This is a genomic window from Streptosporangium sp. NPDC002524 (assembly GCF_040295985.1).
In the GTDB taxonomy this organism is placed as follows: Bacteria; Actinomycetota; Actinomycetes; order Streptosporangiales; family Streptosporangiaceae; genus Streptosporangium.
Window position 1 is genome coordinate 459,336 of the sequence record NZ_JBEOWK010000001.1, and the last position, 57,671, is coordinate 517,006.

At 71.0% G+C, this 57,671-nt stretch carries 49 protein-coding genes (1 of these 49 only partly in view); 22 read left to right on the plus strand and 27 right to left on the minus strand.

The window, feature by feature from the left end; genetic code table 11:
• Positions 1-209: 209 nt before the first annotated feature.
• A complete protein-coding gene (locus ABT053_RS01920; RefSeq protein ID WP_350966915.1) occupies positions 210-1,412 on the plus strand; it encodes an alcohol dehydrogenase catalytic domain-containing protein in 1,203 nt (400 codons plus the stop codon).
• A gap of 69 nt (positions 1,413-1,481) precedes the next feature.
• Here the strand turns inward: ABT053_RS01920 and ABT053_RS01925 are convergent, their stop codons facing one another.
• Positions 1,482-2,555, minus strand: a complete 1,074-nt coding sequence (locus ABT053_RS01925) for a class I SAM-dependent methyltransferase (protein WP_350966916.1) — start codon at positions 2,553-2,555, stop codon at positions 1,482-1,484.
• 239 nt (positions 2,556-2,794) lie between these two features.
• Between ABT053_RS01925 and ABT053_RS01930 the strand changes: the two genes are divergently transcribed.
• Entirely contained in the window at positions 2,795-4,705 is a 1,911-nt protein-coding gene (locus tag ABT053_RS01930) for a S9 family peptidase (protein WP_350966917.1), read from the plus strand.
• Positions 4,706-4,842: 137 nt separating this feature from the next.
• Here ABT053_RS01930 and ABT053_RS01935 read toward each other — a convergent pair whose 3' ends face one another.
• Complete coding sequence (locus tag ABT053_RS01935) at positions 4,843-5,781, minus strand: MBL fold metallo-hydrolase (protein WP_350966918.1); 939 nt, start codon at positions 5,779-5,781, stop codon at positions 4,843-4,845.
• A 236-nt stretch (positions 5,782-6,017) separates the two neighbouring features.
• On the opposite strand from ABT053_RS01935, the gene ABT053_RS01940 reads away from it, so the two are divergent.
• Positions 6,018-6,731 (plus strand): DUF4232 domain-containing protein, encoded by a 714-nt coding sequence (locus ABT053_RS01940; protein WP_350966919.1) that lies wholly within the window; start codon positions 6,018-6,020, stop codon positions 6,729-6,731.
• On the opposite strand, the gene ABT053_RS01945 is transcribed toward ABT053_RS01940, so the two are convergent.
• Both ABT053_RS01945 and ABT053_RS01950 read right to left on the minus strand, forming a co-directional pair.
• On the minus strand, positions 6,700-7,218 hold the full coding sequence (locus tag ABT053_RS01945) for a MerR family transcriptional regulator (RefSeq protein WP_350966920.1): 519 nt from the start codon (positions 7,216-7,218) through the stop codon (positions 6,700-6,702). The genes ABT053_RS01940 and ABT053_RS01945 overlap by 32 nt on opposite strands.
• Complete coding sequence (locus ABT053_RS01950) at positions 7,215-7,562, minus strand: hypothetical protein (protein WP_350966921.1); 348 nt, start codon at positions 7,560-7,562, stop codon at positions 7,215-7,217. The genes ABT053_RS01945 and ABT053_RS01950 overlap by 4 nt, the downstream gene beginning before the upstream one ends.
• Positions 7,563-7,903: 341 nt before the next feature.
• Here ABT053_RS01950 and ABT053_RS01955 point away from each other — a divergent pair, with 341 nt between their 5' ends.
• Complete coding sequence (locus ABT053_RS01955) at positions 7,904-8,428, plus strand: NUDIX domain-containing protein (protein WP_350966922.1); 525 nt, start codon at positions 7,904-7,906, stop codon at positions 8,426-8,428.
• Positions 8,429-8,611: 183 nt separating this feature from the next.
• On the opposite strand, the gene ABT053_RS01960 is transcribed toward ABT053_RS01955, so the two are convergent.
• The 3 genes from ABT053_RS01960 to ABT053_RS01970 are packed head-to-tail and all read right to left on the minus strand — an operon-like array spanning position 8,612 to position 10,566.
• Complete coding sequence (locus ABT053_RS01960; protein ID WP_350966923.1) at positions 8,612-8,821, minus strand: hypothetical protein; 210 nt, start codon at positions 8,819-8,821, stop codon at positions 8,612-8,614.
• A gap of 2 nt (positions 8,822-8,823) precedes the next feature.
• Positions 8,824-9,279: a hypothetical protein gene (locus tag ABT053_RS01965; protein ID WP_350966924.1), complete on the minus strand. Its 456-nt coding sequence runs from the start codon at positions 9,277-9,279 to the stop codon at positions 8,824-8,826.
• 54 nt (positions 9,280-9,333) lie between these two features.
• Entirely contained in the window at positions 9,334-10,566 is a 1,233-nt protein-coding gene (locus ABT053_RS01970; protein ID WP_350966925.1) for a helix-turn-helix domain-containing protein, read from the minus strand.
• Between the two features lie 1,891 nt (positions 10,567-12,457).
• Here ABT053_RS01970 and ABT053_RS01975 point away from each other — a divergent pair.
• From ABT053_RS01975 to ABT053_RS01985, 3 genes are all read left to right on the plus strand, one after another.
• Positions 12,458-13,237 carry an aminotransferase class IV family protein gene (locus ABT053_RS01975; RefSeq protein WP_350966926.1) on the plus strand — a complete coding sequence of 260 codons (780 nt, stop codon included), beginning with the start codon at positions 12,458-12,460 and terminating at the stop codon, positions 13,235-13,237.
• Between the two features lie 74 nt (positions 13,238-13,311).
• Positions 13,312-14,220 (plus strand): SUMF1/EgtB/PvdO family nonheme iron enzyme, encoded by a 909-nt coding sequence (locus ABT053_RS01980; RefSeq protein WP_502991696.1) that lies wholly within the window; start codon positions 13,312-13,314, stop codon positions 14,218-14,220.
• 315 nt (positions 14,221-14,535) lie between these two features.
• Positions 14,536-15,510 (plus strand): aldo/keto reductase, encoded by a 975-nt coding sequence (locus ABT053_RS01985; RefSeq protein ID WP_350966928.1) that lies wholly within the window; start codon positions 14,536-14,538, stop codon positions 15,508-15,510.
• Between the two features lie 207 nt (positions 15,511-15,717).
• Here the strand turns inward: ABT053_RS01985 and ABT053_RS01990 are convergent, their stop codons facing one another.
• The 9 genes from ABT053_RS01990 to ABT053_RS02030 form a co-directional block, all read right to left on the minus strand.
• Entirely contained in the window at positions 15,718-15,990 is a 273-nt protein-coding gene (locus ABT053_RS01990) for a DUF6510 family protein (RefSeq protein WP_350966929.1), read from the minus strand.
• Positions 15,991-16,045: 55 nt separating this feature from the next.
• Positions 16,046-16,804 (minus strand): ferredoxin reductase, encoded by a 759-nt coding sequence (locus ABT053_RS01995; protein WP_350966930.1) that lies wholly within the window; start codon positions 16,802-16,804, stop codon positions 16,046-16,048.
• Positions 16,774-17,373: a sulfite oxidase-like oxidoreductase gene (locus ABT053_RS02000; protein WP_350967104.1), complete on the minus strand. Its 600-nt coding sequence runs from the start codon at positions 17,371-17,373 to the stop codon at positions 16,774-16,776. The genes ABT053_RS01995 and ABT053_RS02000 overlap by 31 nt, the downstream gene beginning before the upstream one ends.
• Positions 17,374-17,602: 229 nt before the next feature.
• A complete protein-coding gene (locus ABT053_RS02005) occupies positions 17,603-18,349 on the minus strand; it encodes a copper homeostasis protein CutC (protein WP_350966931.1) in 747 nt (248 codons plus the stop codon).
• Positions 18,346-19,296 carry an asparaginase gene (locus tag ABT053_RS02010; RefSeq protein WP_350966932.1) on the minus strand — a complete coding sequence of 317 codons (951 nt, stop codon included), beginning with the start codon at positions 19,294-19,296 and terminating at the stop codon, positions 18,346-18,348. The genes ABT053_RS02005 and ABT053_RS02010 overlap by 4 nt, the downstream gene beginning before the upstream one ends.
• The gene (locus ABT053_RS02015) at positions 19,289-20,116 is read right to left on the minus strand and encodes an amino acid ABC transporter permease (RefSeq protein WP_350966933.1); all 828 of its coding nucleotides are present in this window, start codon (positions 20,114-20,116) and stop codon (positions 19,289-19,291) included. Before ABT053_RS02015 ends, ABT053_RS02010 begins: the two co-directional genes overlap by 8 nt.
• A 151-nt stretch (positions 20,117-20,267) precedes the next feature.
• Positions 20,268-20,912: an amino acid ABC transporter permease gene (locus ABT053_RS02020; protein ID WP_350966934.1), complete on the minus strand. Its 645-nt coding sequence runs from the start codon at positions 20,910-20,912 to the stop codon at positions 20,268-20,270.
• On the minus strand, positions 20,912-21,832 hold the full coding sequence (locus tag ABT053_RS02025) for a glutamate ABC transporter substrate-binding protein (RefSeq protein ID WP_350966935.1): 921 nt from the start codon (positions 21,830-21,832) through the stop codon (positions 20,912-20,914). Before ABT053_RS02025 ends, ABT053_RS02020 begins: the two co-directional genes overlap by 1 nt.
• Before the next feature lie 107 nt (positions 21,833-21,939).
• A complete protein-coding gene (locus tag ABT053_RS02030) occupies positions 21,940-22,668 on the minus strand; it encodes an amino acid ABC transporter ATP-binding protein (RefSeq protein WP_350966936.1) in 729 nt (242 codons plus the stop codon).
• Between the two features lie 105 nt (positions 22,669-22,773).
• Between ABT053_RS02030 and ABT053_RS02035 the strand changes: the two genes are divergently transcribed.
• From ABT053_RS02035 to ABT053_RS02045, 3 genes are all read left to right on the plus strand, one after another.
• Complete coding sequence (locus ABT053_RS02035; protein WP_350966937.1) at positions 22,774-23,916, plus strand: ROK family protein; 1,143 nt, start codon at positions 22,774-22,776, stop codon at positions 23,914-23,916.
• A 146-nt stretch (positions 23,917-24,062) separates the two neighbouring features.
• Positions 24,063-24,626, plus strand: coding sequence for a DUF4142 domain-containing protein (locus ABT053_RS02040; protein ID WP_350966938.1), 564 nt, complete (start codon positions 24,063-24,065; stop codon positions 24,624-24,626).
• A 135-nt stretch (positions 24,627-24,761) separates the two neighbouring features.
• A complete protein-coding gene (locus tag ABT053_RS02045) occupies positions 24,762-25,943 on the plus strand; it encodes a N(5)-(carboxyethyl)ornithine synthase (RefSeq protein ID WP_350966939.1) in 1,182 nt (393 codons plus the stop codon).
• Positions 25,944-26,113: 170 nt separating this feature from the next.
• Here ABT053_RS02045 and ABT053_RS02050 read toward each other — a convergent pair whose 3' ends face one another.
• Positions 26,114-27,169 carry a LacI family DNA-binding transcriptional regulator gene (locus ABT053_RS02050; protein WP_350966940.1) on the minus strand — a complete coding sequence of 352 codons (1,056 nt, stop codon included), beginning with the start codon at positions 27,167-27,169 and terminating at the stop codon, positions 26,114-26,116.
• Positions 27,153-29,609: a beta-xylosidase/alpha-l-arabinosidase gene (locus ABT053_RS02055; RefSeq protein WP_350966941.1), complete on the minus strand. Its 2,457-nt coding sequence runs from the start codon at positions 29,607-29,609 to the stop codon at positions 27,153-27,155. The genes ABT053_RS02050 and ABT053_RS02055 overlap by 17 nt, the downstream gene beginning before the upstream one ends.
• 359 nt (positions 29,610-29,968) lie before the next feature.
• On the opposite strand from ABT053_RS02055, the gene ABT053_RS02060 reads away from it, so the two are divergent.
• The 3 genes from ABT053_RS02060 to ABT053_RS02070 are packed head-to-tail and all read left to right on the plus strand — an operon-like array spanning position 29,969 to position 33,182.
• The gene (locus ABT053_RS02060) at positions 29,969-31,324 is read left to right on the plus strand and encodes an extracellular solute-binding protein (protein WP_350966942.1); all 1,356 of its coding nucleotides are present in this window, start codon (positions 29,969-29,971) and stop codon (positions 31,322-31,324) included.
• Positions 31,321-32,247 (plus strand): carbohydrate ABC transporter permease, encoded by a 927-nt coding sequence (locus ABT053_RS02065; protein WP_350966943.1) that lies wholly within the window; start codon positions 31,321-31,323, stop codon positions 32,245-32,247. The genes ABT053_RS02060 and ABT053_RS02065 overlap by 4 nt, the downstream gene beginning before the upstream one ends.
• A 2-nt stretch (positions 32,248-32,249) precedes the next feature.
• Positions 32,250-33,182: a carbohydrate ABC transporter permease gene (locus ABT053_RS02070; protein WP_350966944.1), complete on the plus strand. Its 933-nt coding sequence runs from the start codon at positions 32,250-32,252 to the stop codon at positions 33,180-33,182.
• 211 nt (positions 33,183-33,393) lie between these two features.
• On the opposite strand, the gene ABT053_RS02075 is transcribed toward ABT053_RS02070, so the two are convergent.
• Together ABT053_RS02075 and ABT053_RS02080 are read right to left on the minus strand one after the other, a co-directional pair.
• Positions 33,394-33,915, minus strand: a complete 522-nt coding sequence (locus ABT053_RS02075) for a hypothetical protein (RefSeq protein ID WP_350966945.1) — start codon at positions 33,913-33,915, stop codon at positions 33,394-33,396.
• A gap of 288 nt (positions 33,916-34,203) precedes the next feature.
• Positions 34,204-35,175 (minus strand): AraC-like ligand-binding domain-containing protein, encoded by a 972-nt coding sequence (locus ABT053_RS02080; RefSeq protein ID WP_350966946.1) that lies wholly within the window; start codon positions 35,173-35,175, stop codon positions 34,204-34,206.
• Positions 35,176-35,562: 387 nt separating this feature from the next.
• On the opposite strand from ABT053_RS02080, the gene ABT053_RS02085 reads away from it, so the two are divergent.
• Entirely contained in the window at positions 35,563-36,144 is a 582-nt protein-coding gene (locus ABT053_RS02085; RefSeq protein WP_350966947.1) for an HD domain-containing protein, read from the plus strand.
• A gap of 108 nt (positions 36,145-36,252) precedes the next feature.
• Here the strand turns inward: ABT053_RS02085 and ABT053_RS02090 are convergent, their stop codons facing one another.
• The 6 genes from ABT053_RS02090 to ABT053_RS02115 all read right to left on the minus strand — a co-directional run bounded on the left by ABT053_RS02090 (position 36,253) and on the right by ABT053_RS02115 (position 45,925).
• Positions 36,253-37,995 (minus strand): glycoside hydrolase family 43 protein, encoded by a 1,743-nt coding sequence (locus ABT053_RS02090; RefSeq protein ID WP_350966948.1) that lies wholly within the window; start codon positions 37,993-37,995, stop codon positions 36,253-36,255.
• A gap of 397 nt (positions 37,996-38,392) precedes the next feature.
• Positions 38,393-41,368, minus strand: coding sequence for an endo-1,4-beta-xylanase (locus ABT053_RS02095; protein WP_350966949.1), 2,976 nt, complete (start codon positions 41,366-41,368; stop codon positions 38,393-38,395).
• Entirely contained in the window at positions 41,365-42,744 is a 1,380-nt protein-coding gene (locus ABT053_RS02100) for a glycoside hydrolase family 5 protein (RefSeq protein ID WP_350966950.1), read from the minus strand. The genes ABT053_RS02095 and ABT053_RS02100 overlap by 4 nt, the downstream gene beginning before the upstream one ends.
• 51 nt (positions 42,745-42,795) lie before the next feature.
• Positions 42,796-43,608, minus strand: a complete 813-nt coding sequence (locus ABT053_RS02105) for a carbohydrate ABC transporter permease (RefSeq protein ID WP_350966951.1) — start codon at positions 43,606-43,608, stop codon at positions 42,796-42,798.
• An 8-nt stretch (positions 43,609-43,616) separates the two neighbouring features.
• On the minus strand, positions 43,617-44,618 hold the full coding sequence (locus ABT053_RS02110) for a carbohydrate ABC transporter permease (RefSeq protein ID WP_350966952.1): 1,002 nt from the start codon (positions 44,616-44,618) through the stop codon (positions 43,617-43,619).
• Positions 44,619-44,626: 8 nt separating this feature from the next.
• The gene (locus ABT053_RS02115) at positions 44,627-45,925 is read right to left on the minus strand and encodes an extracellular solute-binding protein (RefSeq protein ID WP_350966953.1); all 1,299 of its coding nucleotides are present in this window, start codon (positions 45,923-45,925) and stop codon (positions 44,627-44,629) included.
• Between the two features lie 174 nt (positions 45,926-46,099).
• On the opposite strand from ABT053_RS02115, the gene ABT053_RS02120 reads away from it, so the two are divergent.
• From ABT053_RS02120 to ABT053_RS02155, 8 genes are all read left to right on the plus strand, one after another.
• Positions 46,100-47,110 carry a LacI family DNA-binding transcriptional regulator gene (locus tag ABT053_RS02120; protein ID WP_350966954.1) on the plus strand — a complete coding sequence of 337 codons (1,011 nt, stop codon included), beginning with the start codon at positions 46,100-46,102 and terminating at the stop codon, positions 47,108-47,110.
• Positions 47,111-47,452: 342 nt separating this feature from the next.
• On the plus strand, positions 47,453-48,748 hold the full coding sequence (locus ABT053_RS02125) for a glycoside hydrolase family 30 protein (RefSeq protein ID WP_350966955.1): 1,296 nt from the start codon (positions 47,453-47,455) through the stop codon (positions 48,746-48,748).
• 181 nt (positions 48,749-48,929) lie between these two features.
• On the plus strand, positions 48,930-49,961 hold the full coding sequence (locus ABT053_RS02130; RefSeq protein ID WP_350966956.1) for a Gfo/Idh/MocA family protein: 1,032 nt from the start codon (positions 48,930-48,932) through the stop codon (positions 49,959-49,961).
• Positions 49,952-50,827, plus strand: coding sequence for a DUF6807 domain-containing protein (locus ABT053_RS02135; RefSeq protein WP_350966957.1), 876 nt, complete (start codon positions 49,952-49,954; stop codon positions 50,825-50,827). The genes ABT053_RS02130 and ABT053_RS02135 overlap by 10 nt, the downstream gene beginning before the upstream one ends.
• A 150-nt stretch (positions 50,828-50,977) precedes the next feature.
• Entirely contained in the window at positions 50,978-51,655 is a 678-nt protein-coding gene (locus ABT053_RS02140; RefSeq protein ID WP_350966958.1) for a cupin domain-containing protein, read from the plus strand.
• Positions 51,656-51,817: 162 nt separating this feature from the next.
• Positions 51,818-53,503, plus strand: coding sequence for a DNA polymerase/3'-5' exonuclease PolX (gene polX, locus ABT053_RS02145; protein ID WP_350966959.1), 1,686 nt, complete (start codon positions 51,818-51,820; stop codon positions 53,501-53,503).
• A gap of 568 nt (positions 53,504-54,071) precedes the next feature.
• On the plus strand, positions 54,072-55,586 hold the full coding sequence (locus ABT053_RS02150; RefSeq protein WP_350966960.1) for a WS/DGAT/MGAT family O-acyltransferase: 1,515 nt from the start codon (positions 54,072-54,074) through the stop codon (positions 55,584-55,586).
• An 89-nt stretch (positions 55,587-55,675) separates the two neighbouring features.
• A complete protein-coding gene (locus ABT053_RS02155; protein WP_350966961.1) occupies positions 55,676-56,599 on the plus strand; it encodes an aldo/keto reductase in 924 nt (307 codons plus the stop codon).
• A gap of 203 nt (positions 56,600-56,802) precedes the next feature.
• On the opposite strand, the gene ABT053_RS02160 is transcribed toward ABT053_RS02155, so the two are convergent.
• Positions 56,803-57,671 carry the 3' portion of a monocarboxylic acid transporter gene (locus ABT053_RS02160; RefSeq protein WP_350966962.1) on the minus strand. It continues 742 nt past the right edge of the window, so 869 of the gene's 1,611 nt are visible here — the last part of the coding sequence; its start codon lies beyond the right edge, outside the window; the stop codon is at positions 56,803-56,805.

The window sequence follows — 57,671 nt, forward strand, 5'->3', positions numbered from 1 at the left end:
GTTGACCCTTGTGCCCTCCCTCTCTCCCAGAGTGCCCGTTCTAATCAGAACGCCTCGACACCGGGGGCGCGCACGGCGATGTGGGCTCACCGGCCCGAGGCGTGGGCTCACCGACCTAATAGGCTCACCATAGGCTCACCGGCCAGACGGGCTTGCCGGCGGAAAGGGCCGGAGGCCGGGGCAGAGCCGGGTAAGAGGAGTGTGCGCGGATGCGAGCGGTGGTCTTCGACGCCTTCGGGGCCGATCCGGAGGTCCGGGAGGTGCCCGCCCCCGAGCCTCCGCCGGGGGGAGCGGTGATCCGCGTGGAGGCCACCGGGCTGTGCCGGAGCGACTGGCACGGCTGGCAGGGCCACGACCCCGACATCCGGGTGTTCCCCCACGTACCGGGGCACGAGCTCGCCGGGGTCGTCGAGGCGGTGGGCTCCGGTGTCGCCTCGTGGCGGCCCGGCGACCGCGTCACCGTCCCGTTCGTCTGCGCCTGCGGCTCCTGCGCGGCCTGCCTGGCCGGTGATCACCAGGTCTGCGAGCACCAGACCCAGCCGGGGTTCACCCGCTGGGGCTCCTTCGCCGAGTACGTGGCCGTGGACCACGCGGACGTGAACCTGGTACGGCTCCCCGAGGAGATGGCCTTCACCACCGCCGCGAGCCTGGGCTGCCGCTTCGCCACCTCGTACCGGGCCGTGACCGCCGTGGGCCGGGTGCGGCCGGACGAGTGGGTGGTCGTGCACGGCTGCGGCGGCGTGGGGCTGTCCGCTGTCATGATCGCCGCCGCGGCCGGGGCCCGGGTGATCGCCGTGGACGTCTCTGCGGGCGCCCTGGAGCTGGCCCGGCGGTTCGGCGCCGTCGCCTGCGTCGGTGCCGAGCCGTCCGGGACCGAGCCGTCCGGGGCCGAGCCGTCCGGGGCCGGATCGTTCAGGGCCGAACCGTCCGGGACCGAGCCACTCGGTGCCGAGCCGTCTGGAACCGAGTCATCCAGGACCGAGCCGCTCGGGGCCGAGCCGTCCGGGGCTGGATCGTTCAGGGCCGAATCGTCCGGGGCCGATGTCGCCGCGCGTGTCAGGGAGCTGACCTCGGGAGGCGCCCACGTCTCGATCGACGCGCTCGGCAGCCCCGGGACGTGCCTGGCGTCGATCGAGAGCCTGCGCCGCCGGGGACGCCACGTCCAGATCGGCCTGCTGCCCGGACTCACCCCGGTCCCGATGGGCCGGGTGATCGGGTACGAGCTCGAACTCCTCGGCAGCCACGGCATGGCCGCCCACGCCTACCCGGCGATGCTGGAGGCCGTCGCCGGAGGCGCTCTGAGGCCGGACGCCCTGGTCACCCGTTCCATCGGCCTGGACGAGGCGGGGGCCGCGCTCGCTTCGATCGGTTCCGTCCCCGGGGTCACGATGATCCTGCCGTCCCTGCGCTGACGGGTCCACCGGGGCCCACCGGGCGCGGGCTCCTCGTTCTCCGGTGGGGCGTGGACAGGTCACGGTGGGTCAGGGCAGGCGGCGGACCTGGAGGTTCGTGCCCCATCTCCCGACGGCCTCGTCGTCGGCGAAGGCCAGGGCCCTGAGCATGTTCCCGCCGTCGCTGATCTCGATGTTGCGGCGCAGGCGCCGGGTCAGTTGCTCCGGCAGCCTGGTGGTGCTCGCCTCGACGGTGTCGCCGTAGAACGGGGCGAAGGCCACCCCGGCGAACCCGGTGCGGCGCAGCAGGGCGGGTACGGTCTCGGCCGAGTAGAACATCAGGTGGTTCCTGGTGAAGCCGTTCCAGCCGCTGCCGTACGCCTTGAGCTGCAGGGAGGCGGCGTTCACGGTGAGGACGAGCAGCACCCCGCCGGGGGCGAGCAGGGAGCGCAGGCGCCTGAAGTCGTCGATCGGGCGGGGCAGGTGGGCGAGGACCGACCAGAGGGTGATGACGTCGAAGCCCCCTGCGGCGACCTCCGGGACGTCCTCGGGGGCCCCGACGTGGGCCTTCGCGGAGGTGAGGCGCTCGTTGGCGGCGGCCACGGAGTCGGGTGAGAGGTCGATCCCGACCGCGTCGAAGCCGCGCAGCTCGGCGAGCCGCAGGAAGAGGCCGGTGCCGCAGCCGAAGTCGAGCAGCCTGCGTCCCTGTCCCGAGGAGAAGACGGGACCGAAGGCGTCCATGGTCAGCCGGTAGCGCCGCTGCCGGTTGGCGGCGTACTTCCCGGTCAGGAAGCCGCTGTAGCCGGTGGCGTACAGGTCGCCCAGGCGGTCGGGCCGGATGTTGGGGTTGCGGTAGAGGAAGCCGCACGCCGGGCAGCGCACCACCCGGTAACTCCATCCCCGTTTGTCGCCGGTCGGCTGGAACATCGGCTGCTGCCGCGTTTCCCCGCACAGGTGACAGGTGACGAATTCCTCGATCTCCCCCAGAAGTGTTCGTTCCCGATAGTCCTGGAATCTCAGCACGGGGGCCCGGCGAATTCTCAGGCGCCACTGGATCTCGCGGGCGATCCTTTCCCCGGGACGGACGTAAACCCGCTGCCCCCACGGGACGCGGTCGTAGCGGGAGCCGTACACGACTCGCGAGAGCGTTCGTTTGGCGGACACCGCGGCCATCCCTTCACCAGGACCTTCCCAAAAGGAGGGTTCCTATCAAAAGTGGCACGCGACCATCAATGGCTCAACCGTTCTTTCGTATCAGCGCCTTCAGGTATTCGAAGAGACCGGACAAACAATCCTCTTTCCCGAAAAGGGCAGAACACAACACGAGCACCATCACCACCAGAACCGACATATCACTTTAAATGATCTTATTGATTACTAAAGGGGTGATAGCGTTGTTGACCATGCGCCCAGAAGACCTCGCCCTGCTCAACGTCCCCGGAAGTGTCACGCTGCACGACGATCTTCTCCTCGTCGATGTGGCCCGGCCCGACCCGGAGGCCGACGCCTACCGGGGAGGCCTGTGGCGGGTGCCGGAGGACGGCCCGCCCGTCCGGTTCACCTTCGGCGAGCGCGACAGCGCGCCGCGCATCTCCCCCGACGGCACCTGGGTCGCCTTCCTGCGCGCCGCCGGCGACGGCGCCCCGCAGCTGTACGTGATGCCCACCGGCGGCGGCGAGGCCCGGCCGGTCACCGATCTGCCGCTGGGCGCGGGCGTCCCCGTCTGGGCGCCGGACTCCCGCCGGATCGCGTTCGTCGCCCGGGTCGCCGAGCACGGCCGGTACGGCACCGAGGAGGGGGTGAGCGCCGCCGCCGAGGCGCCCCGCCGGATCACCGGGCTGCGCTACCGGACCGAGGGGGTCGGCTTCGTCGTCGACCGGCGGCAGAGCCTGTTCGTGGTCAACGCCCTCGCCGACGTCCCGCAGCCGGTGCGGCTGACCGAGGGGCCCTGCGACGTGGACTCCCCCGGCTGGACGCCGGACGGGGAGCACGTACTGGTCTCGGCCCCCCGCGACCTCGACGGCGAGAGCCTGCACACGGACGTGTACGCGGTCCCGTCCGGCGGGGGCGCCCCGATCCTCGCGGTGCGCAGCGACGGCTCCGCCGACCATCCCGTCGCCCTGCCGGACGGGGACGTGCTCTACCTCGGCACGGAGTTCTCCGGCATCGACGCGATCGCCCGCAACCTGGGCCTCTACCGCGCGCCACTGCGCCTCGGCGGCGACGGCGGCGACGGGGCGGGAGCGGCCGGGACCCGGCTGACCGAGGAGGAGTCGGTGGACTGCGAGGCGCTGCCTCCCGTACCCCGGGAGGACGGCGTCCTGGTCGCGGTGCGGACGCGCGGCGCGATCGAGCTGCGCCTGGTCCCCTCCGGCGCCGCCGGCACGCCGCTGGAGAAGCTCGTCCCGGTCCTGGGCGAGCGGGCGCGCGTCAAGGCGTTCACCACCTTCGGGGAGCGGATCGTCGCGGTGCTGTCCACCCCCTCGACCCCTGGCGAGGTGGTCACCCCTGACGGGCCGCTGACCGACTTCTCCGGTTCCCTTCCCGGGATCAGGCCGCTGCGCGAGATCACCGCCGTCTCCGCCGACGGCTACCCGGTCCACGGCTGGCTCGCCCTGCCCGAGGGCGACGGGCCGCACCCGGTCCTGCTGAACGTGCACGGCGGCCCGTTCCACCAGCACGGGTGGTCGTTCCTGGACGAGACCCAGGTCTACGCGGGCGCCGGGTACGCGGTGGTCCTGCCCAACCCGCGCGGCTCCTGCGGGTACGGCCAGGCGCACGGCCGGTCGGTGGTCGGCGCGCTGGGCACCGTGGACGCCGACGACGTGCTCGCCCTGCTGGACGCGGCGCTGGCCGACCCCGCGTGCGACGCCGAACGGGTGGGCGTGATGGGCGGCTCCTACGGCGGCTTCATGACCAGCTGGCTGTCCGCCCGGCACGGGGACCGGTTCAGGGCCGCCTGGAGCGAGCGCGCGGTCAACGCCTGGGACTCCTTCACCGGCTCCTCCGACATCGGCTGGTTCTTCGCCGAGGCCTACTGCGGCCCCGACCCGGAGGCCCAGCGCGCGATGAGCCCGCTCTACCAGGCCGACCGGATCACCCTGCCGTTCGCGGTGGTCCACTCCGAGGACGACATCCGCTGCCCGGTCGAGCAGGCGCAGCGGATGTTCGTCGCGCTGCGCCGCAACGGCACCCCCGCCGAGCTGCTGCTCTTCCCCGCCGGGGGGCACGAGCTCACGCGCGGGGGCCGTCCGAGGCATCGCGTGCAGCGCTTCGAGGCCGTCCTGGAGTGGTGGTCCCGCCACCTGTCCTGACCTTCCCGCGACGTACGAGACCCGGTGAGACCGGGGGGCGGTCTCCCGGACCTCGTACCCCGGCGGCCTCGGACCTCGTACCCCGGCGGCTCCGGGCTTCGAACCCCGGCGGCCCCGGGCTTCGAACCCCGACGGTCTCAGGCCAGGCAGGTGAGGGGCTTGCCCCCGTTGTAGTCGATCATCTCCAGCATCGCGGTGACCAGGTCGATCGGCCCGCCCGGGGGCAGCCCGTCCAGCTCGGCGTAGGCCCGGTGCAGGTTGCCGACGATGCGCTCGGGGTCGAGCAGCCCGGCGTACTCCCCGAGGTCGGTCTCGCGCGCGGTCTCCAGCGGGGACAGCCCGGCCTGCCTGCCGCGTTCGGCGGTGGCGAGCACGAACCGCAGGTAATCCTGTACGTGGTCGATGGCCTCCGGCCCGCACACCCCGCCGTGTCCCGGGACGATCGTCTCCGCGCCCAGCGCCCTGAGCTCGTCGAGCGCCGCGACGGCCCCGGTCACCGACCCCATCATCACGAACGGCGTGCCGCCGTTGAACACCAGGTCACCGGAGAACAGCAGTGACCGTTCGGGGATCCACACGATCGAGTCGTTGGTCGTGTGGGCCGGTACGCCGATGTGCCGTACCTCGCAGCGCAGCTCGTCGGAGTGGACGGTCACCCCGTCGGTGTAGGTGAGGAACGGCGGGTGGATCTTCAGGTCGCCCCAGTCGACCTCGGTCCAGGCCAGCTTCAGGTAGTCGGGGATCCCGTCGGCGAGGATCATCTCCCTGGTCCGCTCGTGCCCGACGATCGTCGCCTCGGGGAAGGCGGAGTTGCCGAAGGTGTGGTCACCGTGGTGGTGGGTGTTGACCAGCGTCGTGACCGGCCGGTCGGTGACCGACCTGATTGCCTCGCGATAGGCGAGCGTACGGCGCTCGGTGGAGCAGGAGTCCACACTGATCACTCCACGGCGGCCGACGAGGAAGCCCGTGTTGTTGATCCACCAGCTCCCGTCGGGCTGCAGGTAGGCGTAGATCCCCTCGGAGACCTCCTCGACGCGCGCCGGAGGCAGGGGATGGTCGTGTCGCGATGAACTCATGCTGGGATTGTCGTGCCTGCGCCCGTCACCGGTCATACCGGATGATGTCTTTTGAGTGCTATAGACGTATTTCACAGGTAAAAATGCACACCCACCCCTGCCCCGGCCGCCACCGGGATCTCCCGATCGCGCGGGCATCGCCGGTGCTCCCGCCCGGCCCGCCCCTGACGGACACCGCGGGCAACCCGCTCCACCCGTCCGGCAACAAAACCGGCACCGCTCGCATCCAACAGGGCATGAAACGATCCATCGGCGCCGAGCGGCTCACCGCCGCCTCCGCGGTGGCGGCGGCCGTGCTGGCCGTGGCCGCGTGCGCCCCGCCCGTCTCCCCCGTCCGGAGCGCCGCCCCCACCCGGAACGCGTCCTTCACCGGGAACGCCGCCCCCTCCTCGGTTCCGGCTTCCGCCCTTACCGGGAATGTCGCTCCCTCCTCGGCTCCGGGTTCCGCCCCCGCGCGGGCCGCCACACCCGCGCGCCCCGTCACCGTCCAGACCGCGGGCCTGAAAGGCGCAGGCCTGAAAGGCGCGGGCGTCGGCGGCGCCGCCGGGCGCTGCCGCACCGAGGCGCTCGCGGCGCGCGTCGGCAGGGTGGACGCCGGAGCGGGACAGCGGTACGCACCGCTGGTCTTCACTAACACCTCCGGCAAAACCTGCTGGGTGTACGGCTTCGTCGGCCTGATCATGATCGACGGGAGTGGCGACGCGCTGCGTACCAGGACGCGCAGGGAGAGCGTCAAGCCCCGCCGGATCACCCTGCGGCCGGGAGCGAGCGCGCACGCCAGGCTCCATTGGAACCAGGTGCCCGGTGGGAACCACCCCTGCGTCACGTCCGCCCGGCTGATGATCATCCCACCGGACGAGGTGGCGCACCTGGAGATCCCTTTCAGGGCGACGGTCTGCGGCGACGGCCGCCTGGACGTCACCCCGATGGCTCCCGGGACACGCCTGTGAGGCCCTGACCGGCCACGACCCCGGGCGCACCCGGCATCCGGCCCCCTGCCTCCGGATCGGAGAACGGCAGGGGGCAGCGCGGGACGGCCGCGCAGGCCGCCAGGTCGTCACACCCGGCGTCCACCGCCTGGACCAGTGACTCGCGGATCAGCTGGAGATCGGCGATCCTCCGTTCCACCTCGGCCAGTTTCGCCCCCGCCCGCTTCCGCAGCCCGCCGCTCCCCGCGCCGCGACGGCGCCCGACCGCCACTACCAGCTCCGTCACCTCCCCCAGCGTGAAGCCGAGCCGCTGCGCCATCTTGATCGCCCGCAGGAGGGTGACCGTCTCCGGTGGATAGAGCCGGTGCCCGCCGTTGCTGCGCGGCGGCTCCTCCAGCAGCCCGCGCCGGTGGTAGTAGCGCAGCGTCTGCGCGTTGACCCCCGCCGCCTCCGCCACCTCCCCGGTACGGAGCCACTCCCCGCTCACCGGGACGCCTCGGGGGCTCACCGGGACACCCCGGGTGCCGCCGCGAGCGCCTGCACCACCAAGCCGTCGAGCACCCCGCTGTGGGTCACGGGCACCTCGACGTCCAGAACCAGGGCGTCCCGCTCCCGGGTGAACGTGAAGGTGAAGAAGGAACAGCACGCCGTCTCCCGCGCCGCCAGCTCCCGGGCGGCCTCCTCCACCCGGCCCGCCCCGCCCTCCCGGGCACCGCGCAGGGTGAGCCGCAGGTGAGTCGGGCTCATCCGCTCCAGCCCGTCCAGTGCCGAGGCGAACAACGCGTCGAACTCCGCCACCCGCAGGGGCCGCTCCCCGCTGGGAAGCACGCATTCGGCCGGTGCCCACTCCATGAAACCCTCCAAGACCTCTCCAAGGCCGGGCCACCCGTCTCCGACGCGAGCGCCCCGCACCCCGACGGTAAGCCTGTACCTGGGTACCGGATACAACCTCGAATCGCCGACCTCCCACCGGGGAAAACACGGGCGCTTCCCCCCGGTCATACGGCGGGACACCCCGCCCCCACCGGATGGACATCGAGACCGGGCACACGACGTGGGCCCCGCTTCCGGCCCGCGTTCCGGCCCACGCCCGCCCGAGTCGCCGAAGAGTTCCCGATCCGTGCACACCGGCAGGCACGTGTGCCCTTGTAACGTGGTGCCGAGATCAGGCAACCACGCTGGGAGTACGCCGCATGCGCTGGCAGGTCCACTCCGAAAAGCCTCTCTACACCGACCCCTGGCTCGACGTCCGGGTGGCGGATGTGGAGCTTCCCGACGGCAGGCACCTGGACCACCGGCTGATCCGTACCGCGCCAGGGGCCGGTGCCGTCGTCACCGACGCTCGGCACCGAGTGCTGCTGATCTGGCGGCATCGCTTCATCACCGACTCCTGGGGCTGGGAGATCCCCATCGGCGGGATCGAGGACGGTGAGGAGCCGATCGCCGCCGCCGCGCGGGAGGCCGAGGAGGAGACCGGATGGCGGCCCGGACCGCTGCGCCCTCTGCTGCGCGTCCAGCCGACCAACGGCATCTCCGACTCGGTCCACCACATCTTCCGCGCCCACAGCGCCACCCACATCGGCCCGCCGACCGAGACCTGGGAGGCCGAGCGCGTCGAATGGGTACCCCTCACCGACATCCGCGGTCTGGTCGGCAAGGGCGACATCGTGTGCGGCACCAGCATGGCCGCGCTGCTCTACGCCCTCACCGAATCGTAAGAACAAAGCGTTCCCCACAGCGGTGGCGGCCGCTCCGCTCGTGTTCGTCAGGAACGCTCGAATGGTAGGAGCAACGCCTCTGCTGCCTCGCTTCCGATGCTCGGGCCTGGTGGCTCTGTGCCTCGGGTCGGGTTCCGGATGAACATGGTTACCAACAGCGAGAGTGACCTGCCCTCGCCGCCATCAGGTGGCTCCAGCTTGCCGTAACCGGTCCAACGCGTCGTTGACCAGGCGGCCGAGGTTTCCCAGTTCGTACGCCATCCGGCGACGTTCGTCGTCTTCCCAAGCCCTGATGGCCGCCCCGAGGTCACCCGACCTATCGGCAATAACAACGACCTCTTGGCCGTTGACCCGCTTCGTGGCCGCATCGCCCAGGATGACCCAGCCGTGCACGGTCACGACCTCCGAGCGGCCAGGATCAGGTCAACGACCTTTTCCGGGTGTTCCCGCCCGACGGTTTGGAGGTCAGGGCCGTTGCGGATGGACACCAGGTAGCAGCCCGAGCGCGATCCCACGGTCACCGTGACGTCGCGCCCGCCCTGGGGACCGGTTACCGCAAGCTCTGGTGGGTGCAGGTTCATCCACGACCGGGAGTCAGGCCGGTTGGGCCGGCTCGGGGGGTACAGGTGATCACCGTAGAGCCCGAGACTGATCGTGGTGTGGCGGTGGGCACGGATGCCCCGCTCCGCGAGAAGCCGTTGCACAGCGCATAGTGCCTGGTCATGGCTTGCCGCTGTGCTCTCGTCGATTGTCTCTTCGAGCGCGCTGTGAAAATGGGCACGCAGACGACGCGCGGTTTCCTCGTCGCCTGCGTCCCGGTGTTGCGGATCGCTCTCGTCCCCGACTGCCATGCAGAGGACCGTAAGCGCAGCTCACAGGGGCAAGGGGCCCAGAATGGGCCCCTCCTACACGGGTACCCCTACGGACTCGGCGAGCGCCATCGCGTCAGTCTTGAGAGGGCCGCGCGTACTGGTGGCCAACTCGGCGACCAGCGACCGCGCCGAGGGGGTGAAGCGAACCGTCTCGGGAGAGGAGTCGCGCGCCCGGTTCATGAAGTGCAGCGCACCCGCTTTGTCGTCACGCTGGTCGTACGCACGGGCGAACTCCACGAGCACCCGCGCGCGGCGCTCGACCGAGGGCACCTGATTGAGGTCGATGGACTCGGCACGCTGGAGGGCGACGCCGGGTGTGCGGAGATCGACCCCGACAGAGACAGCATGGATGTCGGTATTGCCCTGACTGAAGACCGTCCACGCGTGGGTGTAGCCCCTGGGGAGTTGCCCGGCTACCGCGTTGGCCTCGTCCCAGTGACGCCAGGCATCCCCGTCCCTGCCCTCTCTGGCGTGCGTGATCGCGGCGTGCAGGTTGAGCGCTCCGTACATGCCCCGCATGTCGTTGGAACCGTCTTCCAGGCGAGGCCGCAGCACGTCAACCGCTTCGTTCACCGCCCTGAGCGCTTCGTCGGCGTAACCGGTCTCCCGCAGGCCGTTGGCGTAGGACCAGGCCGCACCGGCGAGCGACAGCGGGTCGTCGGCGTCTTGGGATGCCTGCCGAGCCCGGTCGGCAATGGTCCAATACAGTTCCGGCTCGCACCCGTAGGCCATCGCCTGTTGGGTCAGCCGGTAGATGTCGGCCAGCACCGCAGAGGCCTGACGACGCTCCGGACCGTCCAGAGACCGAGTGAGCCGATGCCCATCGGTGAGCAGGTCGGGAAGCAGCGCGCCGACCTCCGTACGCTGGAAGCGCGAGGCGTGCCACAGCCGCCAGGCTTCGGCGACACGTCCTCTGAGTACATCGACGGACGGAAGGTCCTCGTCGGTTTCGGAGGCCCACAGTCGCCCACGAACAGCGTCGCGAACCTCGGTAACGAAGGGAACCGTCATCCGGCCGACGTTGTTGATTGGCACGGGCGAACCACCACCGGTCAGCAAGGAAAGATCATTGATACCGAGCGCAGCCGCCACGCGGGAGAGCAGTTCGTAGCTTCTCAGCTCCCGCTCGCCATGCTCGATCTTCTTCAACCAGGACGGCCCGCGTCCCACGAGCCCGGCGAGAACCGGCCGGGACATGCCCCGCCGTTCGCGAAGAAGTTGGATGCGCTCGCCAGCGGTCAGGTCAGAGGGAATGTTCTCGGACACAGCCACCACCAGACGTAGAAGGCCAGCTCTCCTCTCAAGGTACGCCTCTCGCCTGAAGCGACGACAGGTCAAGCGGATTGCCCGTCTCTTCGTTCACGCGCGACCGTGCGAGCACTGGCGATGGGTTGCCGAGCCACCTCGGCTCAGAAGGTTCACCGTTGCGTAGGCCGCTTCCGGCATAGCACCATTCGGCCGGGGTGATGGTGATCTCTTTTGGTGGAGAAGTGATCCCGGCAGCCCGATGTGTGAGCGCGGGCGCCATGGATCGCACCGATCCCTGGAACCCGCAAATTGTCCCGGCTCATCGAGAACGCAGGCGCAACCGAGGTCAGGCTGTCCTCCGATGAACGAGCCGACCTCGACGCATTGGCCGCCCGAGTTGGTGTGGCCGGTGAACGTTACTCCGAGGCACACATGAAGCTCATCGGGCACTGACCATCACCTGCGCGGCGGGATGGTCGGCGGCAGCACTCCGCGCCGCTGTACGGCGCGGCACGCCCGTCCGCGCCGGGCGGACATCGGGACCGGGCATGCGGCCTGGAGGCTGGTCCCGTCCCGCGCCCGCCCGGCGCGGACGGCCGGACCCCGCCGCCCGCCGCACCGCCCAGCCTCCGCACCGAACGCACCCGCCGACCACCCCCGCGCAGCCGCCCGGATCGCCCCACGGCCTCCTTCGCGCTTTCCCCCGCAAAGACGTGGGTCATACCAGTCAGCTCGAATACTCGCCGCGGAGCACCCCGCCCAAGGCCACTCCGACCACCGGCCCCAACCGCTACGCGGACCCTACGGGTTCCTTCGGATTGGCGCCGGCCGCTCCGCTCCGTAGTGACTTTGGAAGGCCCTGCAGACTCGTGGAAATGACCTTGTTCTCTGTTGCCACTCTGAAAGCTGAAAGGGGCGATCCGCCCATACGGATCGCCCCATGGTGATCTAGCGCTCTTCTGAGGATCAGTCAGCGGTTAGGAGACCACTCGCAACGGCACACGACGCCAAGCCTGGTTCTCCAGCCGCATCTCAGCTTCTAGATTGCGGGCCAGTTCCGCCAAGGAGTCTCCACACCTCACGTTGGACAGGCCGTGTTCGAGCCCGTAGGACGAGAGGTCAGCACGCCGTACGGCATACCAGCCTCCTCCCACCGCCTCCGAGAACTTCCAGGTCCGCCCGTGGAGCTTCACCAGCTCCCCCAGGGTCATGACTGCTCATCCGACCGGGCGGCGATGATCAGATCAACGACTTGCTCCGGATGCTCGCTTCTCACCGTCTGAAGAGCGGGACCGCCACGGACGCTGACCATGTAAGAGCCCGAGCGCTGCCCTATCGTCACCGTGGCATCGCGCCACCCTTGCGGGCCGATCACTGCCAGTTCGGGTGGGTGTCGCTCCACCGACGATTGCACCGGAGGGTCGGGCCACTGTCTCCCGGTGACGGACAGTTCCAGGACGATCGTGCTGTGCCGGTGGGCGCGAACTCCCCGCTCTTGCAGGAGTCGCTGCACGACAGCGAGAGCCCTCTCCTGATTCTCGGCACGCTCTTCTGTGACGTGAGGCGGATCGCCCCTAGAGTGATCCATAGATCGCACCTCCAGTGTGCGGTCAAGGACCCGCCGCAGTGTTCGACCACTTCGGCGGGTCCGCTAAGTACGCACATAGCGCGATCTCTCCCTCTACCAGCGGGAATGTGCGCTCAAGCCGTGCGGCTGTTGTGCGCTATCTACGGGACTGACCGGTTGCGCCCCGTGCCTTTTTCCTTACTGAGCGAGCACAACTATTTAGGCGCCTACTCAGGCTTGCCGAACGGCGCGGACCTTCCCATGTCCTCGTACGGCCTCAGCGCTGAACTCCCACTGAACTTCAGGCTGTCCCGCGATCGCCCCTGGTGTAAGAATCGAGACATGGCGGAACTCAACGGGGCACCAGTGACCTCGGAAGCTTTGCAAGCGCTGGCCCTCATCAACTACGGCCACTTCACGTCTATGCGTGTTCAGGATCAGCAGGTAAGGGGCTTTTCTCACCATATAGACCGTCTCGCGAACGACTGTCAACTCTTGTTCAACACGAGCTTGGACAGGGAGCGAGTACGCGAATTCGTTCGACATGCTGTCAAGGGAGAGCGCGGGGCATCCGTGGTTCGAGTGACCATTTTTGATCCCGCTCTTGAGCTTGGCCACCCCACGTCTTCGGCAGAGCCGAGCGTACTCATCACCACACGACCGGCTATGCCATTGCCCCCTTCCCCGATTCGCGTGCAAACGGTCAGCTATCGACGTGACCTGCCAGAGGTGAAGCACGTTGGGTTGCTGGGATCGATATGGCATCGACGGCAAGTTCAGATGCATGAATACGACGACGCACTTTTTATCGACAATGCCTCTTTCGTCTCCGAGGGGGCGACATGGAACATCGGTTTCTTCGACGGGGAGCGAGTCATCTGGCCAAACGCCGAAGTGCTCCCAGGGGTAACGATGAGGCTACTGAACCAGGTTCACGACAATACGATAACCGCACCAGTGAATATCCGTGACGTCCCCGTCATGCAGGCTGCGTTCGCCACAAACACAACAATAGGCGTACGAGCAATCAGCGCCATCGACAGAATAACGCTGGCCGACGACCACCCCATTTTCGAGACACTCCGAAAAGAGTACGAGGAAATCCCGCCGGAACAACTGTAAGGGAGGCAAGAGTGATTCCGATAGTTCAAATATGGTCCGGCATAGAGATACGAGCCCTCCGAGAGGCGAAGCGGATGAGCATCCGCGCGTTCGCCGCACACCTCGGAGTGAGTGAGCGCATGGTGTCGAAGTGGGAGGCAGGGGGCGAGGGCATCCACCCCCGCCCGGTCAACCAAGCCGCTCTCGATTCATCGCTGTCCGCTTCGAGCTCCGACGTCCAGGCAAGGTTTTCCAGCCTCATCACTACCCCCGGCATGCAAACATCCGGCGAGGCTACAGACGTGATGTCTCCCGGCTCAGAGACTCCTCTGCCTATCGGTCAGCACCAGGTGCGTCACCCCATTGACGGCAAGCTGATGACACTTATCGACGCCGGAGTCCATCTCCATGGTCCCACCGATGAACCGGTCTATCTGCCGGCGTTTTACAGCGACGTGTTTCCCACGACCAACGCTGATTATGCGCGCTTCGTAGCCGCTACCGAGCACAGAAGACCCCAGCATTGGGGAGGCGCTGGTGGGCCGTCCGACGAGATCTTTGACCATCCGGTCGTGTTCGTCACATGGAGTGACGCATCCGCCTATGCTGAGTGGACGGCCAAAGCACTGCCGACTGGTGAGCAGTGGGAAAAAGTCGCGCGAGGCGTCCGGGGGGATGTCTACCCATGGGGGAACCAGCTCACCCCCGCGAAATGCAACGTCCGCGAAGCGGGGATCAACAAGACCACACCGGTGAGCCGTTATCACAGCGGCGCCAGCCCGTACGGCGTTTATGACATGTGCGGCAATGTCTGGGAATGGCTGTCCACCGGTTCCGGCCAGGACCGGTACGAGCTCAAGGGCAGCGCCTTCACAAGCCCGTTCGTCAGAGCCACCCCGTCAACATTCAATGATGCGTCGATCGACATGATGGATGATGACACCGGTTTCCGGTGTGTCACACCCGCCGAAACAATGCGCGCTCTCCTTAAGATGGCCACATAATCTCCGCCCTCAGTGCCCAGAACCTCCGGTGGGGTCTCCGCTCCGGGATGATCGACAGCGCGCGAGGGCAGGCGGTGGAGTGGTTGAGGCCCGCTTGATCATCCCGCCTGCGTCGTCCCAGGCAGAGCTCAGCAGTCCGGTACCTCCGGCTCAAACCCGTCCGTAACCGGTTGGCATCCGGTTGCCGGAGGAACGCCTATGAGTTGACGTACGGCCGTGCCGGTCTCCACCGGAACCGGCGGCGGGCGGGACGAACCGGGTGGGGGTCGCGGTCGTAGGGTGGAGTCCAAGGGCTTGAAGATCCGGAGGTTTGACATGGAGTACGTGCGCCTGGGGTCCACCGGGATGAAGGTTTCGAGGGTCTGCCTTGGCATGATGAGTTACGGCGATCCCGCCAAGTGGGGCGAGTGGGTGCTGGACGAGGCCGCCTCCGAGCCGATCGTGCGACGGGCCGCCGACGCGGGGGTGACGTTCTTCGACACCGCCGACGTCTACTCCTTCGGCACCAGCGAAGAGGTCACCGGCCGCCTGCTCGCCAAGATCTTCCCCAGCAGGGACGACTACGTGCTGGCCACCAAGGTGTTCATGCCGATGGGCAAGGGCGTCAACTCCGGCGGCCTGTCGCGCAAGCACATCCACTCGGCGATCGACGCCTCGCTGCGCCGCCTGGGCACCGACTACGTGGATCTCTACCAGATCCACCGCTGGGACCCCGACACGCCGATCGAGGAGACCATGGAGGCCCTGCACGACGTCGTACGCTCCGGCAAGGCCCGCTACATCGGCGCCTCCAGCATGTACGCCTGGCAGTTCGCCAAGGCCCAGCACACCGCCGAAGCCCACGGCTGGACCAGGTTCGTGTCGATGCAGAACCACTACAACCTGCTCTACCGGGAGGAGGAGCGGGAGATGAACCCGCTCTGCCTCGACCAGGGCGTCGGCCTGATCCCGTGGAGCCCGCTGGCCCGGGGCCTGCTGGCCCGCGCCGGATCCGAGGAGAAGACCGTCCGGGCGGGCAGCGACTCCCGCATCGACTCCCTCTACGACGACGCCGACAACGACCGCCTGATCCTCGACCGGGTCGCCCAGGTGGCCAGGGAACGCGAGGTCGCCCCCGCGCGGGTGGCGCTGTCGTGGCTGCTCCACCAGCCCGGCCTGTCGGCCCCGATCGTGGGCGCGACCAAGGATCGGCACGTGGACGACGCGGTCGCCGCGGTGGAGTTGTCCCTCACCGAGAAGGAGCTCGCCTTCCTCGCCGAGCCGTACCGCCCCAGGGTCGTCAAGCACTGAGCCTTACGGTCCCGGCTCGTCGAACACCGAGGCTTACCGGTCTCGGCTCGTCGAACACCGAGCCCTACCGGTCCCGGGGCGTCGAGCACCGAGCCTTACCGCCCTCAAGCGCTGAGTCCTGGCGCTTCCGGGCGTCAGGCACCGGCGTCCCCGGGCCGGTGAGTCTTCCGGCACGGCACCGCCGCCATCGGGCCGGGCCCCGGGTGATCAGGAGCCGGCGGGCAGCTCGAACTGGACGCAGGTCATGCCGCGCATGTCCAGCCACGCCCGTCCCGGCGCCCGTACGAGCCGGAAGACGACCTCCTCGCACCCGGGGCAGCGGGCCACCAGGCCCGGGGCGTGGGTGTAGAGGAGCACCTCGGCCAGCACGAGGGTCCGCTCGCAAGCGGTGCACTGGCCGGTGGCGGCGGTCAGGTCGACGGCGAACACGTCGCGCAGGGCTCCGCCCGCCGCGTTCCCGTCGAGGTGGTCCTGGCTCATCGAATACCTCCAGCGTGCGACCGGCGGTGCGGGAGACCCCGCCCGCCGGAGGAGTTCACGGTCGTCCTCCGCTGGGGCCGAAGCGTTCCGTGCGGATCAGGCGGGGGTCGTGGCCGGCGGAGACGAGCAGGCCCGCGACGGTCTCGACGAAGCCGGTGGGCCCGCACACGAAGACGGCGGGTTCCCGTTCGGGGGGCCAGACGGCCTCGGCGAGCAGGGGGGCGCCGACCCGCGCGGGCGGGCGCTCCCAGCCGTCGGGCACCTCGCGCGTGTAGGCGTAGGTGACGTCCAGGCCGGAGCCGTCGGCGCTCCGGCGGTCCAGCTCGGCGCGGTAGAGGGCCGAGCGCGGCCCGCGCGTGGAGTACAGGAGCCGGAACGGCGTGCCGGTCCCGGCCGAGGCGCGGGCGCGGACCATCGCCATGAGCGGGACGACCCCCGAGCCGCCCGCGACCAGCTGCACCGGCTCGGGCGTCTCGGGCCGCCAGACGAACCAGCCGCCGATCGGGCCGCGTACCTCCAGCGGGTCTCCCGGTGAGAGGACCCGCGCGAGGTAGGGGGAGACCTCGCCGTCGGGCAGCAGCTCGACGGTGAGCTCCACGCGGTCCCCGTCGGCGGCCGAGGCGATGGAGTACGAGCGCTGGGTGGAGTAGCCGTCGGGGGCGGTGAGCCGTACGTCGACGTGCTGGCCGGCCAGGTGGCCCGGCCAGCCGGGGACGTCCAGGGTGATCGTGCGTGCTCCGGGGGTCTCGTCGCGCACGGCGGTGACCGTGGCGACCCTCCAGGTCAGTCGCCCCAGTACCGTTGCTCGCGCCATGGGTCCCCGTAGTTGTGGTAGCCGACGCCCTCCCAGAAGCCCGGCCGGTCCTCGTCGAGGAGCCGGAGGCCGCGCACCCACTTGGCGCTCTTCCAGAGGTAGAGGTGGGGCACGAGCAGCCGGGCTGGCCCGCCGTGCTCGGGGGTGATGGGCTCGCCCTCGTAGCGGACGGCGATCCAGGCCCGGCCGTCGAGGAGGTCCTCCAGCGGGAGGTTGGTGGTGTAGCCGCCGTAGGAGGCCGCCAGCGCGTACTCGGCGGACGTCTCCACGCCGTCGAGGAGGGTGTCCAGCGACACGCCTTCCCAGGTGGTGCCGAGCTTGGACCACTTGGTGACGCAGTGCAGGTCGACCGTGAACCGCTCCACGGGCAGGGCGTTGAGCTCCGCCCAGCTCCAGCGGACGGTCTCGCCGGTCTCGGTGGTGACGCCGAGGCTCCAGTCGTCGGTGGAGACCAGGGGCGTGGGCCCGGCCGACAGGACGGGGAAGTCCTCCGTGAGGTACTGCCCCGGCGGCAGATCCGGGTTGCCGGCGCGGCGGCGGCCGAAGAACCCGGGCGAGACGATACCGATGACGCCCACCTCCCACTGTCCGGCAGGTCATGACAGCCGCGACACGTCCCTCGAACCGATCACGAGCCGACGAGTCGACAAAGCCGACGAGCCGACGAGTCACGACAACTAGGTAAATCTCACCACACCCGGCCGCGCCACACGTCACCGGGCGGGCCTCGGTGAGTCGCGCCGGGGGCCGCGGACGTGGCCCCTGCGCACGTACGCGGCGGAAACGACTCCCGTGGGCTCAGGTGCCCGAGGCGGCGATCACCTCGGAGACCAGGCGCGGGGAGGTGACCAGGCGGCTGTACTCGGGCTGGCGCAGCTCGCCGCCCATGAAGGGGTGAGGGTTGCGGTGCACGGCGGGGCTGGGCTCGTCGACCAGGGCGGCGAAGTGGATCTCGGAGGCGCCGGTCGCCTCGACCACGCGGTGCACGTTGCGGGGCGTGATGCCGCCGCCGGGCATGACGATCAGGTCGTCGCCCGCCCGTTCGACCAGGGAGGCGATCAGCGGCGCGCCCTCCAGGGCGGTGACGTCCTGGCCGGAGGTGAGGACCCGGTCGACGCCCAGGGAGGCGAGGGTGTCCAGGGCGGCGAACGGGTCGGCGGTCATGTCGAAGGCCCGGTGGAAGGTGACCGAGAGGTTCCCGGCCGCGCCGATGAGGCGCTTGGCCACCTCGACGTCCACCTCGCCCGACGGCGTCAGCACCCCGATCACCACGCCCTGCGCGCCCGCGTCCCTGATCGTGGCCACGTCGAGCTCCATGGCCGCGATCTCGTACTCGTCGTAGATGAAGTCGCCGCCCCGGGGGCGGATGATCGCGTGGACCCGGATCGCCGAGACCGCCGCGAGGGTCGCCTCGACGGTGCCGAGGGTCGGGGTGAGGCCCCCCTCGAAGAGCGCCGAGCACAGCTCGACGCGGTGCGCCCCGGCCCGCTCGGCCGCGAGCGCGCCCGCGGTGCTGTCAATGCAGATCTCATATCTAAGACTCATTTTTCCTCCAAAGCATGAATTTCACCGACTGGTCGGCCCCCGCCCAGGACCGGAACGGTCGCGAAGCCCGCCGCGCCCGAGACGTCCCCGCCGGCCGCCCTGAGCGCGGCGAGCGCGATCGCGCTCGTGGCCCGCGGGCTCCCGTCGACGACCTTGACGGCCGCCGCGTGCCCGGTGGCGAGCGCGACGACGAGGACCCCCTCGGCCCCGCCCTTGGCCACCGCCCCGGGCAGCGCCCGCATCAGCGAGGTGTTCACGTGCCCGGTCCCGCCGACGTACTCGGGGTACTCGCGCATCGCGTCGGCGACCATGCGCGGCGGGGTTCCCGGCTCGGCGACGACCAGGGCCCGTACGGCCCGCGCCAGCCCGGTCAGCGAGAGCCCGAACAGCGGGGCGCCGCACCCGTCGACGGCGACGTGGGCCGCCCTCTCCCCCGACAGCTCCTCGGTCACGGCGCGCACCCGCCGCTGCAGGGGGTGCTCGGCGTCCAGGTAGGAGGCGGTCTCCCAGCCGGAGGCGACGGACCCGGCGAGCATCGCGGCGTGCTTGCCCGAGCAGTTCATCCGCTCGCGCGAGGCCGTCAGGCCCGCCCGGATCAGCATGTGCCGGGTGGCCTCGTCCTCGGGCCAGTCCGCGGGGCAGCCGAGGGCCTCGAAGCCGAGCCCGGCCCCGGCGAGGATGTCGGCGACGAGCCGTACGTGGAAGTCCTGGCCGGTGTGGCTGCCCGCGGCGATGGCCAGGCCGGGGCCGCTCAGGCCCGCCCCGGACAGCAGGCAGGCCAGCGCCTGGAACGGCTTGGCCGAGGAGCGCGGCAGCACCGGCGCGCCGACCGCTCCCCTGGCGACGGCGACGGTGCCGTCGGGCGCCAGGGCGACGGCGCTGCCGAAGTGCACGCTCTCCACGAATCCGGAGCGCACCACCTCGGCGAGCGGGACGAGTTCAGGCACGGGCGGGTCTCCTTCTGATCCGGCGGGCCCCGGGGGTGTCGCGGGCGTCGAGGGTACGGGCGAGCTTGGACAGCGACGCGTTGACCACCAGGTAGATCAGCGCGACGATGATGTAGGTCTGGATGAGCAGGCCGTTGAAGGTCGCCAGGACCTTGCCGCTGTAGAGCAGCTCGGCGTAGCTGACCACGAAGCCCAGCGAGGTGTCCTTCAGCAGGCCCACCGACTGGCTCACGATCGAGGGCAGCACCCGCCTGGCCGCCTGCGGCAGCACGATCAGGCGCATGGTCTGGCCCCGGGTGAGCCCGACCGCGAGACCGGCCTCGCCCTGGCCGCGTTCCACGGACAGGACCCCGGCACGGAAGATCTCCGCGAACGCCGCGGCGTTCGAGATCGCGAGCGGCACCACGAGTTTCCAGAACAGCGGCAGGTCGAGCCCGTAGCGGGGCAGCGCGAACAGCACGACGTAGACCAGCAGCAGCGCCGGGACGGTCCGCACGACCTCCACGTACGTGGCGGCGGGCACGCGTACCCACCTGTGCCGCGAGAGCCGGCCGAGGGCGAGGGCGAGCCCGGCCGCCATCGCGAGCGCGGCCGAGACGACGGCGGCGAGCGCGGTGGCCCACAGGCCGTTCAGCAGGTAGCGCCACATCGGCCAGGTGGCGTACGGCGACCAGCGGTCGGCGTCGAGCTGGCCGTTGGCGGCGAACTGGCGGACCGCGAGCGCCAGCAGGAGCAGGACCGCGACCGCCCCCACCGCGGTCGCGATCCTTATCCTGCGCCGGGCACGCGGGCCCGGCTGGTCGAAGAGGAGATTGCTCACCGGAGCACCGCCGTTCCGCCCGAGGCCGGGACACCGGCCGTTCCACCCGCGACCGGGCCCGCGACCGCGACCGGGACCGGGACCGCGCCCGAGGCCGGGACCGGAACCGGGACCGGGAAGGGCGGGGCGCCTCCGTCGAAGGGCGGGACGTTCACCGGACCACCACCAGCCGTCGTTCGAGCCGCCCGGTGACGAACCCGGCGCAGGCGGCGATCAGCGCGTAGGCCAGGCCCGCCCCGACGAAGATCGGGATGGGCTGCGCCTCCGCGAGGTTCACCCGGTTGGCCGCGGCGGTGAGGTCGACCACGCCGACCGCGGCGGCGAGCGAGGTGTTCATCGTCAGCGCGATGAAGATGTTGCCGACCGGCTGGATCACCGTGCGCAGCGCCTGCGGCAGGACCACGTGGCGCAACGACTGGCCGAAGGTGAGCCCGAGCGCGCGGGCCGCCTCGCCCTGCCCGGCGGAGACCGCGTTGACGCCGGAGCGCAGGGCCTCGGCGATGTACGCGGCCTCGTAGAGCGCGATGACGATCATGGCCGTCACCAGCAGGTCGGCCTTGAGCCCGATCTCGGGCAGGCCGAAGACGGCGAGCACCAGCAGCACCAGCAGCGGCAGGTTCTGGAAGGTCTCCACGTAGGCCGTGCCGATCCCGCGCAGGACGCCGACCGGGCTGACCCGCATCGCGGTGATCGCGAGCCCCGCGACCGCGGCGCCGGCGAAGGACGCCGCGGTCAGCTGGAGGGTGACGACCAGTCCCTGCCACAACTCGGGCAGGTGGTCCAGGAGGGCGGACATCAGGACCCCGGCACCGATCCGATCTGCGGCGGGGTGGGAGCCTCACCCTGTACGACCGTGCCGAGGGAGTTCTTCCAGGTCTTCTGCCAGAGGCCGTCGGCCTGGATCTTCTTCAGCCAGTCGTTGACGAACTTCTTGAACTGGTCGTCGCCGTGCTTGAGGCCGATGCCGTACGGGTCCTCGGTGAACGGGCTGCCGACGACCTCGACCGACGGGTCCTTCTGCGCGTTGGCGACCAGGAGCGTCTCGTCCTGGACGTAGGCGTCGCCGCGTTCCTGCTTGAGGGCCTGCATGCACTCGGGGTCGCTGCCGAACGTCACGATCTTGGCCTGCGGGGCGAGCTTCTTGATCGCCGGGATGGCCGGGGTGTTGGCTCCGGCGATCACGGTCTTGCCGTTCAGGTCCTCGGGCCTGGCGATGCCCGTGGTGCCCTTCCTGACCGCGAGGCTCAGCCCCGAGGAGTAGTACGGCCCGGCGAAGGCGACCTGCTCGGCCCGCTCCGGGGTGATCGTGTAGGTCTGGAAGACGACGTCCACGGTGCCGTTGGAGAGCAGCGCCTCGCGGGTCTCCGAGGCCGAGTTGACGATCTTCACCTTGGGCTCGCCGATGATGAACTTGGCGAGCGCCTTGCCCATGTCCGCGTCGAACCCCTCGACCTCGCCGGTCGTCGGGTTCTGCTGCGACAGCAGCGGCGCGTCGAGCGACCCGCCGACGATCAGCTCGCCGCGCTGCTTGATCTTCTCCATCGTGGAGCCGGGCAGGATGTCCGCGGCCGCCGCGACCGGCGCCGAGGCGATCAGGTCGGTCCCCTTGTTCGCCTCGCCCGGTACGGCCGGGCTCGCCGGATCCGTACCGGCACAGGCCGAGAGGCCGAGCATGGACACAGCGGCGACAGCGGCCAGCCGCTTCATGGACACCATCGGGCCCACCATCCTTCTGGAACTTCTGGATCGTTTTCGATCGGTGAGTGAGATCAGTGATCTCAGTGAGATCAGTGATCTCAGTGAGATCAGTGAGATCAGTGAGATCAGTGAGTGAGAACCTTGGCCAGGAAGTCCCTGGCCCTGTCCGTCGCGGGAGCCTCGAAGAAGGCGCCGGGCTCGCCCGTCTCGACGATCCGGCCCTCGTCCATGAAGACCACGCGGTCGGCGGCCCTGCGGGCGAAGCCCATCTCGTGGGTGACGACGACCATGGTCATGCCGTCGGCGGCGAGCCGGACCATTACGTCCAGCACCTCGCCGACCATCTCCGGGTCGAGCGCCGAGGTGGGCTCGTCGAAGAGCATCACCTTGGGCCGCATGGCGAGCGCGCGGGCGATGGCGGCCCGCTGCTGCTGCCCGCCGGACAGCTGGGCGGGCAGCTTCCCCGCCTGCTCGGCGATGCCGACGCGCTCCAGCAGTCTCCGCGCCGACGCCTCGGCCTCGGCGCGGCCGTCGCCGCGGACCTTCATCGGCGCGAGCACGATGTTCTCCAGCACGGTCTTGTGCTGGAACAGGTTGAACGACTGGAACACCATGCCGACGTCGGCCCGGAGCCGGGCGAGCTCGCGGCCCTCCACCGGGGCGGGGACGCCGTCGACGAGGATGTCGCCGGAACCGGCCGTCTCCAGCCGGTTGAGGCAGCGGCACAGCGTGGATTTGCCGGACCCCGAGGGGCCGACCACCACGACGACCTCGCCCCGCGCCACATCAAGGTCGATGTCGCGCAACACGTGGTGGTCGCCGAACCACTTGTTCAACCCTTTGACCTGAATCATTGCCATCTTCCTTCGAAATCGAAGATAAAGCGGAAGGTAACGGATGATTCTCACGCAAGTCAACACGTTGCCGTAGTAAGTACAGACGTGGTATTCCTCTAGTTCATGTCAGGCAAAGAGCGGCTGCCGGTGCGCGGCGCACAGGGCGACCTTCTGCGTCTCGTCGCCACCGGTCACGCCGAGTCGCGCGCCCAGCTGGCCCGCGTCTCCGGCCTGGCGGCGTCGAGCGTCTCCCTGCGCGTCGAGGAGCTGATCGACACCGGGCTCCTCGTCGAGGAGGGCCCGGGGACCTCCAGCGGCGGGCGCCGGCCCCGGAAGCTGCGGGTGAGCCCGGCCGCGGGCCTGCTCGCGGTGGCCGACCTGGGGGCCCACCACGCCCGCCTCGGCCTGCTCGACCTCAGCGGCGTCCCCCTCGTCGTCGAGGAGCGCGCCTGCGACATAGCGCTCGGCCCCGAGGCGACCCTCGACTGGATGGCCTCCGCGTTCGACGACCTGCTGCTCGCCCACGGCCCGGCCGGCGTCCCGCTGCGCGGCGTGGGCACCGGCATCCCCGGCCCCGTCGACCCGGGCAGCGGCCGGGTGGTGTCCCCCTCGCGCATGCCCGGCTGGAACAACTTCCCCGTCGCCGAGTATCTCGGCGCCCACTACGACCTGCCGGTGCTCGTCGAGAACGACGCCAACCTCCTCGCCGTCGGCGAGGCCCGCTCGTGGCCGGGGTTCGACAACCTCATGGTGCTCAAGGCCGGCAGCGGCATAGGGTGCGGCGTGATCGTCGACGGCCGCCTGCACCGGGGCAGGGGCGCGGCCGGCGACATCAGCCACGTCCGGGTCAGGACCGACTCCTCCACCATGTGCTCGTGCGGCCACCCCGACTGCCTGGAGGCCTACGCGAGCGGCGCCGCGCTCATGGACGCCCTGTCCGGGCTCGGCATCGCGACGCGGCGCCCCGCCGACGTCGTCGCGCTGGTCGAGGACGGCGTGCCCGAGGCCACCGCCCTGGTCAGAAACGCGGGCCGCCTCATCGGCGAGGTGCTCACCGTCCTGGTCAACTTCCTCAACCCCGACGCCATCGTCGTCGGCGGCAGCCTCTCCACCGCCGAGCCGCTGATCTCCGCCATCCGCGCCGCCGTTTACGAGCGCTGCCTGCCCCTGGCCACCCGCGACCTGGAGATCGCCGTCACCCGGGGCGGCCCCGACGCCGCCCTCCTCGGCGCGGGCTCCCTCCTGCTGGACGCCGTCCTCAGCTGAGGGACGGGGGGTACGGCCCCTCGCCCAGCCACATCGCACGCGTTCTTTTAGCACTATCTACCGCTTATGGCGCTATATCTCCCTAGATAGGCACATATGAGGAATAGGTGCTTATTCCGACCGTGGACCGACCGACGGAGGATCCGATGGTTCGAAAGATGATCATCTCGCTGGCCGTCGCCGTGGCCGTGACGGGCGGCACGGCCGGCGCCGCCCTGTCGCCCACCCCGCAGACCGTGAGCCGGCAGGACAGGGACTTCCTCGTCCAGGCGCACCAGGCCAACCTGGCCGAGATCGCGGGGGGCAGGGCCGCCGAGGCGAAGACCGCCGACACGACGGGGCGGGAGAGCGCCGAGACCGTCCGCGACCTGGGAGAACGGTTCGTCGCCGATCACACGAAACTGGACGAGGCCGTACGGGACGTGGCCGGCCGGCTCGGCGTCAAGCTCCCCGACCGGCCCACCGCCGCGCAGCGCGAGCAGCTCGGCAAGCTGGAGACGCTGAGCGGCGCGGAGTTCGACAAGGCCTGGATCAGCGAGGAGGTCGAGGGCCACCGCGAGACTCTCGACGCCATCGAGAAGGAGATCGAGAGCGGCTCCTCCCCCGAGGTCAAGAAGCTCGCCACCGACGCCAGGCCCGTCGTACGGGAGCACATAGACCTGCTCCTGCACGCCGAGGAGACCCCCACGCCCGCCCCCTCGGAGAGCTGAGGAGACCCCGAGCGGGGGTTCCGAGAAGAGGCGACGGGGAGTCGCGAACCCCCCGGCGGCGTGGGGCCCGGATGCCTGAAATGCCTGACCAGGACGCGGCCTGTGCTAGACAGGGAGCCAATCATAGGAGCCCCCATGGATCAGCTCAGCCTCGGCGTCGTGTCACGATCACGCAAGGAGAACGAGCACCGGCTGGCGATCCACCCGCTGCACCTGGAGCGGATCGACCCCGACCTCCGGGGGCGCGTCCACCTCGAACGCGGCTACGGCGAGCACTTCGGCGTCTCCGACGAGCAGCTGGCACCGTACGTCGCCGGGCTGCTCCCCCGGGAGCGGCTCCTCGCGGAGTGCGACGTCATCCTGCTCCCCAAGCCGCTGGCCGAGGATCTTGAGGAGATGCGTGAGGGGCAGATCGTCTGGGGCTGGCCGCACTGCGTCCAGGACGAGAGGGTGACGCAGCTCGCGATCGACCGGCGGCTCACGCTGATCGCCTTCGAGGCGATGAACCACTGGACCCGCGAGGGCGCGTTCAACCTGCACGTCTTCCACAAGAACAACGAGCTGGCGGGCTACTCCTCGGTCCTGCACGCCCTGGGGCTCATCGGGACGACGGGCGTCTACGGCCGGAGGCTGCGGGCGGTCGTCATCGGCTTCGGGGCGACGGGGCGCGGCGCGGTGACGGCGCTCAACGCGCACGGCGTGAACGACATCGACCTCCTCACCTTCCGTGACGTCACCGCGGTCGCCTCACCGATCCACTCGGCGCGCATCGTGCGTTTCGAGCACGAGGCGGACGACCCCAACCGCAGCTACGCGCTCACCGAGAGCGGGCGGACGCCGCTGGCGGCCTTCATCGCCGACCACGACATCGTCGTCAACTGCGTGCTGCAGGACACCGACGCCCCGCTGATGTTCGCCGACGAGGAGGACCTGGCCGCCTTCGCGCCCGGCACCCTCGTCGTCGACGTGTCCTGCGACGAGGGGATGGGCTTCAGCTGGGCGCGGCCCACGACGTTCGCCGACCCGATGTTCGAGGTGGGCGACAACGTCCGCTACTACGGCGTCGACCACAGCCCGTCGTACCTGTGGGACTCGGCCACCTGGGAGATCAGCGAGGCCCTGCTGCCCCACCTGCGGACGGTGCTCGACGGCCCGGCGGCCTGGGACGCGGACGACACCATCCGGCGGGCCGTCGAGATCCGCGACGGCGTCGTCCAGAACCCCGCCGTCCTGTCCTTCCAGCACCGCTCACCGGACTACCCGTACCCGCGCGAGCGGAGCGCCTCCCCGGCCCTCGCGGCCGGCGGTCGGCAGTAGCCCTTCCCGCCGGTCGAGAAGCCCCCGGACGATGTCCACGTGACCGGCGGAGCCCTCCACGCTCCCCGCCGCGAGCGGGTCAGGCTCCCGCCGTAAGCGGGTCAAGCTCTCCGCTGTGAGCGGATCAGGCTCCCCGCCATGAGCAGGTCGGGTTTCCCGCCGCGAGGGGGTCAGCCCTGACCGGTGGAGCCCTGACCGGTGGAGCCCTCGGGCGGGGCGGTGGAGCCGCGTACGACCAGCTCGGTGGCGAGTTCCACGTGGTGGGAGTCGACGCGCTCGCCCGCCGCCAGGCGCAGGGCCGTGCGCACCGCGACGCCGCCCATCTCCCGCAGCGGCTGGCGCACGGTCGTCAGCGGGGGCGAGGCCATCCGGGCGACCTGGGTGTCGTCGAAGCCGACGATGCTGAGGTCCTCGGGCACGCGCAGCCCCCGCGCCCTGGCCGCCTCCAGCACGCCGAGCGCGATGTCGTCGCAGCCGGTGAAGACGGCCGTGGGCGGCTCGGGCAGGCCGAACAGGGCCGCGCCGCCCGTCACCCCCTCCTGGTACTGGAAGTGCCCCTCCCGCACGTGGCCCGGGGGGACCGGGGCGCCCGCGGCCTCCATGGCGGCGCGGTAGCCGTGCAGCCGGGCCTGGTTGCAGGCGGCGGTGGCCGGTCCGCCGAGATAGGCGATCCGGCGGTGGCCGAGCGCGAGCAGGTGCTGCGTCGCGGCCAGGCCCCCGGCGAAGTTCGTCGAGCCGACGCTGGTGACCCCCCTGGTCTGCGGCAGGTTCAGCGGGTCGATCACGACCAGGGGCAGGCGCGCCCGGGACAGGGCCGCGAGCTGCCCGGCCGTCAGGTCGCTGGTGATCGCGATCACGGCCCGCCGCCCGGCCGTGGCCAGGCCGCGGGCCCAGGCCGCGCCGCGGTCGTCGCTCGTCCGGATGCTCACCACGATCGCCGCGTCGACCTCGGCCCCGGCCCGCACCGCGCCCTGGACGATCTCGGTCGAGTACGGGTTGAGGTCGGCGTCGAGCTCCACCTCGATCGTGGCCGGCACCACGGCGTCGTCCCTGCGGCGCTGCGGCGGCGCGACGTAGTCGTGCTGCTCCAGCAGCGACTCCACGAGGGAGCGGGTCACCGGGGAGACGTCGCCCCGGCCGTTGAGCACCTTCGACACGGTCGCGATCGACACGCCCGCCGAGGCCGCGACCGTGGCCAGCGTGGCCCGTCTAGGACTGGCCGGCATCTGTTCCTCCCTGCTGTGTGGCGGACGAGCCCGGTGCCGGTTCCACGTTCACGCGGGTGACCAGTCGCCGGCCCACGCCGACGTGACGCAGCGGGCCGGTCAATCGTATGCGGCCCCGGCAGGGCAGGTCGGACGCCGACGCGCCCACGAACACCTCGATGTCCCCGGGTTCGACGACGCGCCGCAGGTCGCGCCCGGTGAACGCGGTCCGGTCGGCGGGCACGACGAAGGTCACCACTGCGCTCGCGCCGGGTTCCAGCCGGACCCGGGCGAACCCGGTGAGCTGCCGCACCGGCCGGGTCACCTGGGCGACCACGTCGTGCAGGTAGAGCTGGACGACCTCCTCCCCCGCCCGCTCCCCGGTGTTGCGCACGCGCACCGACACGGTGAACTCGCCGTCGGTGGGCACCTCGGCGTCATCGATCCTCAGGGTGTCGATCGCGAAGGTGGTGTACGAGGCGCCGTGCCCGAACGGGAACAGCGGGGTCGGGTCGAGGTTGCTGATGCCGTGGCTGTTGGAACCCAGCGGCGGCTGCAGGTAGGTGCCCGGCTGCCCGCCGGGGCCGCGCGGGATCTGCACCGGCAGCCTCCCGCCGGGCTGCACCCGCCCCGACAGGACCCCGGCGACGGCCGCCCCGCCCTCCTCGCCCGGCATGAACGACTGGACGAGCGCGGCGGCCGTCCCGGCCACCCGGCCCAGCGCGTACGGGCGGCCGGAGACGACGACCACCACGACCGGCGTGCCGGTGGCGGCGAGCTCGGCCAGCAGGTCCTCCTGCGCGCCGGGCAGCCGCAGGTCCTCGGCGTCGCAGCCCTCGCCCGAGGTGCCCAGCCCGAACATGCCCGCCAGGTCGCCGACGACGGCCACGCACACGTCGGCCTCGCGGGCCGCCCGCAGCGCGGCGGCGAAGCCGGAGCGGTCGTCGCCCCGCACCTCGCAGCCCGGCTCGTGGACCAGCTCGGCCCCGGGCAGCTCGGCCCGCAGCGCGTCGAGCAGGCTGGGCGCGGCCACGCCGAGCCCGAGCCCCGGGTGGCGGGGCAGCACGTGGTTGGGGAAGGCGTAGCAGCCCATGAACGTGCGCGGGTCGTCGGCGCAGGGGCCGACCACGGCCACCCTGCGCGGCTCGGGCCGCCCTTCACCCAGCAACGGCAGCGCGGTGCCCGCGTCGAGCAGCACGATCGACCGCTCGGCGAGCTCCCTGGCCAGCGCCCGGTTGGCCGGTGAGTCCAGGTCCACGGACCCCGCCCCGGCCACCGACCCCTCCGGCGTCCAGTCGGGGTCCAGCAGCCCGAGCTCCACCTTCTGCGTGAGCAGGCGCCGGGCGGCCCGGTCGACCAGGGCCTCCGGCAGCTCGCCCCGGCGTACCCGCCCGGCGAGGTGCTGGCCGAAGCCGAGCGTGTCGGGCAGCTCGACGTCGACGCCCGCGGCCAGCGCCCGCGCCCCGGCCTCGGCGGGGTCCGCGGCGACCTGGTGCGTCGTGGCGAGGAACGGGATCGCCCAGTAGTCGGAGACCACCGTCCCGGTGAACCCCCACTCGTCGCGCAGCAGGTCGGTGAGCAGCCACGAGTCGGCCGCGGCGGGCACGCCGTCCACGTCGGAGTAGGAGTTCATCACCGAGCGCGCGCCGCCCTCGACGATGGCGGTCTCGAACGTCGGCAGGATCATGTCCATCAGCTCGCGCCGCCCCATCGGCACCGGGCCGTGGTTGCGGGCCGCCCGGGAGGCGGAGTATCCGGCGAAGTGCTTGAGCGTGGCGATGACCCCGGCGCCCTCCAGGCCGCGCACGTAGGCGGCGCCGAGCATCGAGACGAGGTACGGGTCCTCGCCCATGGTCTCCTCGACCCGGCCCCAGCGGTAGTCGCGCACCACGTCCAGCACCGGCGACAGGCCCTGGTGGACGCCCACCGCGCGCATGTCCCGCCCGATGGCGGCGGCCATCCGCTCCACCAGGTCCGGGTCGAACGTCGCGCCCCAGGCGATGGCCGCCGGGTAGACGGTCGCGCCGTAGGTGGTGAAACCGGTGAGGCACTCCTCGTGGACCAGCGCCGGGATGCCGAGCCGGGAGTGGCGCACCACCTCGGACTGCAGCCGCACCACCTCGGCGGCGCCCTCCGCCGCGGTCACCGGGGCACTGCCGAACACCCGCGTCAGATGGCCGAGCCCGTGGCGGATCGACTCCTCGAAGGGCACCGTCCCCGAGGCCGCGAAGACGTCCTGCATCGGGGCGACGTTCGCCGTGCCCTCGGAACCCTCCTTCGGCTCTTCGTCCTGGCCGGCCTGCATGGCGTTGCCGGGCCACCGGCTGCCGAGCTGGCCGATCTTCTCCTCCAGGGTCATCTCCGCGAGGAGGGCGTCGACCCGCTCGGCCACCGGGAGTGCCGGGTCCTGCCACGACCGGAGGGTCCGGCCCGCCGCGGAGGTCCCATCTAGCGCCGTCATGTGCTCTCCTCAAGAAAAACCCGCTCCCGCTCTCTTTCGAAATATTTCGACGAGTTGCGGGAGCTCTGCTCACATCCTGGCGCACCCAAGGTGACCAGGAAAGTCCCTGATGAGAGTACCCCAAGTCCCTCGTATACCAAGCTCGTGCCGACATGTGGCCACCCCCTTGACAGGCGGTTGGTAGAAATCTAAATTGACGTGCCACGCGGCCTGTTTCGGAAATGTTTCGACATGCTGGGCTCGGGGGGACGGACGCCTGGCAGCAGAGGTGCCGATCCACGACCGACGGCCACCGCCACCGATGTTTCACCTGAAGTCCCGCCCAGCCCCGCCCCGGCATTCGACATACGGAGATCAGCGTGGAGTCAACGACACCATCCCGCCGCACCTTCCTCGCCCTCTCGATGGGCATCCCCCTCGGGGCCGCGCTGGCGGCCTGCGGCACGTCCGGCCCCGCCCCGGCGGGCGGTGGCGCGACCGGCGGGAGCGGCGCGGCCGCCGCGGGCAAGGCCAGCTACTGGTTCCTGTCGGTCCAGCCGCAGGAGGGCGTGCGCACCAGGGCCGTGGAGCGCTTCAACAAGGCCAACCCCAACGGGCAGATCGAGTTCACGGCCCTGCAGAACGACGCGTACAAGACGAAGATCAAGACGGCGATCGGGGCGGGCCAGGCGCCCACCATCATCTGGGGCTGGGGCGGCGGGACCCTGCGCACGTACGTGCAGGCCGGCCAGGTGGAGGACCTCACCCCGTGGTTCGAGCAGAACCCGGCGGTGAAGGACCGGCTGTTCGCCTCCTCGTTCGGGGCGGCCACGATCGACGGCAAGATCTACGCGATGCCGGCCGAGACCATGCAGCCCATCGTCCTGTACTACAACAAGAAGATCTTCGACCAGGTCGGCGTGAAGCCCCCGGAGTCGTGGGGCGACATCATGGCCCTGGTCCCCAAGTTCAACGCCGCCGGCATCGCCCCGTTCGCCCTCGGCGGCCAGTCCCGCTGGACGAACATGATGTGGCTGGAGTTCCTCTTCGACCGCATCGGCGGCCCCGAGGTGTTCCAGGCCGTGTTCGACGCCAAGAAGGACGCCTGGTCCCACCCCGCCGCCCTCGACGCCCTGACCAAGCTGCAGGACCTCGTCAAGGCCGACGGGTTCATCAAGGGCTTCTCCTCGATCACCGCCGACTCCAACGCCGACCAGGCCCTGCTGTACACCGGCAAGGCCGCGATGATGCTGCACGGCGGCTGGACGTACGGCAGCATGTCGACCGACGGCGGCGACTTCGTCTCCGGCGGCCACCTCGGCTACATGAACTTCCCGCCGGTCGAGGGCGGCAAGGGCGACCCCAGTAACACCGTCGGCAACCCCGGCCAGTACCTGTCGATCTCCTCCAAGGCGACCCCCGAGCAGAAGGAGATCGCGAAGAAGTTCTTCGCGACCGCCGTGCTCAACGACGAGGACGTCAAGGAGTGGGCCGGCACCGGCGCGGTGCCGATCGTCAACGGCGCCGACAGCGCGTTCGCCAGCGCCAAGGACGCGGACTTCCTGAACTTCGTCTACGGCATCGCCAGCAACGCCAAGTCGTTCGCCCAGTCCTGGGACCAGGCGCTCAGCCCCACCGCGGCCGAGGTGCTGCTGGACAACATCGCCAAGCTGTTCCAGCTGTCGATCACGCCGCAGCAGTTCGTGTCCAACATGAACGCGGTCATCGGCAGTTGAGCGCGTTCGCCACCCCCGCCCGGAGAGGGACGCCGCCGGCCGCCACGCGAGGGGGCCGTGGCGGCGTCCTGCCGTGGCTGGCCGTGCCGGCCCTGGTGATCTTCGTCGCCTTCGGGGTGATCCCGCTGGTCGGGGTCCTCTTCCTCAGCTTCACGACCTGGGACCAGCTCGGCGACATCCAGATGTCCGGGCTCACCAGCTGGCGGGCCGTGCTGAGCGACCCCGGCCTCGTGCACGCCATCTGGGTGACGCTGCTGGTGATGGCCGTCTCCTGGGCGGTCCAGACGCCGATCAGCATCCTGATCGGGGTGTTCCTGGCCGGGCGGCAGCGCTACCGCTCGCTGCTCGCGGTGCTGTACTTCATCCCGCTGCTGCTCAGCTCGGCCGCCATCGCGATCGCCTACAAGGCATTGCTCGACCCCAACTTCGGGCTCGGCGCCGGGCTCGGCCTCGACCTGCTCGTCCAGGACTGGCTCGGCGAGCCCGTCCTCGCCTTCAGTGTCGTGATCTTCGTGGTGTCGTGGCAGTTCATCCCCTTCCACTCGCTGATCTACCAGGGCGGCGTGCGGCAGATCCCGCGCTCCATGTACGAGGCCGCCGAGATAGACGGCGCGGGCCGCGTCCGCAGGTTCTTCAGCATCACGCTGCCGCAGCTGAAGTACACGATCATCACGTCCTCCACCCTGATGGTCGTCGGGTCGCTGACCTTCTTCGACCTGATCTTCGTGCTCACCGCGGGCGGTCCCGGCGACGCCACCCGGGTGCTCGCCCTGGACATGTACAAGCGCGGGTTCCAGGCCAACCTCATGGGACCGGCCAGCGCCATCGCCGTCATCCTCGTCCTCGTGGGCCTCGCCCTGGCGTTGCTCCTGCGCCGGCTCGGCGGACGCGACGCCAACGCCAGCCAGATGGAAGGGGCCTGACCATGGGCATGACCCGGACGACGGAACCCCGGCGGACCGAGACGCTCCAGTCGGGACCGCGCGGGCACCGGCGCCGGTCACCGGCGGGCGGCGGGCAGCGCACCCGGGCGCTCGGCGAGCGCCGCAACTGGCTGGGCGGGGCCGCGGGCTGGCTGTGGCTGGCGATCGTGATCGTGCCGATCTACTGGATCTTCATCACCAGCTTCAAGGCGCAGAGCAGCTACTACGCCACCAACCCGCTCGCGCCGCCCACCGAGCCGACCCTCGACAACTACCGGCTGGTCGTCGAGTCCGACTTCCCGCTGTACTTCCTCAACAGCCTCATCGTCACCGTCGGCGCGGTCGTCCCGTCGGTCGCGGTCGCGTTCATGGCGGCGTACGCGATCGTCCGGGGCGGCAACGCCTTCCGCTTCCTGCGCGGGGTGAACGCGCTCTTCCTCATGGGCCTGGCCATCCCGCTGCAGGCGACCATCATCCCCATCTACCTGATCATCATCCGGCTGCACCTGTACGACTCGCTGACGGGGCTCATCCTCCCGTCGATCGCCTTCGCGATCCCGCTGTCGGTGCTGGTCCTGACCAACTTCATCCGCGACGTGCCCAAGGAGCTGTTCGAGTCGATGCGGCTGGACGGCGCGGGCGAGCTGGCGACGCTCTGGCGTCTCGCCCTGCCGCTCACCATGCCGGCCGTGGTGACGGTGACGATCTACAACGCGCTGACGATCTGGAACGGGTTCCTGCTGCCGCTCATCCTCACCCAGAGCCCCGACAAGCGCACGCTGCCGCTCGCGCTGTGGACCTTCCAGGGGCAGTACAGCGTGAACGTCCCGGCCGTGCTCGCCTCGGTCGTGCTCACCACGCTCCCCATCCTGCTCCTGTACGTGGTCGGCCGCCGCCAGCTGCTCAGCGGCCTGACGGCGGGCTTCGGCAAGTGACCGCGCCCCGCCGCCCGGCGTGCCGGGTCGCGGTCCGCCCGCGTGGCGCGCCGGGCCTTTCCCGGCCCCGCCGGACTCCCATCACCGTCCGGCGGGGCCGGTGCGGGCGACGCCGCGGGTGACGCCGCGGGTGACCTGGCGCTGGAAGAGCACGAGGACGACGAGCGGCGGCGGGCCGGCCAGGACGAGCGGTCCGGCCGCTGCCGGAGCGTCAGTCCGGCGGCAGGCTGGCGGACGGCAGCGAGCGTGACAGGGAGACCTCTCCCCGCCTCGGACGGTCACGGGCGTCGCGTACCGTGCCCGGTGAGATCCCCGGCTGCCGCGTGATCCGCCGGAGCGGGGAACACGTCTCCTCCACCGCCGGTTCGGCCGCGCGGACCCGGCCGTCGGAGCCGTCCGGCGGGCGGATCCGGCCGTCGCGCCCCGGCCGCGCCGCCGGTTGGCCGCCCTCGTTGGCGGCCACCGCGAAGACGTCCTCCGCGCCGTCTTCGAGGAACCGTACCCGTACGGTCTCCTCTCCCCGCAACGTGGCCGCCCGCAACCGGTGCATCCCGTCCACGACCCGCATGGTGGGGCGGTGCAGGATCACCGGGAGCGGTGTGCCGCCCCTTTCGGAGGGCAGGCGCACGCGCCGCACGTCCCCGCCCGCGCTCCGCGGCGAGCCTGCCGGGAGCAGCACATGAATGGGGACGATCTCGACCGCCGACAGCCCCGCCCCGAGGTCTTCGCTCACCGTTCTCCTCCACGCCCGTTTGCCGTCCGACGATCCAGCCGCCGCCCGAACGGCCGAAGCCCGGCCCGTACCGTTCCGGAAGCCGCGGAAGCCGTCGCGTGCGCCTTCCTCCGGCAGGCGGGACGGCACGGCGAGTCACCGAACGCCTTCGGCGCCGGCCAGGCGTTTCACGGCGTGCGGACGTTCATGGTCGGGGATGCGCCGGGCTTTCCCGCCTGTGATCATTCTTACCGGGGCCGGAGCGGCACGTCGTTGCCGATTTCTGTACAGCTGTTGCCGGTTTCCGCCTCACCGTGTGCCGGGGTGGCGGCGGTAGTCGGCCGGGGAGAGGCCGTAGGCGGCGCGGAAGACGCGGCTGAAGTGGGCGCTGTTGGTGAAACCCCAGCGGGCGGCGACGGCGTGGATCGGCCGGGAGGCCAGGGCGGGGTCGGCCAGGTCACGACGGCAGCGCTCCAGGCGGCGCGAACGGATCCACGCGGCCACGCTCAGTCCCTGGTCCTGGAACAGCTTGTACAGGTAGCGGACGGAGATCTGGTGGGCGGCGGCGATGGTCTCCGCGCGCAGGTCCGCGTCACCCAGGTTCTGGTGGATGAAGGCGTGGACGCGCGCCTGCAGCACCTGCCGGTGGGTCTCCGGGGGGAGCGCGGCCTCGGCCTCCAGGTGGTGGGCGCACATCGCGGCGAACAGGTCCAGGGTGATCGCCGACAGGCGGGCGGTGTCGGCGGCGGAGTAGCCCCCCGATTGCCGGGTCAGCGCGGTGAGGTGGCTGACCAGCAGCGCGCCGATTCCCCGGGTGCCGGGCAGGCGGGTGGCGGTGAGGCGGGCGAGCTTGTCGACCGGCAACGACACCAGGGACATGGGGAACTGCAGGATCATGCCCTCGACGTTGCCGGTGCCGTCGGCGGCGGTGTGCGCGTGGAAGGGGTGGGAGGAGTCGTACAGCAGGAGGTCCTGGGGGGTGGCGACGGCTTGGCGATCGTGGTGGTCGATGGTCATGGTGCCGCGCAGGGTGAGCGACAGGGAGTACATCTCGGGGTCGGCCCGGCGCACCAGGAGCGGGCTGCGCCGCGACTGCAGCGGGGGGTAGGACAGCCGTGTCAGCTGGACCGCGCCGAGGTCGAGCAGATGCAGGCTGGCGGGGAACTCCGCTTCGTCGTCGCTGCGCATCACGGTGGGCACGAGCGCCTGTTCGGTCATCTCGTGCCACCAGGCGAACCGGTCGGACGCGGGCAGGTCCTGGCTGCGGAACACCGTCTGCATCACGGCCACCTCTCCGCCGCGTGTTTCGCCTCCGAGGAAGGGAGCGGTGACGACCTCCCGCGCTCATCAGCGGACATGAAAGCTCCTTCTACGTTCCGGACGCCATTTTCTCTCTTCGTTCACGTGTTGTAAGTCAATTCCCCTCCGGGAGGGGACGAAAGCTGACAAACGATCCGTGTCTTGGTGTCACGTAAGGACCGCGATACGCGACCATGCCGAATCCGGGACGACCGGACCCGCCACCGGCGAGAACCCGGACGGGTGTGTCCGGCCATGATGACGGACACCCCCGGGAACGCGGTGGTTCGTACGCTGGACGAGGCCGTCCCGGCGGGGGCCGGAAGCGGTCGTTCAGCGTGGGTCCATCGAGGGTGAGAGGGGACTTCCATGGCGGAGGAACTGTCGGGACTGACCGGCCTGCTGTACGAGCTCGGCCTGCTCAAGCGCTACAAGCGCACGGGCTGGCTGGTCGCGGGCGTACGGGATCCCGAGAGCGTCGCCGACCACTCCTTCCGGACGGCGGTCATCGCGAGTGTGATCGCCGCGCTGGAGGGCGGCGACCCGGAGCGGGCGGCGTTCATGAGCCTGTTCCACGACACCCAGGAGACCCGGATCACCGACATCCACCACCTCGCCAGGCGCTACCTCACCGCGGCCCCCAACGAGGAGGTCACCGCCGACCAGGTACGCGGAGTCCCCGGTCCGGTGGCGGAGATGGTGAGCGGCGCGGTCGGCGAGTACGAGCAGAAGGCCACCCTCGAGGCCGTCTGCGCCCGCGACGCCGACAAGCTGGAGTGCCTCATCCAGGCCGTCGAGTACCGCGAGCAGGGCTACCGGAACATGCAACCCTGGATCGACGGCTCGCTCGCGGCGCTGAGGACCCCCTCCGCCAGGCGCCTCGCGGACGAGGCGCTCGGCACGGGGTCCCTGGAGTGGGTGAAACGCGTTCTCGGCGAGGAGCGGGGCTGATCCCCTGCCGCCGGAGGACCGGCGACCGCGTCACCGAGGAGCGCGGCACCCGCGCCGCGTCCGTTCGCGTCCGTTCGCGTCCGTTCGCGTTCGCACGGGTGCCGGTGGTCACTCCGGAAGCGGCAGGTACTCGAACCAGTCGAAGGCCGCCGTGCCGGTGCTCGGGTGGCCGTTGGAGGAGGCGTAGAGGCCGATCATGGCGCCGGTGAAGCCTCCGGCGACGGTGGGGCTGAGGACGCGGCCGTCCACCGGGGCCGCGAGGTCGGTCCACTCGCCGGGGCGCAGCGCGTAGCGGGCCTGGTAGTCCTGGCCGTGGGCCTCCACGCCCAGCCACAGCGGGCCGGACGGGACGACGTCGGCGCGGGCCAGGAGGGTGTCCGTGCCGTCGGAGCGGCGGGTGAGTTCCAGGCCGTGCGCGGTGAGGAGGAACGTGATGTGGAAGTCGTCGTTCTGGAACAGGACGAGCCCGGCGCACTCCTTCCCCTCCGGGCGGAACTCCATCACCGTGTGGGCCGCGAAGGCGATGTGCTGCTGCCTCCGGGCGACCAGGCTGGGCGCGGCCCGCTCGCGCAGGGTCTGCGGTCGCAGCCGCAGCGTGAGGCGGCTGCCGGCCAGGTTCCAGTACGGTTCGCGGGGCGTGCGCAGGTGGTTCCAGACGGGCGCGAGGCGCGGGGCGTCGAAGTGGTCGCAGGCGGGGGTGGCGGGCCAGCGGCACGCGGGGGTCGAGGGGGCCTGCGCGTGCGGTTCCACCTGGTCGAAGACCGGCCAGTCGTCTTCCCAGCGGACACGGGTGAGGAAGGTCTCGCGGCCCAGGTTGTAGCCCTTGGCGGCGCGGACGGCGGCCGTCGTGGGCTGCCGGTCACCGGCGGATCCACTTCGGGAGGCGGCGTCCGGGGAGACAGCGTCCGGGGAAGCGGCGTCCGGGGAGCGGCCGTCCGGGGAGGCGGCGGATCCGGTGTGGAGACGGTCCCCGGCGAAAGCGGCGGGAGCAGCGAAAACGGCGGGAGCAGCGAGAGCAACGGGAGCGGCGGGAGCGAGAGGGGCTGGGAGATCGCCGTAGGGGCGGGTGGCGAGGAGGAGCGACCACCACTCCCCTTCCGCGTTCTGGACCAGGTCGGGGTGGCCGACGCTGGTGACGGGGTGGCGCAGCCCGAGGTGGCGGTGGGTGAGGACGGGGTTGCGCGGGTTGCCCAGGTAGGGGCCGGTGATCCGCTCGGCTCTCGCGACCATGACGGCGTGGTCCTCGGCGGTGCCGCCCTCCGAGGTGAGCAGGTAGTAGTGGGCGCCGATCCGATAGATGTGCGGGCCCTCGCACCAGACGCCGCCGCGCTGCGCCGCCTCCCAGATCACGTGCTCCTCGCCGAGCAGCTTGAGCGTGGCCGGGTCGAACTCGCGCAGCCAGATCTCGCTGTCGCCGTCGTAGCGCCCGGCGGCCTTCGGCCGGGTGCCGGTCATCCAGGCGCGGCCGTCGTCGTCGAAGAACAGCGAGGGGTCGAAGCCCCGGGTCTCGGGGAACCACACCGGGTCGCTCCACGGCCCGGCCGGGTCGGTGGCGGTGACCAGGAAGTTGCCCGGCTCGTCCATCAACGTGGTGATCATGTAGAAGACGCCCTCGTGGTGCCGGAGGGTGGGGGCGTAGATACCGCCGGAGGGCCGTACGCCGTCCAGATCCAGCTGGGACGGCCGGTCCAGGACGTGGCCGAGCTGCCGCCAGTGCACGAGGTCGCGGCTGTGGAAGATCGGGACCCCGGGGAACCACTCGAAGGACGAGGTGACGAGGTAGTGGTCCGCGCCCACCCGGCACACCGAGGGGTCGGGGTGGAAACCGGGGATGACGGGGTTGGTGTACACGAGACTCCCTTGGTGTGTCCGGGTCTTCCTTCGAGGACCCCTGCGGCTGAGGGGCCGGGGCGGCGCAGGCGGTCCGTGTCGGGAATCCGCCCCGGTTCCCCGACGCGGCCCGGGACCGGGCCGGCGTACGCGAGCGTGTCAGGGGTCCGCCCCGGTTTCCCGAGACCGGGTCGGCGTAAGCGAGCGTGTCAGGGGTCCGCCCCGGTTTCCCGAGATCGGGTCGGCGTACGCGAGCGTGTCAGGAGTCCGCCCCCGTCTCCCGGGCCGGGTGGTCCTCCGGGCGTGGGTTCCCGGAGGGAAGTGCCGGGCCCACCCCCCTGGTGGCCGAGCCCGGCACCCCCCGGGAGCCGGGCCCTGTCCCAGGAGGAGGACGGGCCCGGCGGTCTGGCGGTCGTCCCTACTTGGCGAGCCGGAGCACCCCCCACCTCGACGTGTCGGCGTAGCTCCGCCCGGTCGGGTCGTTCCAGGTCGCGGCGGCCGTGCGGGCGGTGCCCGTGGCGTCGTTGACCTGGACGTCGAAGCCGAGCAGGACGTCCTGCGCCAGTGTCACCGTGGGCAGCCGGATCGCCGCCTCGACCACGTAGCCTCCCGCGACGCGGGTGGCCGCGCCGGTCAGGTTGTCCTTGACGGCGAAGGCGTCGAAGGTGCCGCCGACGGTCTTCTTTCCGGTGAAGCTGATCCGGTACTGGCCGTCGTCATCGTCGTAGCCCTTTGACTTGTTGTTCTCCGGGTCCACGAAGATCTCGACGGAGTCCTGCTCCCAGGCGTTCGGCGACTCCTCGCTGAGCACGGGGTCGGTGACCCGGGCCAGGACGTGGAGGGTGCCCGCCTTCCACATCGCCCTCACCCTGGCGGTCGCGCCCGAGGTGCCCTGGATCCGGGTGCCGGTGGTGGCCTCGGGGACCCTGTTCCAGGCGGCGTCCACGACGCCGTCCACCACGGGGGCGCCCTTCGGCGCGGAGGTCGTCCTGATCGCCGGGAGGGGGACCACCTCACCCGTCCAGGCGGTCTCCTTCCGGCCCGCGTCCGCCACGGCGACCCGGACACCTGTCGCCGTGCCGGAGGGCAGCAGCGCCTCGGCCCGGTAGCCGGTGGCGGTCTTCTTGGTGTGCGCCCTGAACCCGTGGGCGTGCGTGCCGCCCCGCTGGATCCGGTACGGGGTGTCCCCGACGGTGAACGTGACGGTGTCGGTCCTGTCGTCCGTGGGGTCGGTGACCTCGGCCAGCACGTACAGCCCGGCGGGGGTGGTGCGCGCCTGCCAGGCCGCCGACAGGTCGCCGGTCCTGGCGATGGGCGCGCCGGGCAGCAGGTCCCACTGCTCGTCCCGCTTTCCGTCCACCGCGACCGTGCCTGCGGGCGCGTTCAGGCTCCGGCTGACCGGGGGCAGCCTGCCCGGGTCGGCGATGCCCCAGTACGCGGGTTTGGCCTGGAGCTCGTCGTCGAAGGGCAGCGGCGGGTTGAGCCGGGTGATCGGGAAGGACGACAGCCAGGTCGCGTCGTCGGCGACGCCCCAGATCGTCACCGACGACAGGTGGCGGGCCTGGCGCCGGAAGACGTCGAAGATCTCCTTGTACCGGTGGCCCTGCAGGGCCAGGACCCCGGCGGGCACCGTGTCGTAGGAGCTCGTGAAGTCGGTGTAGACGCTCACGTCCAGCTCGGTGACCTGCTGCTCGACGCCCAGCCGGGCGAACTTCTCGATCGTGTCCTCGATGTACGAGGCGGGCGGCTGCTCGACGTTGACGTGCAGCTGGTGGCCGACCGCGTCGATCGGCACGCCCTCGGCGCGCAGCTTGCGCACCAGGTCGTAGAGGGCCTGCCGCTTGCGCGGGAACTCGGTGTTGTAGTCGTTGATGACGAGCGTCGCGTCCGGGTCCACCTCGCGGGCGACCCGGAAGGCGGTCCTGATGTAGTCGAGCCCGGCGATCTCGTACCACGGGGAGCGGCGCAGCCCGTCGGCCCGGTTCTCGTCGACGACCTCGTTGACCACGTCCCAGGTGCCGATCCTCCCCTTGTAGCGGCCCATCACGGCGCGGATGTGGTTCTCCAGCCGCCGGAGCAGGATCTCCTTGGTGGCGCCCTCGAACACCCAGGCGGGGGTCTGGCTGTGCCAGACGAGGGTGTGCCCGCGGAACTCCAGGCCGTTGGCGGTCGCCCAGTCGACCAGGTGGTCGCCGTCGGCGAAGGTGAACTCGCCCTCGGCCGGTTCGGTGGCGTCCCATTTGAGGCTGTTGCCGGGAGTGACGCTCTCGTAGTGCCGGGTGATGAGCTTGGCGTGCTCGCCCAGGGTGGCACCCCGGTAGAAGGCCGCGCCGATCGTGAACGGCAGTTTGTCCTTCAGCGCGGGGATGTCCGTCTGGATGGGCTTGGGCTCGACGTAGACCAGCCGGAAGTCGTCGACGTCGAAGGGCTCAGTCCCTTCGGCCGACTCCACGTAGACGCTCAGGAAGTCCACGTCGTGGGCGAGGGTGTAGGTGCCGGTGAGCTCGGTCCACTCCCCTGCGGCCAGGGCCCTGGGCGCGGCCACCCGCTCGTAGGCGGGGGTGCCGCCCAGCCGCCGCTCGGCCGACAGGCCCAGGCTCTGGGCGGCGGCGCTGCGCACCCACACCGACAGGGTGTACTTCGACCCCTTGGCCACCCTGCCCAGGACGTTCCGCGACGGGCCGTCCCAGGAGGCCTGCCGGTTCGTCACGCCCAGGCCGTACGAACCGGTGCGCGCGGAGGCGGCCCCGGCCGCCAGGACCGAACCGCCGCGCGGGGCCCACTCCTGGACGGTGCCGGTCTCGAAGTCGCTGGTCAGGCCGGACCGGGTGGGGTCGGTGTCGGCGGTGACCACGATGTCGTCGAGCAGGAACCCGACGGTCTCCCCGGAGCTCTCGGCGTACAGCGACAGCTCCGAGTCGGCCGCGTAGGTGTAGGTCCCCGACAGCCGGACCCACGCGGCGTCGGTGACGACGGCCGCCGCGACCCGCTCGTAGACGGCCTCGCCCCCGGCCGGGGTGCGCTGCACGGTGAGCGCGACCGTCGAGGACGGGCTGCCGTCGGCGGCCCGCGCCCACCCGGTCACCTCGTAGGCGACGCCCTTCTCGAACGGCGGGGTGACGGCCGCGCCGTGCCAGGTCGCGGTACGGCCGGTGGTGAGCAGGGCCCCGGTGCCGCCGTGCGCGGGGGCCGGGGCCGTGGCGACCGACACCCCGGCGCCTCGCGGCCCCCAGCCCTGGGTCCCCGACTCGAAGTCGTAGGTGGCGATCGTGGCCGCGGTGGCGGCGGTGGCGGTGGCCGGTATCGCCGCCGTCGCGCCCGCCACCAGGGACAGCACGAGGGACAGCAGAACGAGGACCGCTGATCGTGGCGCCCTCACGAGCGGCGCCTTCACGACTCCTCGCCGCGCAGGTTCTCCGCGAGCAGGTCCAGCAGCGGCTGCCGCCGGACGCAGCGGGCGAGGGCGAAGGAGTCGGCCAGGGCGGTCAGCTCCTCGTCGGAACGGCCGCGCAGCAGCTCCGCGTACTCGGGGAGCAGTGCCTGCGCGATGAGGATGTGCCGGATCAGGTCGTCGGTCTGGTAGCGGGCGCCCCACGGGTAGGGGTTCCAGGACGGGAACTCGGTCTCCATCAGCCGGTGCAGCGGGGCCAGGTCGCTCGCCGACTCCTCCATCGTCGAGCCCCACCGGTCCGCGCCCAGCCGTCCCTTCTTCGCGATGAAGTCGCCGAACCGGCCCATGTACGGCTCGCCCGCGCTGACCAGGCCCTGCAGCCCGACGTCCTTGTAGGTCCACAGCGACCAGCCGGCCCCGTAGGAGTCGAAGATCTCCAGCTGGTCGCTGAGGATCCGGTAGCGCTGCCGGTCGATCTCCGGGTCGCCGGTGTAGACGGGCCCGAACTCTCCGACCCAGATGGGGGTGCCGGTCTCGCGCTGGAAGGCGGTCCGCCGCTCGAAGGAGAGCTCCAGCTGGGCCCGGTCCACCCACTCGCCGCGGGTGTGGCCGGGGTAGGGGCCGCCGTGCGCGAACCCGGCCAGGGCGTAGTCGTGGCAGACGAAGACCGTGTTCTCGTACACCTCGCGGAAGATCGAGAAGTCGGTGGAGTAGGTGTTGCCGTCCAGGAACAGCACGTGGTGCGGGTCGACGGCGCGCACGGCCTTGACCAGGCGGTCGTAGAAGGGGCCGACGACCCGCCCGCTCTCGTCGCCCGGCTCGTTGATCGGGTTGTATCCGGCCACCCAGGGGTTGTCCCGGTACCGGTCGGCCACCACCTCCCACAGGTGGACGGCGCGGTCCTGGAAGTGCCGGTGCTGCCAGAACGCGGCGACGTGGGTGGGGTTGTCGGAGTGCCAGTGCTGGTTCTGCGCGCCGGGCAGGGCGTGCAGGTCGACGACGCTGCGGATGCCGTGCTCGGCGAGCAGGCCGATCACCCGGTCCAGGTGGCGGAAGCCGTGCTCGACGATCTCGAAGGGGCGGTCGTCGGACTCCAGGTGGCGGTAGTTGATCGGGATGCGGACGCAGTTGACGCCGAGCCCGGCGAGCAGCGCGGCGTCGTCCGCGCCGAAGAACGAGGTGAGCAGCCGGTCGAAGAACAGCTCGGCCCGGTCCTCCCCCAGCACCCGCCGGACGGCCTCGCGCATCGCGGACTCGTTGGCCGGGTAGCCGGTGATGAAGTTCTCCATGTTCAGCCAGCCCCCGAGGCCCACTCCACGCAGCCGTACCGGGGTGCCGGCCGAATCGACGAGACGGGATCCGGCGACACTCAGGGTCATGGTGTCTCACTCTCTACACAGCGATGGGCCTACAAAGCGATGGGATTCGGGTCAGCCCTTGGTGGCTCCCGCGGTGAGGCCGCTGATGAGCTGGCGCTCGGCGACGGCGTAGAAGGCCAGGGCGGGGACCATCGAGACGATGACGTACGCCAGGATCCTGGCGGTGTCGGCCATGTACTCCCCCTGGAACTGCTGGACGCCGAGCGGCAGCGTCCACAGGTTCGGGTCGTTGAAGACGACCAGCGGGAGGAAGAAGTTGTTCCAGCTCGCCACGATCGCCAGCACCGAGACCGTGGCCAGGGCGGGCCTGGCGATCGGCAGCAGCACCCGCCAGAAGAAGCCGAAGGGGGTGCAGCCGTCGATGACGGCGGCCTCCTCGACCTCCCTGGGGATGGACCGGAAGAACGTCCGCAGGATGATCACGGTCAGCGGGAGGCCGAACGCGGCCTGCGGCAGGATCACCCCGAGCGGGTTGTCCAGCAGGCCGAACGTGCGCAGCAGGACGAACAGCGGCAGGATCGCCACCGCGAACGGGAACATCAGCCCGATGGCGAACAGCGTGAACAGGAACTCCCGGCCCCGGAAGGCGAACCGGGCGAAGGCGAAGGCGGCCATCGCCGACAGCCCCACGACCAGCGCGGTGGTCGTCACCGCGATGAACAGGCTGTTGAGGAGCTGGCGCCAGAACGCGCCGGAGGCGATCACGTCGGTGTAGTTCTCCGTCACCCACGGGGAGGGCGGGCCCAGCGGGTTGACGGAGAGCTGGCCGGAGGTCTTGAAGCCGCCGAGCAGGCCGTACAGGAAGGGGACGACGATGAAGACGGCCGCCACCCAGATGACCGCGTGGACCGGGAACGTGCGCAAGCGGGCGATCATCGGCGGTCTCCCATGGTGGTGCTGGCCCCCTCCAGGTCCCGGCGCAGCACGAACCGCTGGTAGCCGAGGGCGAAGACGAGGCTGATCAGGAACATGACGACGCTGATCGCGCTGGAGTAGCCGATCTGGGACCGCTTGAAGCCGTACTCGAACATGCTGACGGCCATGGTCTCCGAGGCGTGCGAGGGACCGCCGCCGGTGAGGATCCAGACCAGGTCGAAGAGCTGGATCGTGCCGATGATGGACAGGAACGCGCTGACCCGGACGGTCGGGCCGAGCAGCGGCAGCGTGACGTGGCGGAACACCGCCCAGCTGCCGGCGCCGTCGATCCTGGCCGCCTCGCTCAGCTCCCTGGGGATGCCCTGCAGGCCCGCCAGATAGATGATCATGTGGAACCCGAAGTACTTCCAGGTGATCACCAGGAAGAGCGAGAACATCACGGTGTCCGGCTCCGACAGCCAGGACCAGGGCTCCAGCCCCCAGGAGACGAGCAGCTGGTTGGCCAGGCCCGCCTCGGGCGACAGGATCAGCGAGAACAGCACGCCGGTGATCGCCTCGGAGAGCATGTACGGCGCGAAGAACAGCAGCCGGTAGAAGGCCCGCCCGCGGATCCGCTGGTTCAGCATCACCGCCAGGCCCAGCGAGAGCGGCAGCTGCACCGCCAGGCCCAGCACGATCAGGATGGCGCCGTTGCGCAGGTCCCCGGCGAAGATGTCGCTCTGGAACAGCCGGGTGAAGTTGTCCAGGCCGACGAAGTCGTCCGGCGGGCCGATGCCGTTCCACTTGAAGAGGCTGGTGTATCCGGCCACCAGGATCGGCGCCAGCACCAGCAGGGTGAACAGGACCAGCGCGGGGAGCACGAACAGGATCGCGGTGACCCAGCCGCGTCCCCGGCGGGGGCCGTTGCGCCCCCGCCCCCGCCTCGTGGCGGGCTTTCCCGCGCGCGGGGCCGGACGTGCGCCCGGCCCCGTCGTCGTCGCCGTCGTCGCCGTCTTCATCCGGGCGGCTACTCCGACTCCGACTTGGCCGTCTCGGTGATGGCCTGGACGACCTCCTCCGGCGTCTTGGTGCCCCCGATCAGCTCGGCCACGACGTCGTTGACCTCCTGGCCGACGGCGGGCGGGTACTCCTGGTCGAGGTAGAGCTGGAAGCCGCTCGCGGCCGAGAGGGTCTCGGAGACCGTCTTGATGTGGGGGTCGGTGACGGCCGCCTCCTCCCCCGCCTTGAGCACGGGCAGGACGGCTCCGGCCTTGACGGCCTTGCTGTGGTTCTCCGGCCTGAGCGCGAACTTCAGGAAGTCCAGCGCGGCGGGCGGGGCGTCGACGCCCAGGGCGAGGCCGCCCCCGCCGCCGAACGCGTCACCCGCGGCGCCCTTGCCCCCCTCCACGGCGGGGAAGGTGAAGAACCCGAGGTCGTCGCCGAGGCCCTTGCCCGCGTCCGCCTGCACGGACGGGGCCCACTGGCCCATCAGCTCCATCGCGGCCTTGCCGTTGCCCATGGTCGCGGCCTGGCCGTCGGGGGTGGAGTAGTCGGCGCCCTGGAAGCCCTTCTGGAACGGCTGGAGGTCGACGAGCTCCTTGAGCCGCTGCCCGGCGGCGACGAAGTCGGGGCCGGTGAAGTCGTTGGTGGTGCCGGCCTGCTTGAGCGCGTCCAGCCCGGCCACCCGCATGGCCAGGTAGGCCCAGTAGTAGTGGCCGGGCCACTTGGCCTTGCCCGCGAGGGCGATCGGGACGGTCCCGTCGGCCTTCAGTTTCTTCACCGCGTCCAGGTACTCGGTCCAGGTGGCGGGCGGGGCGGTGATGCCGGCCTTCTCGAACAGCGCCTTGTTGTACCAGAAGCCGACCATGCCGATGTCGGTGGGCAGCCCGTAGGTCTTGCCGTCGAACTGGTACGCGGACAGGGCCGCCGGGGTGAGGGCTCCGATGACGTCGCCCGCGTCGGACGACAGGTCCTTGACCAGGCCCGCCTCGATGTGCTGCTTCAGGACGCCGCCGCCCCAGGTGGAGTAGAGGTCGGGCGCCTTGCCCGACTGGGTGAGCGTGGCGAGCTTCGGCTTGTAGGAGTCGTTCTCGATGGCGATGTTCTTGATCGTCACATTCGGGTGGGCCGTCTGGTACTCCTTGATGAGGTTGGCCCAGAACCCCTTGAGGGGTTCCGCCGTCGCCAGGTTCCAGAACTCGAAGGTGACCTTCTCCGAGCCGGTGCTCGCGCCTGGTTGTGCCCCCTCGCCGTCCCCGCTCGTCCCGCAGGCTCCGAGAAGCAGAGCGGACGCCGCCAGAGCCACCACGCCTCGCCGACTCAGCATGGGATCCCCTTTCGGGAGTTAGCTTGAAATTTTCATATATTCCCCGAATATTTCGTGATCCGGAGGATAGGTAAATTCCCGGTTACCCGTCAATAGCCCCGTGGTAGCGATCCCGGACGTCAACGGCCACCACCGCCGGGAGGTGTCCGAAAGGTTTCAGTTAGTATTCGCCGCATGCCAAGCAAGCCGCGTGTGACGATCGCCCTGATCGCCGAGGAGGCCGGGGTCTCCGCGCCCACGGTCTCGAAAGTCATCAACGGGCGGCCCGAGGTCGCGTCCGAGACCAGGCAGCGGATCGAGCACCTGCTGCACAAGCACGGCTACCGGCGCAGGACCGGCCAGGGCGACGCCCCCGTCGGCCTGGTCGACCTGGTCTTCACCGAGATCGAGAGCCCGTGGGCGATGGAGCTGGTACGCGGCGTGGAGACCGCGGCCCGCGAGGTCGACGCCGGGGTGGTCGTCTCGGTCCTGCACAGCCACGCCGGACCCGGCAGGGACTGGGTGGAACGGATCGCCGCCCGGCGCACCGACGGGGCCATCCTGGTCGGCTCCCGCATCAGCGCCGACCAGCACGGCCAGCTGGCCGCCAGGTCCATCCCGTTCGTCGTGGTGGACCCGGAGGGCGAGCCGCCGCCCGGGGTCGCCTCGGTCGGCGCCACCAACTGGAACGGCGGCCTGGCCGCCACCCGCCACCTGCTGGAGCTGGGCCACCGCAGGATCGGCATGATCGGCGGCCCGGCCGACATGCTGTGCAGCCGGGCCCGCGTCGACGGCTACCGGGCGGCGCTGGAGACCGCCGGGATCGCGGTGGACCCGGCGCTCATCAGATACGGCGACTTCCTGGTCGGCTCGGGCCGCGACTACGGCCACGACCTGCTGTCCCTGGAGGAGCCGCCCACCGCGATCTTCGCGGGCAGCGACATGCAGGCGTTCGGCGTCTTCGAGGCGGCCAGGCAGCGCGGCCTGCGGGTCCCCGGCGACCTGTCCGTGGTGGGCTTCGACGACCTGCCTTTGGCGCGTTCCGCGTGGCCCCCGCTGACCACCGTGCGCCAGCCGCTCCAGGAGATGGCGGCGCTCGCCACCCGGATGGTGCTCGGCCTCGACCGCGGCGGCCACGAGCCCCGGCGGGTGGAGCTCGCCACCGACCTCCTCGTCCGCGAGAGCACCACCCGCCTGCCCGGCTGACCCCGCCGACCGGGCCCCTCCCTGCCGCCCACCCGGCCGACCTCACCCGGCGGCACCGCCCGCGCCCCCTTCGTGCCCCTTCGTGCCCCCTTCGCGCCCGCACCCCCGGCACCCTCGTTCGACGACCCCGCAGCCCCTGCCGACCCCGCCGGCCCCGCCGCTCCCGTCCCGTGCCGGGCCCGGCTGTTGACGGCTGCTTTCGAAACATTTACGGTACTCGCACGAAATGTCTCGGGAATCTTGTGAAACTTTCGGAAAGCGGGTTTCCGCATGTCTCGACGTCACCGGGCACTGCTGGCACCGATCCTCGTACTTCCCCTCCTTGGATTCAGCCCTGTCACCATGGAAAGCGCTTCCCGCATCCGAGTGGACCACCACGGCGTTCTCCAGCGGATCGACGGCTTCGGGTTCTCGCAGGCGTTCCGGCGCAACGAGCTGGTCCGCGCGCTGCCCGCCGCCAAGCAGCGGGAGATCCTCGACCTGTGGCTCAGCCCCGAGAAGGGCGCGGGGCTGAGCATCCTGCGCCTGGGCATCGGCTCCTCCCCCGCGGGCAGCCCGTACGACCTGATGACCTCCATCCAGCCCGAGGACCCCGGCGGGCCCACCGCGCCGCCGAGGTACGTCTGGGACGGCGACGACGGCGGCCAGGTCTGGCTGGCCAAGGAGGCCAGGCGCTACGGCGTGAACCGCTTCTACGCCGACGCCTGGAGCGCCCCCGGCTACATGAAGGACAACGGCTCCGACAGCAACGGCGGGACGCTGCTCCCCGCCTGGCGGCAGGCGTACGCGAACTACCTGGTGCAGTACGCGAAGTTCTACGCCCGGGAGGGCATCAGGATCACCGACATCGGGTTCACCAACGAGCCCGACCTCACCGTCTCGTACGCCTCGATGCGGTTCACCCCCAAGGAGGCCGCCGAGTTCGTCAAGGTGCTCGGCCCCACCGCGGCCCGTACCGGCCTCAAGGTGGTCTGCTGCGACGCCGCCGGGTGGGCCCAGCAGCGCGAGTACACCGCGGCCATCGAGGCCGACCCCGTCGCGCGGCGGTGGGTCGCCACGCACGCCGGGCACCCCTACGTCAGCCCGGTGGACGGCCCGCTGCCCACCGACCGGCCCGTGTGGATGTCGGAGTGGTCGCCCAACGGGACCACCTGGAACGAGGCGTGGGACGACGGCAGCGGCTACGACGGCTTCGCGGTCGCCCAGCAGATCCACGACTCGCTCACCCTGGGCAGGGCGAACGGCTACGTCTTCTGGTTCGGCGCCTCGCGCGGCGCCACCCGGGGGCTGATCCAGATCGACGAGGCCACCGCGACCTACCGCGTCTCCAAGCGGCTGTGGGCGCTGGCCGCCTACAGCCGCTTCGTCCGGCCCGGCGCGGTCCGGCTCTCCGTCGCCTCGGCCGACCCCGCGCTGAAGGTCACCGCCTTCCGCAACGCCGGGGGCTCGGAGGTCGTCGAGATCCTCAACACCGCCACCGCCCCCGTCACCACCACGATCGCCACCCGGCCGGGCCGCGCCACCGCCTACCTGACCGACGGGGACAACTCGCTCACCGCCACCCCGCTCCCGGGACTGAGGTCCGGCAGGACCCTCACCCTCGCCCCGCGCTCCCTGACGACGGTGGTCGTACGGTGACGCGCCCGCCCGCGGGCGGCCTCCGGGTCTCCGGTCGCGCTTCGTGCTCCCCGCGACCGGAGGCCGGGAGCCCGCCCGAGCCCGCCCTCCCCGGACCGGCGGGACCGCCCGGCCCCGGGCCGTACGCGCCGGAAGGGCCGTACGCACAAGAAGGGCCGTGCGCGCCGGAAGGAGGGTCCGGATGATCCGGGTGGCGGTCGTGGGCACCGGCGGCATCGCGGGGATCTGCCACCTGCCCGCGCTGCGCGCCCAGGCGCACCGGGCGCGGGTGGTGGCCGCCGCGGACGTGGACGAGGCCCGGGTCGGGGCGTTCTGCGCCGAGCACGCGATCCCGGGGGCGTACACCTCCCTGGAGGCGATGCTCGACGCCGAGCGGCCCGACCTCGTCCACCTGTGCACCCCGCCGCACCTGCACGCCGCCCAGGCGGTGACCTGCCTGAAGGCGGGCGCCTGGGTGTGGGCGGAGAAACCCGCCTGCCTGTCGCTGGCCGAGTACGACCTGATCGCGGCGGCCGAGGGGCCCGGCTACGCCTCGGTCGTCTCCCAGCACCGGTTCGGCTCCGGCGCGCGGCACCTGCGCGCCCTCGCCCCCGAGCTGGGCCGCCCGCTCGTCGCGCTCTGCGTGACCGCCTGGTATCGCGACCACGCCTACTTCGACGTGCCCTGGCGCGGCCGGTGGGAGACCGAGGGCGGCGGCCCCACGATGGGGCACGGCATCCACCAGATGGACCTGATGCTGTCGATCCTCGGCGACTGGTCGGAGATCCGCGCGATGACCGGCACCCTGGACCGCCGCATCGAGACCGAGGACGTCTCGATGGCCGCCGTCCGCTTCGCCTCCGGCGCCATGGCCTCGGTGGTCAACAGCGTGCTGTCCCGGCGCGAGGAGAGCTACCTGCGCTTCGACTACACCGGGGCGACCGTGGAACTGCGCCACCTGTACGGCTACCGCAACGCCGACTGGACCTCCACCTCCACGCGCTGGAACCCGCCCGAGGACCTGCCGAGCTCGCACGAGGCACAGCTGGCGGAGCTGCTCGACGCCTACGAGCGCGGCGAGCGGCCGCCCATGAGCGGCCCCGAAGGACGCCAGGCGCTCGAACTCATCACCGGCCTGTACGCGTCGGCGTTCACCGGCGGGCCGGTGCTCCGCGCCGACCTCACCCCCGACCATCCCGCCTACCACCGCCTGGACGGACACGCATGGAGCTGACCTTCACCGAGCGCGGCGTCGAGATCCTGCGCTACGTCCACCTGCCGGACACCCCGGTCTTCGAGTCGCCCAAACCGTACTTCCACCCGATCAGGACCCTCGCCGGGGACGTGGTCAGCACCTTCCGCCCGCACGACCACCGCTGGCACAAGGGCCTGCAGCTGACCGTCTCCCACCTGTCGGGGGAGAACTTCTGGGGCGGCGGCAGCTACGTCCGCGAGGCCTCCGGCTACGTGAACCTGCCCAACAACGGGACCATGCGGCACGAGGAGTTCCTCTCCCCCGGCGTGGAGCGCCTCACCTGGCACACCCAGGGCGGCGAGCACTGGGTGGACGAGCTGAGGACCTTCGAGGTACGGGACGTGCTGGACGACTCCTGGGCGCTGGAGCTGTCCACCGCGATCACCAACGTGCGCGGGCGGGAGCTGGTCTTCGGCAGCCCCACCACCAACGGCCGCCCGATGGCCGGGTACTGCGGCCTGTTCTGGCGCGGGCCCCGCTCCTTCGAGCACGGGCAGGTGATCGCGGAGAGCGGCGAGGGGCCGGGGATGATGGGCGAGGAGTCGGCGTGGCTGGCCTACACCGGCCACCACGACGAGGTGGACCGCTCGTCCACCCTGCTGTTCCAGAGCGCCCTGCCCACCGTCTGGTTCGTCCGCACGACGCCGTTCGCGGCCGTCAACCCGTCCATCGCGTTCCACCGCGAGCTGGTCCTGCCGCCCGGCGCCACGCTGCGCCTGGGCTACCGGATGGTAGTGGCCACCGGCGCCTGGGACCGGGCCCGGCTGGAGGCGTACGTCAAGGAACACCCGTACCCAGAGGCGGAGCGCCCAGGAACGGAGCGCCCGGATCCGGGACCGGCGTGACCGGCCCGGCCCGGCGTCCAGCGGGAACGTCCGGCCGGAGCCCGGCCGGAGCCCGGCCGGGGCGCCCGGGTGAAACGTCCGGGGGAAATCTTCGATTAAAGCTCAGGTGAAACGTTCGACAGGAATGTCCGGCAGGAGTGGGGAGCATCCGTGTTCGGCACAGGCGTGAGCGATCTGACCGTCTACGACTGGCCCACCGAGGACGGCCTGCGCGGAGGCTCGCCCCACCTGCACACGCTGTGCGCCGAGGCGTACGCCGTGGTCGCCGGTTCCGGCGCCGTCCAGACCCTGACCTGGAGCGGGTACGAGGAGACGGCGCTGGCTCCCGGCTCCGTCGTCCGGTTCACCCCCGGCACGGTCCACCGCCTGGTCAACGACGGCGGCCTGCGCATCGTGGTCCTCATGCAGAACAGCGGCCTGCCCGAGGCCGGCGACGCCGTCCTGACCTTCCCCCCGGACGTCCTCGCCGACCCCGCCTGCTACGCCCGTGCCGCGCGCTCGGACCCGCGCGAGCGCCGCGACCTCGCCGTCGAGGGGTTCCTGAGGCTCCGCGCCGGGGGCCGCCCGGCCTTCGCCGCCTTCCTGGAGGCCGCCGCCGGGATCGTCGCCCCGCGCCTGGACGCCTTCGAGGCGCGCTGGCGCGACGGCCCGCTGCGCGCCGCCGAGACGACGGGCGCCCAGCTCGCGGCCCTGCGCGACGGCGACCTCGGCCACCTGCGCGAGGCCGCGGTCACCCGGCTGCCCGCCGTCCCCCGCGACGGCATGTGCGGCCACCTGATGACCTACCCGGCGGACTCCCAGGACCCCCCCGGACGGGGCCGGGCCTGAGAGACCCGGGGGGGCGTGACACCGGGCGGCGCGGCGGCGCGCGCCGCCCGGTGTTCCGTGACGCCCGGTGTTCCGTGACGCCCGGTGTTCCGTGACGCCGAGAACGGTGTTCCATGGCGGCGAGGACGGGGAAATGTCGGTGCGATCTTCTAGGCTGGGTACATGGCACGAGCTAACGACGACGTGGCCGCCGCCCTGGAGGAGTACGCCGAGCTGTTCGCGATGAACGGCGGCGACGCGTTCCGGGTCCGCAGCTACCAGAAGGCCGCCAGGGCGATCGCGGGGTTCCCCGACGACATCACGTCCGTGCCCGTGCGGAGCGTGTCGGGGGTGGGCGAGGCGATCGCCAAGAAGGTCGAGGAATACCTGGAGCGAGGCAGCTTCCGGCAGCTCGACGACCTGCGGGAGAAGGTCCCCCAGGGGGTGCGCCGGCTGACCCGGGTGGCCTCGCTCGGGCCGAAGAAGGCCGTCTTCCTCTTCCAGGAGCTGGGCATCGACTCCCCCGAGGCCCTGGTGAAGGCGATCGAGGAGGGGCGCCTCGACGGCGTCAAGGGCTTCGGCGCCAAGACGGTGGAGAACCTCCTCAAAGGCGTCGAGCACCTGGCCGAGCACAGCGCCAGGATGCACACCGGGACGGCGATGGACCTCGCGGAGCGGGTCATCGCCTCGCTGCCCGGCGCCGAGCGGATCGCCTACGCCGGGTCGCTGCGCCGGATGAAGGACACCGTCGGCGACATCGACGTCCTCGTGGTCGGCCCCGAGTCGCTGATGGACGACTTCAAGGCGCAGCCCTACGTCGCGGAGGTCGTCGCCTCCGGGGAGAAGAAGACCTCGATCCGCACCGCCCAGGGCGTCCAGGTCGACCTGCGCCTGGTCCCCGCCGAGTCGTGGGGCGCCGCGATGATGTACTTCACGGGTTCCAAGGAGCACACCGTGCACCTGCGGGAGATCATCGTGAAGAAGGGCTGGAAGCTGTCGGAGTACGGCCTGTTCGACGGCGACCGGGTGATCGCGGCCGCGACCGAGGAGGAGGTCTTCGAGGCGCTCGGCATGGAGTGGATCCCGCCGACCCTGCGCGAGGACGGCGGCGAGATCGCCGCCGCGCTCAAGCACGAGCTGCCCAAGCTGGTCACCGTCAAGGACCTCAAGGGCGACCTGCACACCCACACCGACCTGACCGACGGCATCGCCTCCCTGGAGGACATGGTCGCCGCCGCCGCTGCCCGCGGCTACTCCTACTACGCGGTGACCGACCACGCGCCCGACCTGGCGATGCACCGGATGAAGCTGGAAAAGGCCCTGGAGCAGCGCGAGCGCATCCGGAAGCTGCAGAAGAAGTATCCCAAGATGCGGCTGCTGCACGGCAGCGAGCTCAACATCGCCCCCGACGGCTCGGTCGACTGGCCGGCCGAGGTGCTGGAGGGCTTCGACGTGTGCGTGGCCAGCGTCCACTCGCACTTCAACCAGTCGAAGGCGGAGATGACCCGCCGGTTCGTCGCCGCCTGCGAGAACCCCCACGTGCACGTCATCGGCCACCCGACCACCCGCAGGATCGGCATCCGCCCGCCGGTGGACGCCGACTGGGAGGAGGTGTTCCGCGCCGCGGCCCGCACCGGCACCGCGATGGAGATCGACTCCTTCCCCGACCGTTCCGACCTCCCCGCCGACCTGGTGCGGCTCGCGCACCACCACGGCGTGAAGTTCTCCGTCGACAGCGACGCCCACGCGGTCCCGCACCTCGACAACCAGCGGTTCGGCATCGGCGTCGCCCAGCGCGGGTGGCTCACCACCGACGACGTGATCAACACCTGGCCGCTGAAGCGGCTGCTCGCCTTCCTCGGCCGCTGAGGGGCCTTCCCCCGGTCACCGGGTCTTTCCCCGGCCGCTGGAGACGCCCTCCCCGGTCACCGCGCCTTCCTCGGCCGCCGAGAGACCTCGGTCACTGAGGCGTCTTGGTCACCGAGGCCGTCTTGGTCACCGAGGCGCATTGGTGACCGAGTCCTCCTCGACCGGCGAAGGCCGCCTTCCCCGGTCGTCAAGGCGGCCTTCGCCGGTCGCCAAGACTCCTTCCCCGTCGCCACGGCGACGGGCGCTCAGCCAGGCAGGGGCGTGTCACCCCTCGCACATTGCCTATCTTTCTGGTAGGAAATACAGGTAAGACGGACGGCGCCGGACACTCACGGACGGGTATCACCTTCGGAAAAGATCCCCGGGATGCCCCTGTCCGGAAGGCATGGCTACCGTGCGAATTGGGAAGGTTACGGAAAGTGATGATCGGCGGGCCTCCGCACCTCGCCCGGGGACACCCGAAAGACGCCGGAGGTCCTACGGAGGAAACGAGAGGGAAACGTGCCGACGTGATGATGGCAACACGTGTTCTCCGATTTCTCGCATTTTCCGCCAGGAGGCCCGACCGATGCGCCAGCTGACCGCGCTCGACGCGCAGTTCCTTCACGCCGAATCGGCGACCACGGCGGCCCACGTCGCGGGGCTGGCCATCCTCGACCCCGCCTGCTCCAGCCTCGGCGCCCTCACCCGCGAGTGCCTGGTCGGGCTGCTCCGCGAGCGGCTGCACCTGGCCCCGGCGCTGAGGCTGCGCCTCGCCACCGTGCCCTTCGGCCTCGACCGGCCCTACTGGACCGAGGACCCCGACCTCGACGTCGCCGGCCACGTCCACGAGGTGACCCTCTCCGGCCCCGGCGACGACGCCCAGCTCGCCGAGCAGGTGGCCAGGATCCACGAGCGCCACCTCGACCGGGCCCGCCCGCTGTGGGAGATGCACCTCATCCAGGGCCTGACCGGAGGCCGCGTCGCCCTGTACGCCAAGGTCCACCACTGCGCCATCGACGGGGTGTCGGGGGCGGAGCTGCTCGCGGCGCTGCTGGACCTCACCCCCGAGCCCCGCGCCGTCGAGCGGCCCGAGTCCGAGCCCCGGACCACCGCCCCCGGCCTCGCCGGCATGCTCGCCGGCGCCGTGGCCAGGACGGTGCTCCAGCCCGCCAGGACGCTGTACTCCCTGGGCCGCATGGCGGCCGAGCTCGACACGATGCCGCTCACCTCGGCGCTGCCCGGCGCCCGGCAGGTGGCCGCCGCCACCCGGATGATCGCGGGGCGGGCGCCGGAGCCGGAGCCGGCCGAGCCGCCCATGCTGACCGCGCCGCGCACCCCGTTCAACGGCCCGATCGGCGCCGAGCGGCGCTTCTCCTACGGGTCGATCCCGCTCGCGGACGTCAAGCGGGTGGCCAGGAGCGCGGGGGCCAGCGTCAACGACGTGGTCATGACGCTGTGCGCCTCGGCGCTGCGCGCGTGGCTGCGCGAGCGCGACGCGCTGCCCGACCGGCCGCTGATCGCCGCGGTCCCGGTCGCGGTCCGCAACGCGAGCGCCCAGGAGGTGGTCGGAAACCAGATCTCCGTCATGGTCACCCCCATCCCGACCGACCTGGCCTGTCCCCGCGAGCGCCTGCGCGTCATGGCGGGCACGATGCTCAGCGCCAAGCGCCGCTTCGCCGGCGCCCCCACGGCCTGGCTGGGCGAGCTGTCGTCGGTCCTGCCCTCGGCCGTCACCGCGCTGGCGACCTCCGCGGTGTTCCGGCTCGCCTCGATCGTGCTGCCGCCGATCAACCTGATCGTCTCGAACGTGCCGGGGCCGCAGCTCCCGCTGTACCTGTGCGGGGCCAGGGTGCTCGCGTACCACCCCATGTCGGTGCTGACCGACGTGAGCGGCGGGGTCAACATCACCTGCTTCTCCTACGACGGCTCGCTCGACTTCGGCATCCTGTCCTGCCCGGACCGGGTGGCCGACGTGTGGCGGCTCATGGGCCACCTGCGGGAGGCCATGGACGAGCTGATGGAGCAGGTCGAGCCCGTTCCGGCCGCGCCGGTCGCCCCGCTGGAGCGGCCCGTGCCGGTCAGGGAGATGGTGCCCGCCTGAGGCGGGAGACAGGGGGCGGGGGCGTATCCCGTGAGAATCACCGCCGATGCCCCGCAACCACGTGATTGGTCAAGAAATAGAGTTGGCCCATGAGCTTTTCTGAGCTGAACCTGTTCCCTCTCTGCCTCGGTGGCAACGTATTCGGCTGGACCGCCGACCGGGACGACTCCTTCGCCGTCCTGGACGCCTACGCGGAGGCGGGCGGAAACTTCGTCGACACCGCCGACGTCTACTCCGCGTGGGTCCCCGGGCACTCCGGCGGGGAGTCGGAGACCGTGATCGGCGAGTGGATGGCCTCCCGCCGCAACCGCGACCGGATCGTGGTGGCGACCAAGGTGGGCTCGCTGGCCGGCCGCAACGGCCTGTCGGCGACCAACATCCGCGCGGCGGCCGAGGACTCGCTCCGGCGGCTCCGCACGGACCACATCGACCTGTACTGGGCCCACATCGACGACGCGGCCACTCCCCTGGAGGAGACCCTCGGCGCGTTCGACGAGCTGGTCAACGAGGGCAAGGTACGCAACATCGGCGCCTCCAACTACAGCGCCGAGCGGCTCGCGGAGGCGCTGTCGATCTCCGAGGGGGCCGGTCTGGCGCGGTACGGGGTGCTGCAGCAGCACTACAACCTCATCGAGCGCGACTACGAGGGGGCGCTGCGCGACGTGGTGGCCGAGGCGGGGCTGACCAGCACCCCGTACTTCGGCCTGGCCATGGGTTTCCTCACCGGCAAGTACCGGCCGGGGGTCACGGTCGACAGCCCCCGCGCGGGCCGGGCGGCCGAGTACCTGCAGTCGGAGCGCGGCCCGCGGGTGCTCGACGCCCTGGACAAGGTGGCCGCCGCCCACGGCGCCGTACCGGCCACCGTCGCGCTCGCCTGGCTCGCCGCCCAGCCCACCGTGGCCGCGCCGATCGCCAGCGCCCGCAACGTCGAGCAGCTCAGGCCGCTGCTCGCGGTCGCCGACCTGACGCTGTCGCAGGAGGAGCTCACCCTGCTGGACGAGGCGTCCCGCTAGTCCCGCCAGTCCGGCCGGTTCTGCCAGTCCCGCCAGTTCTGCAGTTCTGCCAGTCCCGCCGGTTCCGCCAAGGGCCGTCCGGCGGGCTCCGGGGTGACCGGGGCCCGCCGGGCGCTCACGAACGACGGGGCCCGGCCGCGACGCGGCCGGGCCCCGGGTTCCCGTACTTCCGCACGAGGTGTACGGGGGGTCTGGTACGGGGGTCAGTGGGAGACGGACTTCTCGGCACCGATGCCGGTGAGCGAGCGGACCTCGATCTCGGCGTACTTCTCCGCGCTGTACTCCTTGCTGAGGCGGGCACCGATGAACCCGGCGAGGAAGCCGATCGGGATCGAGACGATGCCGGGGTTGCTCAGCGGGAACCAGGCGAAGTTCGCGCCGGGGAACAGCGCGGTGGCGCTGCCCGAGACGACCGGCGAGAAGATCACCAGGATCAGCGCCGAGGCCAGGCCGCCGTAGATGGCCGAGACCGCGCCCGCCGTGTTGAACTTCTTCCAGAACAGGCTGTAGAGGATCGCGGGCAGGTTGCCCGAGGCCGCCACGGCGAAGGCGAGCGCGACCAGGAAGGCCACGTTCTGCCCCTGGGCGAGGATGCCGAGCCCGATCGCGACCGCGCCGATGACGAACGCCGAGATCCTGGCGACCAGGATCTCCTCCTTGTCGGTGACGTTGCCGCGCTTGAACACGTGCGCGTACAGGTCGTGGGCGAAGGAGGAGCTGGAGGCCAGCGTCAGACCGGCGACGACCGCGAGGATCGTGGCGAAGGCGACCGCCGCGATGACGGCGAGCAGGATGGTGCCGCCCACGTCGCCGAAGATGGCCTTGCCGACCGCCTCGGCGAGCATCGGCGCCGCCGTGTTGCCCGCCTTGTCCTGCGCCAGGATCGCCTTGCCGCCGACCAGCGCCGCCGCGCCGAAGCCGAGCACGAGGGTGAGCAGGTAGAAGGTGCCGATGATGCCGATGCCCCACAGGACCGACTTGCGGGCCTCCTTCGCGGTGGGGACCGTGTAGAAGCGGATCAGGATGTGCGGCAGGCCGGCGGTGCCCAGGACGAGCGCCAGGCCCAGGCTGA

Coding starts and splice junctions, on each gene's coding strand:
- ABT053_RS01920 (WP_350966915.1), top strand. CDS start 210: ATGCGAGCGGTGGTCTTCGACGCCTTCGGGGCCGATCCGGAGGTCCGG.
- ABT053_RS01930 (WP_350966917.1), top strand. CDS start 2,795: ATGCGCCCAGAAGACCTCGCCCTGCTCAACGTCCCCGGAAGTGTCACG.
- ABT053_RS01935 (WP_350966918.1), bottom strand. CDS start 5,781: ATGAGTTCATCGCGACACGACCATCCCCTGCCTCCGGCGCGCGTCGAG.
- ABT053_RS01940 (WP_350966919.1), top strand. CDS start 6,018: ATGAAACGATCCATCGGCGCCGAGCGGCTCACCGCCGCCTCCGCGGTG.
- ABT053_RS01950 (WP_350966921.1), bottom strand. CDS start 7,562: ATGGAGTGGGCACCGGCCGAATGCGTGCTTCCCAGCGGGGAGCGGCCC.
- ABT053_RS01955 (WP_350966922.1), top strand. CDS start 7,904: ATGCGCTGGCAGGTCCACTCCGAAAAGCCTCTCTACACCGACCCCTGG.
- ABT053_RS01965 (WP_350966924.1), bottom strand. CDS start 9,279: ATGGCAGTCGGGGACGAGAGCGATCCGCAACACCGGGACGCAGGCGAC.
- ABT053_RS01975 (WP_350966926.1), top strand. CDS start 12,458: ATGGCGGAACTCAACGGGGCACCAGTGACCTCGGAAGCTTTGCAAGCG.
- ABT053_RS01980 (WP_502991696.1), top strand. CDS start 13,312: ATGAGCATCCGCGCGTTCGCCGCACACCTCGGAGTGAGTGAGCGCATG.
- ABT053_RS01985 (WP_350966928.1), top strand. CDS start 14,536: ATGGAGTACGTGCGCCTGGGGTCCACCGGGATGAAGGTTTCGAGGGTC.
- ABT053_RS01990 (WP_350966929.1), bottom strand. CDS start 15,990: ATGAGCCAGGACCACCTCGACGGGAACGCGGCGGGCGGAGCCCTGCGC.
- ABT053_RS01995 (WP_350966930.1), bottom strand. CDS start 16,804: ATGGCGCGAGCAACGGTACTGGGGCGACTGACCTGGAGGGTCGCCACG.
- ABT053_RS02005 (WP_350966931.1), bottom strand. CDS start 18,349: ATGAGTCTTAGATATGAGATCTGCATTGACAGCACCGCGGGCGCGCTC.
- ABT053_RS02020 (WP_350966934.1), bottom strand. CDS start 20,912: ATGTCCGCCCTCCTGGACCACCTGCCCGAGTTGTGGCAGGGACTGGTC.
- ABT053_RS02025 (WP_350966935.1), bottom strand. CDS start 21,832: ATGGTGTCCATGAAGCGGCTGGCCGCTGTCGCCGCTGTGTCCATGCTC.
- ABT053_RS02030 (WP_350966936.1), bottom strand. CDS start 22,668: ATGATTCAGGTCAAAGGGTTGAACAAGTGGTTCGGCGACCACCACGTG.
- ABT053_RS02035 (WP_350966937.1), top strand. CDS start 22,774: ATGTCAGGCAAAGAGCGGCTGCCGGTGCGCGGCGCACAGGGCGACCTT.
- ABT053_RS02040 (WP_350966938.1), top strand. CDS start 24,063: ATGGTTCGAAAGATGATCATCTCGCTGGCCGTCGCCGTGGCCGTGACG.
- ABT053_RS02045 (WP_350966939.1), top strand. CDS start 24,762: ATGGATCAGCTCAGCCTCGGCGTCGTGTCACGATCACGCAAGGAGAAC.
- ABT053_RS02050 (WP_350966940.1), bottom strand. CDS start 27,169: ATGCCGGCCAGTCCTAGACGGGCCACGCTGGCCACGGTCGCGGCCTCG.
- ABT053_RS02055 (WP_350966941.1), bottom strand. CDS start 29,609: ATGACGGCGCTAGATGGGACCTCCGCGGCGGGCCGGACCCTCCGGTCG.
- ABT053_RS02070 (WP_350966944.1), top strand. CDS start 32,250: ATGGGCATGACCCGGACGACGGAACCCCGGCGGACCGAGACGCTCCAG.
- ABT053_RS02080 (WP_350966946.1), bottom strand. CDS start 35,175: ATGCAGACGGTGTTCCGCAGCCAGGACCTGCCCGCGTCCGACCGGTTC.
- ABT053_RS02085 (WP_350966947.1), top strand. CDS start 35,563: ATGGCGGAGGAACTGTCGGGACTGACCGGCCTGCTGTACGAGCTCGGC.
- ABT053_RS02100 (WP_350966950.1), bottom strand. CDS start 42,744: ATGACCCTGAGTGTCGCCGGATCCCGTCTCGTCGATTCGGCCGGCACC.
- ABT053_RS02110 (WP_350966952.1), bottom strand. CDS start 44,618: ATGAAGACGGCGACGACGGCGACGACGACGGGGCCGGGCGCACGTCCG.
- ABT053_RS02115 (WP_350966953.1), bottom strand. CDS start 45,925: ATGCTGAGTCGGCGAGGCGTGGTGGCTCTGGCGGCGTCCGCTCTGCTT.
- ABT053_RS02120 (WP_350966954.1), top strand. CDS start 46,100: ATGCCAAGCAAGCCGCGTGTGACGATCGCCCTGATCGCCGAGGAGGCC.
- ABT053_RS02125 (WP_350966955.1), top strand. CDS start 47,453: ATGGAAAGCGCTTCCCGCATCCGAGTGGACCACCACGGCGTTCTCCAG.
- ABT053_RS02130 (WP_350966956.1), top strand. CDS start 48,930: ATGATCCGGGTGGCGGTCGTGGGCACCGGCGGCATCGCGGGGATCTGC.
- ABT053_RS02135 (WP_350966957.1), top strand. CDS start 49,952: ATGGAGCTGACCTTCACCGAGCGCGGCGTCGAGATCCTGCGCTACGTC.
- polX (WP_350966959.1), top strand. CDS start 51,818: ATGGCACGAGCTAACGACGACGTGGCCGCCGCCCTGGAGGAGTACGCC.
- ABT053_RS02150 (WP_350966960.1), top strand. CDS start 54,072: ATGCGCCAGCTGACCGCGCTCGACGCGCAGTTCCTTCACGCCGAATCG.
- ABT053_RS02155 (WP_350966961.1), top strand. CDS start 55,676: ATGAGCTTTTCTGAGCTGAACCTGTTCCCTCTCTGCCTCGGTGGCAAC.